Raw genomic sequence first — 57,671 nt, 5'->3', positions numbered from 1 at the left:
CCGGTTCGTTCTCGCGGGACAGATTGATGGTTTTGGCGTAGCAGCCACCTTCGATGTTAAACACGCCGTCATCGCTCCAGCAGTGCTCATCGTCACCGATTAGTTTTCGGCTGCTGTCGGCTGAGAGCGTAGTTTTACCGGTTCCGGAGAGGCCGAAGAACAGCGCGACATCTTCCTCCTCGTCTCCTTCATTAGCCGAACAGTGCATGGAGAGGACTTCTCTTTTGGGCATCAGGTAGTGCATCACAGAAAAGATTCCTTTCTTCATCTCACCGGCGTATTCCGTACCGAGAATGACCATGCTGTTTGTTTCGAAGTTAACGTCAACACTGGCATCTGATGTCATTCCTTCCGTAAACGTGTTGGCCGGAAATTTACCTGCGTTGAAGACTACAAAATCAGGATCGCCAAAATTTTCAAGCTCTTCTTTTGATGGACGGATCATCATGTTATGCATGAAGAGGCCGTGGTAGGGACGCTCTGCAATAATTCTGACTTTCAGCCGGTAGTTTGGATCCCATCCGGCAAACCCGTCAATTACATACAGCCGCTCGCATGTATTCAGGTAATCGGTGGCTCTTTTGTGATTGATTTTATAGGTGTGCTCGTCCAGGGCAATGTTGATATCTCCCCACCAGATTTCGTCGCTGATATTGGCAGTTTTAACAACCCGTTTATCGGCGGGGCTACGTCCGGTTCGTTTACCTGACCGTACAACCAGTGAGCCGTTGTCGGTAATAACAGATCCCGGATCGTACTTGATTGCATCTTCATAGAATCTCCCTGGCGCGGGATTTCTGATGATATTTTTTACAGTTATTTCATGTTTGGTGAGGTCGAATGTTTGCTTGCTCATATTACTCTCGTCTTTTTGGTGAGTGTTAAGTACTCATCTAATAAATAGCAAAATTGAGTGAACTTTTGATTAAGAATTCATCAAAATATAATGAAATTTCAAAATATTTAAGGAAGCGCTTTTTTAATATTTTAGTGTGCTAAAAAATATATGTAAGGTATGATGTTGGATTGTTGATGAATGGAGAGACAGAATCTTGAGATTAGCTATTTTCTGATCTGCGAATTCAGCCTATTGTCATGTTAGTTGTGAGCTATAGATAGTAAATCCTCGGATGAGGCATCTATGAATTATATATTGATTCAATGCGACTCAATTTTTTTAAAAAAACTCATCCGATGACTCCCCGAAGTTTTATCGATGCCACAAATCAATATAAAATAGAAAAGGAGCTCCCGATCAAAGGAACTCCTTTTTGATTTAGCAATCTATAGCATGGGCATAGCATACCCATCTATATTTATAAGAATGGTTGCAATTCTACAGAGACGTCATCAATCCATGATTTTTCGCAGAAATGCGGGCTGATCTGTATCGCGTTTGTCGATCTTCTCTTCACGGTTGTTCAGCAGGGTATTACCGCTTGCTTCTCGCCGTGCCCTGCGGATTTCAGATGCGTTCTCGCTTTCCTCCTCCATTTCATTGGAGTGGATATATTTCAGTTCCCGGCGATGAATGGCCGGTGAGTCGAGCTCTTTGAGGTTTCCTTCCCCTTTGTAAAACTGACCATCTTTATTATTGTATGTTCGTCCTACCTGTTTTGCCTTTGGCAGGCTGGAAGTTAACGACTCTTTTTTCTGATCTTTTTCGGAATTGGGAGCAATTTTTGCTCGTGTACGATCATCACTCAGATCAAAACCTGTGGCGATAACGGTTACACGCATCTCCTCATCAAACGACTCGTCGAGCACTGTACCGAGTATAATTTCTGCATCATCACCGGCTTCCTGCTGGATTATGCTTGTGGCCGTTGTTGTTTCCCGCATACCGAGATTTCGTCCGGCAGAAATGTTTACAAGTACATTTCGGGCACCACGGATGCTTACCCCGTCGAGCAGGGGAGAGTTGATCGCTTCACGGGCTGCGAGTTCTGCACGGTCGGGGCCATTAGCGGTAGCTGAACCCATAATGGCTGCGCCACCGTCGATCATGGTTGTGCGTACATCGGCAAAGTCGAGGTTAATCAGTCCGGGCATCAAAATCAGGTCTGAAATACCGCGGGTTGCGTTATAGAGGACTTCGTTAGCCATCTCGAACGCTTCGATAAGCGTGGTGTTTTCGTCGGAAATATCCAGGAGCCGCTCATTGGGAATTACAATAACCGTGTCGCAATTTTTCTTGAGCTCGGTGATTCCCTCCAGCGCGTATTTCATCCGCACTTTTCCTTCGCTTGTAAACGGTGTAGTGACAATTCCCACGGTGAGAATCCCCTTCCGTTTGGCAATTCCGGCGACTACGGGGGCACCGCCTGTACCTGTTCCGCCGCCCATACCGGCGGTTATAAAAATCATATCGGCTGAATCGACTGCCTCATCCAGATCGTGGCGGTTCTCTTCTACAGCTTCGCGTCCGATTTCGGGACGTGCACCTGCACCGAGTCCGCTGGTAAGGTTTGATCCTACCTGGATCGCCACATCGGCTTTATTGTTTTTCAGGGCCTGCGCATCGGTGTTCAGCGCAATGTACTCCACGCTGTCCAGCCCCTTGTTAATCATGTTGTTGACGGCATTTCCGCCGCCGCCTCCAACGCCTATTACTTTTATTTTTGCGTTATCCTGACCTTGTTCGTCAAAGCTAAAGCTTGGTGTTATGTTATTCATTTGTTTACTCCTTTTAGATTGCTATAAATGTTTCTGTAGATTGCTGGTTGTGTATCTATTAAACCGCATTGTGCGGCTGTTGCTATTTGTTCTGCCTCTTGTCTGGCATTTGCCGGGCAGAACTTTTTTCTGGATTGCTAAAGTTCTTTGAACCATGTTTTCATCCTGTCGGTAATTTTGGACATCACTTGTTCCACACTCTTGTCACGGCTTTTGCCGATAACCTGTTCATTAGATTCACCTGTTTTCAGGGCGTGCAGAACAAGGCCTACACTTGTGGCGTAAATCGGGCTGTCCACCTCTTCTGTAAGCCCGCCTGCAAGACCGAGGGGCCGGCCCACTTTTGCGTCCATTCCCAGTACTTCGTTCGCGAGAGGGCATACATTTTTGATGAGTGAACCTCCGCCCGTAATCACGATCCCTGCACTTAGAGAATCGGAATATCCGCTGCGTTTCACTTCAATGGCTATAATCTCCAGTATCTCTTCCATCCGTGCCTGGATAATTTTTGCAAGAATACTCTTGGTGATCTCTTTCGGAGGGCGGCCTGCAATTCCGGGGATGGTAATTGATTCATCCTGTTCAATCATATCCACGAAACTTTCACCATATTGATGTTTTAGTTTTTCGGCCTGGTCATCAAGTACACTCAGCCCCATTTTTATATCATCGGTAACTTTCTTTCCAGCGATGGCGATGACGGCGGTGTGCCGGATGGTATTTTCCTGAAATACGGCGAGGTCGGTGGTTCCGCCCCCGATATCCACAAGCACAACGCCTGCTTCCTTCTCTTCATCGTCGAGTACGGCGTAGGAGCTTGCGAGCGGTTCAAGGATAATATCAGCCACCTGATAGCCCGCTCGTTCTACACAGCGGTAAAGATTTTTTGCAGCCGACACGAGCCCGGTGATAATATGCACCTCCGCTTCCATTCTCATGCCGCTCATACCTACCGGATCGCTGATGCCGTCTTGCCCATCTACAACAAACTCCTGTGGAATCACATGAATGATCTGCTGATCGGGCGGCAGCATGATACGCTGGCAGTCCTCCAGGAGTCGCTCTACATCTTTCACCGTAATTTCTTTGTCTTTATTGTTGATGGTGATGACGCCCTTGCTGCGGATACTCCGGATATGGTCGCCGGCTATACCAACATTTACGGAATTCACCTCAATGCCGGAAGCGAGCTGTGCCTGTTCAACCGCGTTTTTAATGGCGTTCACCGTTTTATCGATGTTAACCACAACACCGCGGTTCAGGCCGTCACTCGGCGCTTTGCCAACGCCCAGAATGTGAATTTTATCCTGTTCATCAATAGAGGCAACAACCGCACAAACTTTCGTTGTTCCGATGTCAAGCCCTACTACAATACGTTCATTTTCCTGATCCATAATGCACCTGTTACTATACGTTAATTGCTAAATTTGCTAAACTGTTCTGATATTAAAGTTCATCTGTCACGATCTGATTTCTGAACCGGAGATCAACCGACCGGAATGATTGAATCCCTTTTTTGGATACAACCGACCGGTTAAAAGCTTTCCAGTGTTTTACTTTGCCGCTGAATTCATCTCTCCCAAACAACAACTTCACACCATTTTCACTGCTGAGGGCAACGACTCCCTCGGCATCATTCCACGCTACCTCACTAATGGTTGACCAAGTGAAATCGTCTTGTTTTGCGCTGTTCAGAAAGTGGAGTACCTGATCGAAGCCCGGAGCATCGAGTGTATCACCCGGTGCAGAGCTTCGGTAGCCATATACAAGCGGCACATCCACATACTTTCCGGGTCCGGCTTTCAGCACAACGCCTTTATCATCAAAATAGAATGAGGTTCCGCCATCACTTAACAAACCGATCGGTTCCCGTTCTGTGATCTCAAGTGTGAGTACTCCGCGCCTGGCCATTCTCACATTAATATCCCGAACCCACGGGAGGGCTTCAACGGAACGATAGATCGATGCAAAATCAACGCTGTCAGCCAGCATGCCAACCGGGGATTCAAAAGATCCGCTCAGTTCGGTATCCGTTGTAAACTCATTACCGGCATACTCCACCGCTGTGATACGGGTATTCTGATCAAAATAGAGCCCTGCAAGCGCAGCGAGACCGAGCATCAGCAGCGCAAAGGCTGCCCACCCGGTTTTGCCGATGTTTTTTGTTTTGCTATGTGATTTTTTTTCAGTCAATTTCTGTTATTTTTTCTTGATCATATCCACAAACTGCTCACCATACCGGTAGATATCACCGGCGCCCATGGTTATAACGATATCGCCATCTTTCACAATTTCTTTTAACTTGCCGGGCAGCGCGGTTTTATCCTTCATATAGTGCACATTCCGGTGTCCGTACTGTTTTGCCGTATCCGAAATCAGTTTTCCGGTAACGCCCTCAATCGGTTTTTCCCTGGAGGGATAGACATCTGTTACAACAAGAACCTCCGCATCAAAAAAAGAGAGTCCGAACTCGCCATACATCTGCTGCGTTCGCGAGTAGAGGTGCGGCTGAAAAACAGCAACAATACGCCGGTCTTTCCATCCGCGGCGGGCACCTTCAATCGATGCCTGAACCTCCGTGGGATGGTGGGCGTAATCATCAATTACAATCAGGTTATCCTGCTCCAGTTTGGGCTGAAAGCGTCTGAAAACACCTTCAAACCGTTCCAGTCCGGATTTGATCTGCTTAAATTTCATTCCGAGTTCAAGGCCGACTGCCACCGAGGCCAGCGCATTACTGATGTTATGTTCTCCCGGCGAGTTGATCGTGACTTCTCCCAGGATCTTATCTTCAAACATCACGTTGAAAGTACTTTTAAATCCGTTCTGCGTTACGTTAATCGCCCGAACCTGAGCCTGAGGTGTAAACCCATAGCTGATGGTCCGCCTGTCGATGTCGGGGAGGATGCTTCGAACATTGGTATCATCCAGGCACACAATCACCACGCCGTAAAACGGAACTTTATTGGCAAACTCAATAAAAGCACTTTTTACATCATCAAGATCTTCGTAAATGTCGAGATGCTCCGCCTCGATGTTTGTAATCACGGCCATGGAAGGGGAGAGGCGCAGGAATGTTCGGTCGTATTCATCCGCTTCAACCAGCAGAATATCTCCTTTTCCAACCACGGCGTTTGTTTTATCAAAACTGTGCACGCGGCCGCCCACGATAATTGTGGGATCAAATTTACCATCCTGAACCACGTGTCCTGTCATGGTTGTGGTGGTGGTTTTGCCGTGCGTTCCCGCAATCCCGATGCCGTATTTCATCCGCATCAGCTCGGCCAGCATTTCCGACCGTTTGATAACCGGAATCTGGCGCGCGATCGCTTCGCGGGTTTCTACGTTTTCTTTCGCCTTAACCGCACTGGTGTAGACAACCACGTCGGCCCCATCAATATTTGAGGCGGAATGTCCCGGAAAAATGGTTGCTCCGAGTTTTTTCAGCCGCTCCGTAGTTTCGGAAACACTGCTGTCGGACCCCGTGACGGTATATCCGCGGATCAGCAGAATTTCAGCGATTCCGCTCATTCCAATTCCGCCAATACCCACCATGTGAATATGTTTTGTTCTGCCGAATACCGGTTGTGTTTGAATTCCTTTACTCATCCGTTCCTTTGTTCTGCAATTTCAAAAAGTGTGTCGGCTATTTCGTGCGCTGCATTGGGCTTCGCCAGTTTTGCGGCGGCGTGCGACATCTTTTCCAGTTTCTGTTGATCTTTAATCAGTTCATGAATACGTACTGTGATCAACTCATCCAGTTCCGGTTCGGTAACTAAAACCGAAGCTCCGTTTTCTACCATGGAAGCAGCATTTTTGGTTTGATGGTCTCCCGCCACGTTGGGGGAGGGGACCAGGATCGAAGGCTTGCCGATCAGCATCAGTTCACTGCACGTTCCCGCACCGGCGCGAGTGAGTACCAGGTCGGCCGCTCCATACGCAGCAGGCATATTATTGATGTAACCCAGTAGCCGCAGGTTGGGGAAATCTGATGTATTGATGCGTGCAGAGAGTTCATCATAATATTTTTTACCGCACTGCCAGATCACCTGAATATTATGTTCGTGGTGAAGATCTACAATCGCCTCCTCCATCGCATTATTAATCGCCAGCGCGCCGCCGCTGCCGCCAAGTACGAGCAGGACCGGTTTGTCTGAACTAAAATCGAAATGATCCAAAGCCTCATCTCTGTTCTGCACGCTGATGCGGCTGCGAACCGGATTGCCGGTGAGCGTAATTTTCTCAGCCGGCAGGAACTGATCAGCGGCCTCAAAAGCGGTGAAAATCCGTTGGGCGTGTTTTGCAAGCATGCGGTTGGTAACTCCGGGAAAACTGTTTTGCTCCTGGATCACAACGGGAATCCCCATTTTTGCAGCAACCCAGCCTACTGGACCGGATGCAAAGCCACCACAAGAGACCAATACATCGGGTTTGAAATTTTTCAGAATAGACCGGCTTTGAATCAGACTTACAATTAGTTTCAACGGAAACAGCAGGTTTTGCGGTGTAAGTCTCCGGTGAAACCCGCTGATCCAGACGCTTTTAATATCATAACCAGCACCGGGCACGGCCTGCCACTCCATACGGTCGCGGGTGCCCACAAACAGGATTTCTGAGTCGGGATGGATCGCACGAACAGCATCTGCAATAGAGATCGCGGGGTAGACGTGTCCGCCCGTACCCCCGGCAGCGAGCAGTACCCGTATCGGGGCTCGATTTTTTGCCGCTTTTTTCGCAGATGGTTTTTGTTTCAGTGCGTTCATGATTACCCGATATAAAATTTCTTTTCGTTCGAGCTGCTGTGTTTCGAAATGTTCAGTAGCAGGCCGATCATCACGCCGGCAAACAGCATACTCGTTCCGCCATAGCTGATAAACGGCATGGGAAGGCCGGTGACCGGGAAAAGCCCCGTTGCAACGGCTGCGTTTACAAATCCGTAAAGCGTAATCATCAGCGTGGCGCCGAGGGCAATTAACGTTCCCAGCAGGTCGCGTGCATTCCGTGCGATATGCCCGATTCCACGGATTAATATGAGTCCGAAGATCAGGATGATAGCAAGTGAGCCAACCATACCGTACTCTTCAGCGATAATGGCAAAAATAAAATCATTATAGGGAGCGGGAAGAAAATCGCGCTGCGTGCTCTGCCCGATACCCACACCAAAAAGTTGTCCTTGTGCAATGGCAATATGCGCCTGCTGCGCCTGGTATCCGGCCGCAGATTCAAACCGATCGTTTTTGATTTCTGTAATCTGACCTACATACTGCATCACGCGGCTCTGACGTTCAGCGGAACTCAAAATGAGTGCCGATCCGCCGATTATACCAATCAGAATTATGGATGAGAGCTGCAGCATACTCATTCGTCCCACAAACATCATACAAAGGCAGATTCCCATCAGTAAAGCGGCACTGCTGAAATCCTCCATGGCGATGAGCAGACAGGTAATCGATACCCAGATCATAATCGGCAAAAACGAATTTTTAAAATCTTTGATATACTCCTGTTTTTTGCAAATCAGAACGGCCAGGTGAAGAATCAATGCCACGGCGGCGAAAGAGGAGGGCTGAAACGAAAATCCGCCAACGGAAAGGGAACGCCGCGCGCCGAATACCAGGTCACCGTAGATCATTACGGCTACAAGCAAAATCCAGCTGATAATCACTGCATACCGGCTGAGTTTTGCAAGATTTGAGTATTCAATTTTGGATACGATCAGCATCACAAAAAAAGCAATCCCGAGCTTGAAAATGTGTCCCGTTACCAGGCTGCCTGCACTTGTGCCGTGGCTTTGGGCAAAGTAAGCGATGGATGAATAGACAGCCAGTGAACCGAACATCATCAGCAGAATTACAGACACAAGAAGCACACGATCGCTTTTGCGGCCTTTTGTCTCCACCTCTTCGGGCGTGGTGCCCATGATTGAGCTTAAGTTGCTATTTGGTGATGTATATAAAATCGGTTTATCCGGTTTTGTGTTTAATTTATAGGTCTAAAACAGCCTGTTTAAAGATGCGTCCGCGATCTTCATAATTTTCAAACATATCAAAGGAAGAACATGCCGGGCTCAGCAGCACTACTTCTCCGCGTTTTGCACTTTTACTTGCAAGTTTTACAGCCTCCTTCATCGAATTTGCTTCTACCAGGTTTGGCACCAATGAGCTGAGTTGCGACTGAATCGCCTCTCTGGCTTCACCCATTGCTATGACGGTGTGAACTTTCTCACGGAGCTGGGATTCCAGTTCCCGGTAGTTATTTCCTTTATCCCGTCCGCCCAGGATCAGTACAACAGGCATGTCATAGCTGTCCAGCGCATACCAGACCGCGTTCACGTTGGTCGCTTTGCTGTCGTTGATATACCGAACGCCATCCAGCTCGCGCACCGGTTCCAGGCGGTGCTCCACACCTTCGAAAGATCGAATACTCTCCCGGATCAGGTTGTTTTTGATTTCGCAGGCACGGGCTGCAAGTGCTGCCGCCATTCCATTTTTCAGATTGTGTTTGCCGGGTAGCCCGACGTTATTCATATCCATAAACGTTTCTTTTTTTTGATTAAACGTTAGAATGAGTTGCCCGCCATCCAGGTAAATACCCTGTTCAACTTCCCTTTCAACTGAGAATGCCAGCATCCGGGGCGCGGTTTCTTTTTGTGATAACTGATGAGAAAACTTTGCCAAAACCGGGTCATCTGCATCGTAGATGAACCAGTCGTCGGCTGTCTGATTTTCTGTGATTCTGAATTTAGATTGTGCGTATAAATCAAAATTGTTGTGATACCGGTCCAGGTGATCCGGTGTGATATTTAAAATCATGCTGATATTTGGCCGGAACGATTCAATATGATCCAGCTGAAAACTGCTGATTTCGAGCAGTGTGTCTTTTACAGGGTTCGGTTCACCGCTCACTTCACTGTATGCGGTACCGATGTTACCGGCCGTGTAATGCGGCTTGCCTGCTGTTTTCCAAATGTGTGACAGCCAGTTCACAACCGTCGTTTTTCCGTTGCTGCCGGTCACCGCCACCGTTCGCCCGTTGTTGAACCAGCTCGCAAGTTCTACCTCCGAATAGATTTTTTTTCCGGCATTCAGGTAGCTTTGGGCAATCGGTGCTGTGGTGGGAATTCCCGGGCTGATGATCAGAAATTCGCCCTCTTCGGCGCGGCTTGTATGCCCGTCCTGCTCAAACGGAATCTCTTCCGCACGAAGACGCTCAGCCATCGGTTCAGCGATAACTCCGGCATCCGACAGAAACACATCAGCTCCCTGCCTTTTGAGTAAAAGTGCGGCAGCAACACCACTTCGGGCGCCTCCTGCAACAACGATATGTCTGTTCTTCAGATCTTTCATCGCAGTTTCAGGGTTAAAAGGCTGATAATTCCAAGCAGTACTGCAATAATCCAGAAACGGACCACAATTTTTGATTCCGGCCATCCTTTTTTCTCAAAGTGGTGGTGGATGGGTGTCATCAGAAAAACACGTCTGCCTTTGCCATACCGCCATTTTGTGTATTTGAAATAAGAGGTTTGGATGATGACAGAAAGCGTTTCTACAAAAAAGATTCCGCAAATTATTGGCAGCAGGAGTTCTTTATGAATCATCAGGGCAAGCGCACCAAGAGCACCGCCGATTGCAAGAGAACCGGTGTCGCCCATAAAAACCTGCGCAGGGTGGGTGTTATACCATAAAAATCCAAGGCAGGCTCCAACAAGTGAAGCTGCAAAAATGGTAAGTTCACCAGAACCAGGCAGGTACATGATATCCAGGAAGTTCGAAAAGTCTACCCGTCCCGATACGTAGGCGAAAATTCCGAGAATCACACCGGCTATAGCGGTCGTGCCGGTTGCAAGTCCATCGAGGCCGTCGGTTAGATTCACGGCGTTGCTTACAGCAGTAATCACAAAAATTACAACCGGGATGTAGATCAGCCAGCCAAGCGTTTCTCCCAGAAAGGCATAGTCGATATTTACATTTTTCAGAAAGGGTACGGTAGATAAAGTATTAAACTCCTGGAATGCCGGCCACCAATAGAGCAGGGCGCCGATGATAAGCCCGACTGTAATCTGACCCGCAATTTTAAACCATCCGTGAAGGCCCGATTTGTCTTTTTTAACTACTTTAATGTAGTCATCAATAAATCCGACTCCACCAAGAACCAGCATCACAAAAACGATCATCCAGGTATAGATACTATCCATCCGCATCCAGAGCAGGGCGGGGATTACGGTTGCCAGAATGATAATTACGCCGCCCATGGTGGGAGTTTTACCTTTTTTAAGATGGGCATCCAGCCCGATATCATCGCGGATGACTTCTCTGAGCTGCATCCGTTCCAGCCACTCGATAATTTTTTTCCCAATCAGAAGACTGATGATCAGTGCGGTCGCTGCTGCAAACGCAGTCCGGGTGGTGATGAAATCAAAAGCTCCGAATCCGGGTGGGTTATAGAGCTGGTTGAGCCAGTTTATCAGTTCGTATAACATCAGTTCCCTCCGGTATTTTCAGACGGACCTGATGCACGTTCAGCAAGGGCTTTCCTGGCAATTTCTCGGTCGTCAAAATGGTTCCGAACCCCATTGATCTCCTGGTAGGTTTCGTGGCCTTTTCCGGCGATCAGAATAATGTCATTGATTGATGCTTCAGAAATGACTTTTCGGATGGTCTCTTTGCGATCCAGATTGCTGTACACTTCAGTATCTGAATTAAATCCCTTTAAAATATCTTTAATGATCGCCTCAGGCTTTTCAGTACGCGGGTTATCTGAGGTTACCACGATTCGGTCACCGTATGTTTCTGCAATCTTCGCCATCTCCGGGCGCTTGGCTTTGTCTCTGTCCCCGCCGCAGCCGAATACGATAACCAGGTTTTGATTGGTTTTTTTCAGTTCAGACAGCGTACGGCTCACATTTTTCAGTGCGTCGGGCGTGTGGGCGTAATCCACAATCACAACGGGTTCTTGTTCCAGTTTTTTCGTGCGGTTTACGCGTTCCATACGTCCGGCAGCACCGGGGCAATGAGACAGTACGTCCGCGATGTGATTTCCATCAAATCCGAGTGCAGTGCAGGCCAGCAGTGCCTGAACAGCATTGTATGCGTTAAAAATGCCGATCAGCGGGGTTCTGAGCTGGAGATCTTCAATATCAATTTGCGTTCCTTTGGTATCAGCCCGGACAATATTGGCATGAACAGTAGAATGTTTTTCGAAGGATATGCCAAGCACACGGGCTGCGGTATCACTTGTAATCCATTCGCCCCGGGGATCATCAACATTTGCAATCGCCCAGCCATCGGGGTTCATCTGGTCAAATAGTTTTTTCTTCGCAGCGGCGTACTTTTCCATGGAGCCGTGGTAATCAAGATGGTCATGGCTCAGATTGGTAAAGATGGAGACGTAAAATGGAATTCCGCTTGTTCGCTGCTGTTCCAGTGCATGTGAGGAGACTTCCATCACAAGAAATTTACTGCCGATATCTACCATCCGTTTCATATCGCGGGCGATTTCGATCGGATCGGCAGTTGTAAGTGCGCTTTCACCTTTTCTCTTATTAAATCTTTTTTCTACAGTGCCAAGCAAAGAGGCAGGCTGACCCAGCTCTGTGAGCGCCTGCCAGATCAGGGTGGCAACGGTGGTTTTGCCGTTTGTGCCGGTAACACCGGTGATCGTCAGTTTTTCGGCCGGGTTACCCATCAGTTTCTGAGCAAGAGGGCTAACCAGGGCACGGGTGTCATCCACCACAATAACGGCAGTGTTCCCAATATTTTTTAAGGGTTTTTCACTGATTACAACCGAGGCCCCGTTTTCTACTGCGGCGTCAATAAACTTGTGTCCGTCGGACGTCAATCCTTTAATGGCGATAAATATATCGCCGGGCGAGACTTTCCTTGAATCCTGGCAGAGCATTCCAATTTCATCCGGGGCGCTGCCCAGCACGGTAGATGGATCACAAAAGATGATAAGCTCTTTAAAAGTCATTACTGGGCTGCTGTTAGGGTTACATTTTGCATAGACCGTGCTCTCCCGCGAACGGTGACGGTTCGTCCTTCGCGCATCAGCTCGCCTGCCAAAGGAAATTGGTTATAGATGGTTCCGGAGCCGATCATCTCAATTTCGAGTCCAAGCCCTCGTATGACGGAGGCGGCTTTTCTCATATTCATTTCCCGTAAATCGGGAATTTTCACAAAGCCATCCGGTGATTCACCATCCTGGATATCACCAAGAGTCAATTTTACAACCACATTGTCAGCTATTGCTTCAGCGGCTGATGGCTGCTGATCCACTACGAAAGGACCGCTGCCGGATGTTCTGTATCGGATTCCCGTACCTTTTAAAATGGATTCTGCCCCCGCTTCGGTATGACCGACAAGCTGCGGAATAAAAATACGGTTCTCCTCTGCAAGCTGGTCGCCGGGTGATATACTTCGGTTGATGGAGTCATCCAGGCCAGCGATTCGCTTTGTGATTTCACGGAATACCGATCCGGCTGTAAAACCGCCATAAAAACTGGTGCGCGGTTCATCCAGCAGTACAAGAATTACATAGGATGGATCTTCCACCGGGAAAAAACCTGCAAAGGATGCGCGGTAACTTGTTGTATACCGGCCGCCAATATACTTCTGTGCCGTACCTGTTTTACCGGCAATGCGAAGCCCTTCAACGGACGCCCAGTTTGCGGTTCCTGAATCGGTAACAACCTCTTCAAATACCGGCATTAATTTTTGAATGGTCTCTTCTTTAGCGATGCGCCGCACGAGGGAAGGGCGGGTTCGCTCTTTTACATTTCCAAATTCATCCGTAAGGTGGCTGACCACAAACGGCTTCATCATCTTTCCTCCATTCGCAAATGCGGCATAAGCCTGGACAATTTGCAGCGGTGTGGCCTGCACTTCATACCCAATTGACATCCAGGGGAGCGTAACACCGCTCCATTCAAACGGTTTTTGAAGTCGTCCTCCAACTTCGTTGTGGAGATCTATATTTGTTGGGGTGCCAAAACCAAGATTCCGTGCATACTGGTAATAACGCTCGGGCTGAATACGCATCGCCAGCTCGGAAGTGGCAATGTTTGATGATTTTGCGATCGCCTGTTTGAACGTTAAATCACCAAGAGGATCGTGATCCCGCATCCATTGACCGTGAATCTGAATCCGTCCGTTTTCCGGTGTTTCAAAAATTTCATCAAAATCTACCACACCCTGTTCAACTGCCGCAATTGCTGTAACCAGTTTAAAGGTTGAACCTGGCTCAAACATATCAGAAACAGCATAATTCCGACGATTTTCGGTATCACTGGCTGCGGGTGTATTGGGATCGAAGGTCGGGTAATTTGCCATCGCTTTCACAGCGCCCGTTTTAGGATCCATTACAATTGCTGTGCCTTGCTTTGCGCGAGTGGTTTGAATTCCGTTTTCGAGCTCTTCTTCCACAATTGCCTGAATGTAGGAATCTATTGTGGTATGCAGCGAAGATCCCTGACGGGGCTGTTGTCTCGGGGCACCAACGTAGGCGAAAATCCGGTTGGACCGATCTCGGCGCACCTGCTGAAGTCCGTCTTCACCTTTCAAAGTTTGATTGTATTTTGCCTCTAAACCGGCCATTCCATCCAGGTTATGGTTTACATATCCGAGGGTATGGGCAGAAAGGGTCTCAAAATTGTAATTTCGGCGATACTCTTCTTCAAGAATCACGCCGCGATATCCCAGTTCGCGGATATCTTCATACGCCTGAACGGAAATACTTCTCTCCAGTACTATGTAGCGGGAGTTGGAGGGCGCATTACGGATTTTATTTCGGTAATAAGAAGCTTGTCTGCCAGTGTGACGGCTCAGAACTGATCCAACCATATCGAGATTATCACGAGTAACGCCGGGAGCGAAGGGATCAACCGCAATTTTATAGACGGCAGAATTGGTCGCCAGGAGGGAGCCGTTTGCATCGTAAATATTTCCTCTCTGGGCCGGAATGGCAATGTAGTCGATCGCCTGTGAATTCCAAAGTTCTCTCAGGCCATCCCCCTCCATAACATTCACGCGAAAAATTTGCACAAGAATGGCGAACGGGAGCAGAAAAATCAGCCCCATCAGAATAAACATTCGGCTCATTATGGATGTGCGGTGGTTCATATACAGATTATGGTTCAGGTATAATAATTTGGTCTGCCGGTCCGGCATTAATAAATCCTTGTGTCCGGGCCTGCTGGTAAATTTGTTTTGGCCCCACCATGCGGTCATAAATCAAACGCTGCTCTTCATATGCGCGCTGGGCACGGTTAAATTCATTTTCAAGCTGCTGAACTTCCATCAATGTCTGCTGTGTGCTAAATACATGGTTGATGTAGATCAACCCGGAAGCCGCGATCAATACGGAAGCAACAATCACTTTCCACGGAGTAATGGAGGGAATGGCCCTCTTTTTATCTGCGGTGTCTTTTTTCCGTTTTCCGTAGCTGGCGGATCCGTTCCCGTTTGATCCCGCAGTGTCAAAAATTGACGAACGTTTTCTTTTTGCCGGTTCACCACCTGATAAAACACGGCGGTTTGATTTTGATTTTTTCTGCTTCAGGGGGGATTTCATGTAATTCATTGATCACCTCCGATTTTTTCTGCGACCCGTAGCTTTGCACTTCGGGAGGCGGGATTCGCTTTAATTTCCTGATCGCTGGGTGTGATGATATTTCGCGTCAGCGGTTTGAGCGGATTAAGGGGATTTCCATAAAAATCTTTCTCAACTTTCCCCGATTCATTACCGCTCTTAAAAAAGTTTTTCACAATCCGGTCTTCCAGTGAGTGGTAGGAGATGGCAACAATTCGTCCATCTTCAGCCAATAGTTCAATTGCCTGATTAAGCGTATCCTTTAATACATCCAGCTCGCGGTTAACCTCAATCCGGATGCCCTGAAAAACGCGTGCAATTGATTTCACCTTATGTTTTCCAAAAACCACGCTTGAAACGGCATCTTTAAGTTCAGCGGTAGTTTCGAGCGGACGCCGGCTGATAATTTCTTTTGCAATTTCCCGGCTGAACCGCTCTTCACCATAATGAAAAATAATATCCCGCAGCTTTTCGTAGCTATATTCGTTTACTACCTGGTGGGCTGAAGTACCGGTAAGTTCACTCATACGCATATCGAGGGGCCCCTCATTCTGAAAGCTGAATCCGCGCTCTGCTTCTTTGATCTGATGTGTGGAGACGCCCAGATCATACAGGATTCCCGTAATTTTTCCGTGATGTTCAGGTGGAATCAGCGTTTTCAGGTACCCGAAATTTCCGGATACGGGAGTGAACCGTTCATCACTGCCGATTCTATCAGCCGCAGCTTTATGAGCTTCCGCATCCTGATCAAGACCGAAAAGCCGGCCTTTACCTGATAATCGCGAGAGGATTTCTGCCGTGTGACCGCCGCCTCCCAGCGTTGCATCGATATAGATGCCGTCCGGATCTGTGACCAGGTAATCCACGGATTCTTTAAGAAGTACAGGGGTGTGTGGTATGTAAGCGGACATTAATCCTCCCCGAAATCTTCATCGCCCATTACCTGCTCGAACATATCTTCATAATCGTCCATGCTCAGGTTAGAGTCGATCTCTTCAAGTTTTTCGGGTGACCATATTTCGATCATCTCACCATTTCCAAGAAAAATAGCTGTACCGTCAATTCCTGCAAATTCTTTGAGGTGGGAGGGGATCGGAATTCGGTTTTGCTTATCGAGAGTGAGGTCTTCGGCGTAGCGTAGGAAGTTTCTCTTGACGGTACGCCCGCGTTTGCTGAAGCTGCTGATTCTGGAGAGTTTCTCTTCAACTTTTTCCCACTCATCTCCGGGGTAGAGATAGAGGCAGGGTTCCATTCCGCGCAGGATTGTGAACTGTTCGTTCGCGGATGGGCTGACAGCTTTGCGTAGTTTGGCAGGGAAGGCTACTCGGCCTTTATTGTCTACACTATGTTCAAATTCCCCTTTAAAACTAGGCACAGGCAGGTTACCGTGTTTTTTAGATTGCTATTTTTCTACGGCGGATTGCAGTTTTTGGAACTTGCTAATTAATTCCCCACAATCTCCCACTTCTCACCACAATGTACCTCATATAGCTCTAAATTGTCAAGCACTAAGTATTAAATATTCACTAAATCCATATTATTTTTCAGAGAAATTCCAAAAAGTGGTGATTACGTTGAATAGAGAGTGTTTTTAATGAATTGTGGAGTTTAGTGGTAGAGAGTGGAGTGAATTATCGAAAAAGAGATAAAAACGGACGACCTGAACCGGAGATTTGATAGTCGAAGTGGTTGCCGAGTCAATTTTGATTTGCCGGGTTAAGGAAATAGCCTCATCCGCTGACTTCCCGTCATCGGATGAGTGGATAGGGCTATATGTTACTCTGTTAGCTTATGCGATGGAGAATGTAAAGGCCGGACAATTCACCGGATGAAGCGAATTCATCCGGTGAAGATTTGCACCAAACTCATTTTCGCCACAATACCTGTAGCATACATTTGGGCTGTTATCTTATACCTTATTGTGAGCATAGCAGATTATCCCCCATAGCCTTTCAAGAGGCTGTGAGAAAACTATCTTCCCAAGAAATTGCACCTAAATAAGTTAAGATTTATGTCTTTGCCATCGTCACCAGTCCTTCTGACTCACCCCCGTCCCCTCTCTATCGCGCCCTGGCGGGACTTGCCAGAGAGGGGAGCTTCGGAATGAGCTTTTTCAACTTTAAAATGTCAGGAGTGCTAAACAGGTTACGGGAATATTTGCTCCCCCTCTCAAAGGGAGACACTGCAGAATAAACTCTATATTGACCAAAAAGATGTTTACAAAGCAGTCATTTTATACATCATATGATGAATTCTGTTTTTCATGAGCTCTGATATTTTTATGAGCTCCATCCAGGTGTCATCGCTGCATCCACTTATTTGTGATGCATACGCTGTCCAATCTGATGATGTAACTCTGGGTACTTCATTAGCAGGCCTGCATTCTGAATCGGTGTGTTCGTATCCGATGTTGTGCCATTGTGTGAGCAGATCATAGAGCATATGGTTAAATATCGCCATCGCCTGAAAGGCTGCGTGTTTATGTTCCTCATCTGTGCTTAAATCCCACACAAACTCTCTGAACTCATTTTGGGAAATATGGCTATAGGTAAGGTTGGCTGGATCGGGAATTGCAACAGATGGATCCATCGGTTCAGTTCTCAGGTAGTCAGAAGGATCTGCAGTGCGGTTATTGATCCCGTGATCATAAAGCAGAGATTTTGCCATTACGTGATGTACGCGATCGTGCATGATTTCCGTAATCTGGATCAGTTCACGCCATTCAGATCGGTCCCCTTCAGCCTCAAGGCCTTTCCGGATTTCTGTCCACTCACCGCCTGAGATACGCAGATCAAAATCCGGAATATCTTCTTCTCCGCGCTCAATCGAACCGTGCCGGGCGATGTGGGTCATCATTTCGTGCATGTGGTTATGAAAATTACCGAGTGTTTGCATCGACACGGCCCACGAATCATTTTCGGGAATGTTATTCTGAATATACGTTCTGAAATCGCCACCCGAAATGGATTCCATTTCAAAATCATCCCGGTGATCCAGGTGCCGGTCGCGGTTCTGTTGTCCGGTCACAGCGTCTGAGATAAGAAATAGAAATAAGACGGAGATTACTGCGGTTTTCATCGGTGAACGATTGTTGATTTAGGATCGATAGCGTAATGGATTTGGGTGATCAGGATGATTGATCACTTCTGAACTTTAACGCAACCGTATGCCATACAATTCCGATTACGATCAGTGCGAGTCCGCTTAGCCAGATGCGGGGTTCAATCCAGAACGCCAGGAACAGGCAGCCGAAGAGTCCGGCAGCAGGAATAAATCTCGGATAGAGACGAAGTTCGGCCGGCATCACAAAAGCGGAAAGATTTGTGATGGAATAATAAATGAGAACTGTAAACGCACTGAATGACCATGTGAAGACCACATCACCGCTCAGAACCAGCAGTGCGATGATACCGCCTGTAGCCCAAACAGCGGCGGATGGACTTTGCGTTTTACGGTTGATGGTGGCGAGTCCGTGGGGAAGATCATTGCGGCGCGCCATGCCCAGCATCACACGGGAGAGTCCAAGCAGCAGGTTGAGCAGAACTCCCAGCATGGCCGTGATCGCGGCGCAGGTAATGATCGGCCCGATAAAAGGAAGGCTCAGAGCCTGGGCGACCATCATAAGTGGTGCCGCTTCACCCTCAACGGTCTGGCCAAACGATTCGGCGCCCATCACCTGCAGAGCGGTAAGTGAAACTGCGAGATAAATCAGCACGATTAATATCATCGCAGATATAATCGCTTTCGGTATGGTTTTTTCAGGTTCGGCGACCTCTTCTCCAAGTGTGGCAATACGTCCATATCCGGTGTAGGCTACAAACATCAGGGCCGCACCGTAGAGAATAGCGGAACCGGAAGTATCTGTGAAGGCAAGTTGTATCGGCTCGACAGGGAAGCCGTTGGCAAAAAAACCGGCTGTTACCAGAACAGCAAGTCCAAGCAGCGTGATCGTCACAATCACTTTATTTGCAAAATTACTGCGGCTGATCCCGCCGGAAACCAATGCGGTCATGGCGAGGAGTATCAACAATCCGCATCCCACAAGAAACAGGTGGCTTCCACCGAATCCAAATGCATAAAAAAGATACCCGGCGCAACCCAGTACAGCTGTTGCAGCAGATGCAGATTTGGCGATCAAAAACATCCAGCCGGCAGTAAATCCAAAATAGGAACCTAAAAACCGGTTGCCATATTCATAGGTTCCGCCGCTGACGGGGTGGGCTGCCGCAAGCTGTGCGCTGCTCAATCCGTTGAGTGTTGCAAGAAGGGCAGCGATGACAATTGAAATCATAATGCCGTTGCCTGCAACCTGTGTGGCAATGGCAATGCTGACAAATATTCCTGTTCCAATAATGGATCCGAGCCCCATCAGAATGGCTCCGGGTGTTTTTACGGATCGTTGTAGTTCTTCCTTCAAATGTGGGGTATTACGATTAAGATTTAGCGATTATCGAGAAAAGAGATGGATGTCAACGGACCAACGGCCGCCGCCTTTTATCCATAGAAAGATGCTACCGATGAGCATAGCCAGGTCGTTTCTGGATTCGTGCATCATGCTGAGAAAACCGTAATGTTCCAGATCGCGCAGAGCAAATCCCCAGAACCCGGTTCCGAGAAGAATTGGCAGTTTTGTGGTAAAAAGTGCGGTGATCATAATTGCAATTAGCGGAATAACGGCAAACCGGGTAATAAAACCTGCCAGCACAAGAAGGCCGCATACGACTTCAAGACCGCCAACAAGGTAGCCTGAGAATTCCGGGAAAGGGATACCGATCGATTCAAACCGGCCTGCTCCCCGCAATTCCGGGTAGATAAACTTTTGCAGGCCTTCAGCAAAAAACACTATGCCAACAAGAAAGCGGATGAGAATTACCGATTTATCAGGTTTTGTTACAAACAGTGGTTTAAGCTTCATAATGCGCTAACATCGTGATTATTGATCTTTTGAGCAATGATAAACAAATTTATATGCCAATAATAACATTCACTTAACCCGGATTATTCAAAAATTCAATTGTTTTATAACTTAAAGCACTGATACTATTGGTTTTATTTAAAAGAGGTGGGGCCCAATTTTGAGCTATCGTACAGTGCTTCGAAATTTCTCCGTGAGCTGCGTGCGAAAAATGAGCTTGGTCAATATTCCGGGTTGACACAATATATTTGTCAGTTAAATGACACAACTCTCGATATTTTTTCGCTATTAATTCATTCATTCAATCTTAACCAAACATCAGACAGATGAAAAAATGGGTTCTTTCGGTAACAGCTATATTTTTAATATTCACATCAGAGATAACGATTGCTCAGAACGGTGCTAACCCGGATGATATGCGATTCGGTATTCGCGGAGGATTATCACTCTATTCAATAGAAACAGAAGCAAGTTTCGGAGGATTTGGCAATGTTTCAGAAACCTCCGGATCCAAAGTAGGATTTGCTGCGGGAGTTTTTGCTGAGATTCCGCTTACAGATATTTTCTCATTTCAGCCGGAACTGCTTTTTGTGCAGAAAGGGGGTTCCGACAGTGGTGATTTTTTCGAAGATGATGATTTCTTTGATGACGGCGGGAATGGTGATTCAGAGAGTCTCACCTTCAACTACCTCGATCTGCCATTACTTGCACGGGCTAACATCCCACTGGAGCGTGATTTTTCACCCTATGTGGTTGCCGGGCCGTCGATCGGATACCTGCTCAGTGCCAGTGCATCTTCTGGAGATGACGAGGATATTGATGAGTTTTTCAAATCGTTTAACTTTGGTTTCGTGATCGGGGCCGGAGCGGAATTTGGAAATTTATCCGTAGATCTCCGCTACGATATCGGACTCACAAATATTTTTGATGATTCCCTGTTTGAAGAGGAATTTGACGATGAATTCGACGGTGAGTTTGATGATTTCTTCGGTGACTTTTTAGATGGATTTGACTTCAGCCAGAAGACCAGCGGATTTATCATTTCAGTGGGATATCAATTTTGATAAGGGAGCGATCCTCTACTATTTTGAGCCACTGTAGAGTTCGTACTCCAGCAGCCGGCACTCCAGTGTGGTATTAAAAAAAGTGGTTCGGCTCTTGGTTCGGAGCCCCACTTTTTTGGCCAGCGCACTGTTGGCGGTAAAAATATACCCTGTCTTGCCGGGACCTTCCTGCTTCAGAAAATCTCCCATCTTTTTATAAAGCGGCCTGAGATCTTCGCCTGGTTCCAGTCGGATTCCGTACGGCGGGTTCATCACGATCACGCCGGGGCCTTCAGGTACGGGTGTTTCGGCCACGTCGCAGGTTTCAAAACGGATGAGATGCTCAACACCGGCTGTCTGTGCATTTTTACGGGTGGCATCCATTGCCTGAGGATCGATATCTGAAGCGATGATCTCACCGGAAATCTCTTTTTTCACGTTCTGTTTAGCCTCGTCGCGGACCGTGTGATACTTTTCCGGATCAAACCCTTTGATGTGCATGAATCCAAAGTTGTTTCGGAGGGACGCCGGCGCGCGATTGGTGGCTATCAGAGCGGCTTCAATCGCAAGTGTGCCTCCGCCCGCCATTGGGTTGATGAAATGATCACCCGGTTTCCAGTCTGTCGCTTTAATGATTGCAGCAGCAAGCGTCTCCCGCATCGGCGCCGATGCACTTTCCGTTCGGTAATTCCGGCGGGAGAGAGATTCGCCCGATGTATCCATAAAAATACGAGCTTCATCATCAGTCCAGTAGAGAAAAAGCACCGTTTTGTTCAGATCGGAACCGCTGTCGGGCCTGAAGCCGTTTTGATCCCGCATCCGGTCGACCACAGCATCTTTACAGGTTAAATTTGCGAACTGGGAATTTTCAATTTTGGAATGGTTTACGCGCGACGTTACCGAAACGTATCCATCAGCGGGGATCCACTCTTCCCACGGGATCTCTTTCAGCCATTCAGTGAGTTTATCCGGGGTATCGGCCACGGTTTGATCGACCAGCACATACACCCGGTGAGCGGTTCGAAGGTGGAAGTTTAGCGAAATGGTCTCTTCTAAGGATGCCTTGAGTTCAATGCCGGTTTCATCCGTTTTGCCGGGCATAAACCCGAGATCTCTGAGCTCATTTTCAAGAACTAATGAGAGGCCGAGTGGACACGTTACGCGAACCGTACGCTTTGTTGAAAAATCAGTCATATTTTTGGATCGAAAAGAGTGTATGGCAGAAATAAAAAAATCCCGGCTGAGTCAGATTATATCTGAAATCAAGACCGGGATTTAAATTGTGAAATAAAAGAAGCGTTACGCTTTAATCTCTACAAGCTCAATCTCAAAAGAGAGATCTTTACCAGCGAGGGGATGGTTTGCATCCAGCGTAAGTTCATCATCAGAGATTTCAGCAACGCGAACCGGTACGGGCTGTCCGTCCGGCTGGTTAACCTGAAGCTGCATTCCAATTTCCGGTTCAACTTCATCCGGTAACTGATCTTTAGGTACGTTGATGACTAACTCTTCACGCGCCTCGCCATACGCTTCTTTGACGGGGATATCTACTTTTGTTTTGTCGCCTTCTTCCATGCCGATAACGGCTTTCTCAAAGCCGGGAATAAGCTGACCTTCACCGATTTTAAACTCGAGCGGCTCACGTTCAACTGATGAATCAAAAACAGATCCATCTTTCAATGTTCCAGTGTAATGTACTTTGACGGTATTTCCGTCTTTTACTTTAGACAAAATGATCCTTGTTTTTCTTTGTAATTTAATTATACTACCAAGATATCGCTTTTTAAGCTAAATATCGAACTTCAATAGACTTCTGCATTATCAACACTCTTAAAAATGTATTTTCCGATCTGAAGACGGTTGTTGTCATCGGATGTTCATCAAACCCATACCGCACAAGTTTCCATATCGCACAGTACATTCAGGAAGCGGGCTTAACGATGGTACCGGTTAATCCCAATGAGGATGAAGTGCTCGGTGAAGTGTGCTACGATACGATTTTTGATCTTCCTGAATCGGTTCATGTGGATGTGATCGATATTTTCAGAAATAAACGATACACCGAAAAAATGGTTCGTGAGATTGTGGAGTGGAGTGAATCGAGCGGACAGAAACCGGTTATCTGGACCCAGCTGGACGTAAGCACACAAGCGGCAAAGCAGCTAGCTGAAGAGAACGGGTTCGATTATGTGGAAAACCGATGCTTGATGGTTGAGCACAGAAAAACCGGCGCTTAATCGTCACCCATCAGCTCTTCACTTCGTTCTTCGGCATACTCTTCCATCTTAGATTTGAGAACGAGCTCAACTTCTTTATGTTCATCGGGTGGGATGGAGGTAACAAACTGCTTGATACGGTTCTCACTTTCTCCATCCTGCACGATATACTCCACCAGTAGAACATCCTCAGAGTGCCAGCGCCAGGAAAGTATTCTTTTCCAGGGTATGAACTGATCCAGGAAAAGCACGCCTTTCGAACGGAATTCGGGCACAACTTTGAGTGTCCATCCAAAAATTCCGAAGCAAATGAGCGATAATCCGGAGGAAAACCGGATACCGGTCACCGGCAGTGATCCCAGAACGGAGGTTCGGTACACGCCGTAAATGATCAGGCCGACCGCAAAAAGAGATGGCGCATGATCCACCCAAAATGAGCGGTGCTGATAAAGAATAGAGCCTCCGTCGGTTCGTATTCGGAACATCCGAAACGCGTATCCGGCAAAAAAACCGGCGATCAGAATGTACAGCCCGGCCATCATCACAGCGGCGGCCGACTGCGGAAAGAATCCTGTGATGAAAGCGGTCATCATTATCGTAAATACTACGAGAACGACCAGTGCAAAGTTAAGTACACGTGCAGGCGTGAGCGTTCGAAGGCTGAACCAGGGGCGTTCTCCGGCAATCACACCGCAAACAAATAGAATGGTCAAAAAGATGATGTATATCCACATAAACAGATCGTATATTTAAGTACGCAATGTTACAATGCCAGCAAATGAACCGCAACCACTATTCAGGTATCAATAAAATGGAAAAAAGCGTGCAGCCCAAATCGATTGATGTCAGTAATTCGGACCAGGAATTATCGATTACCTGGGCAGATGGCCATGTGAGTCAGTTTTCACTTTTTGGCCTCAGAAAAAACTGTCCCTGCGTGGAGTGCCGGGGCGGCCATGAGATGATGGGCCGTTTTGAGCCGGAGCTTTTCCGGGTTGAGCCCACGCGAACATATTCCGTTCAAGGTGCAGAAACGGTGGGGAATCATGCGCTGAAAATCAGCTGGGACGACGGACACAACTCCGGCATGTATCGATGGAAGCTTCTGAGACAGATGGATGAAGCCGTTCAAAAGCTGGATCAAAATTAATTTGTGAGTTATTCTCACAGCTCAATCACCTTCTTTCTCAGCAATCCAACAAAGCCCGATACCGCTGTTGCAATACCAACGATCAGCATCCCCCGAATTTCGTTGTCGGGGGTGATGGTAAACAGCGGGTTGTAAGAGCTGCTGAGGATTTTATACTCCTGCACACCCGCAAAAATCAGAGAGAACCCAAACAGAAGAAAAAAGAGTGAAACTATTTTTTTTTGACTCATCCGTGGTGTCTGTAAAAGAAGATATATATTATCCTGAACCTGCTATCAAAAACACACTTTAATAAACTGATCGTTCGCGATAGCTGCAACGTTGTTTTTACGCATTATATATAAAAATTCAAATCACTAAAGAGGACAGGTATGAACAGAGTATTGAGTTTGGCACTGGGTGCCGCATGGATGTTTACAGCCGGAGCGGCACTCGCTATAGCACAGCCAACCCCCGGGCAGCTGGCAGACAGGATGTATGATGCAAACCAGCAGTGGCTTGCCAACATTGAGACGTTGGAGATTACGTTAAAAATGGAAGCGGGCGGATTTGAACACGAAACGGTTACCCGGTATGTGAAAAGAGTCGAAAATGGATCGGCGATGCTGGTGCTTGAAGAAGGATCCGATGCCGATTCCGAGATGTTTGAGGGAATTTATGATGGATCGATTGAGGATGTTATCCGCATTGCAGATTCCGTGACGAATGATAGAATGGATGGCCGGAATACATACAGAGTGGTGATTACAGATCAGGAGTTTTTGAATTCACTCGGAGAAGATGAATTTGATGATGAAGGGATGGAGCTCGAAATAGAAAAAGGGACACTCTGGATTGATCGCGATGAACTCTACGTGCTAAAAATGCTGTACGAACAGAAAGAAGATGGCAGCGGCATGAAAGTTGAAATGGCTATGGAGGATTATAATATCTACTCCGGGCTGCCGGTTGCCCATCGGATGACGATGAAAATTGAAGGAATGGATCAGATGATGAGTGACGAAGATTTAGCTGAAGCGAGGCAGGCGATGCGCGAGTTTGAGGAGCAAATGGAGTCGATGCCGGAGGCTCAGCGGAACATGATCCGGGAGCAGATGTCAGGGCAGATGGAGCAGTTTGAACAGATGCTGGAATCGGGTATGGCGAGCTCAACCATCATGGAAGTGGTTGATGTGAAGGTGAACCGGTAGTTGACCGGAGCGGTTCGTGTCTAAATAAAAAAAGGCTGGAATGAATGAACATTCCAGCCTTTTCTTTTCAATCAATACCCGGTTTTACATCGGGTTCAGATTCTCAGGTTTCTTCACTATTGTCCCTGAAACCAAACGGGTGTGTTGATATTGACATCCGGAATATTATCCCGGTTATTATCGATTTCATTCTGTGGATAAGGGAATCTATTCGGTATTTGTCCAGCAGGATTAGTGAGTTCCGGGTATCCGGTTCTTCGGAAATCAGTATACGCCTCAAGTGCCTGAAACGGGAAGAGTGAGATCCACTTCTGGGTCATGATGTGATCCAGCTCGAGATCCCCCGGGTTTGCCGGTAGTACATCTTCCTGGGCGAGAAAGGCGTCAACTTCAGCTTCTTCAATACCGTGTGAGGCCATAGATGTTCGGATCGCCTCTTCATAGGCAGTATGTGCATCAGCCTCATTACCAAGCCGGAGGTGTGCTTCCGCTTCCACAAAGAGCAGTTCACTGTAGGTCATGAGCTGCTGCGGAGCTGTTGCCGAGACAATCTCGTCTGAGAGCCCGGAGTAAATAGAGCTGGCAAATTGATCCTGCTCAGCTGTCGCATTGGGTGCCGGCACGATTTCGCCATCTCTTTCAACAGCAAACACGCTTAACCTTGGATCATCCACAGGGTCCATGGCATCAAACATAGACTCACTGAATGCGTGGTGGCCACGGTCTGCGGCTTCCTGGAACCATGGGTGTTGCTCCGTAGATCCTGTTCCGAATCTGGTAAATGTCAGATCTTCGTCGGACGATTGAAATCCGTTTTCAGCTGCTGTAAGCACTCGCTCTGCAGAACCTGCGGGATCAACATTACTCCACCGATTATGAATCTTGGCTTCCAAAGAGTAGGCTGCCGTAATCCATGAAGCCGCATCTCCGCCATAGATCAGGTCGTTGGAACCGGCCGTTCCAACCGTTTCTGCCATCAAGGCATCCCGCCCCTCCTGGAGGAGCTGAAGCGCTTGTTCGTACACTTCCTGCTGGCTATCGTACGTTGGTGTCAGGTTTTCTTCTCCCTGGTTACTTTCGCTGAAAGGAATATCTCCCCACATATCAGTAGCGTATGTTGCGGCGTACGCCTTCACTATTTTAGCAATTCCAACGTAATTATTGTTTCCTTCCTCTTCACCCTGCTCAATAATGATATTGAGATTTTGAAAGATAGTAGGATAGAGGTTGTTCCAGTTATTGTTTACCAGTGCGGCATCCAGATCATTCAGGCGGTCATAATCTCGGAGTTGTGCATGAACGCCTGCTGTATGCTGAACCCAGACAGAGGAAATCCAGGATGGATCTGTTCCTGATAGGTTCACAACCGTGCTCATCATAGCCGTTGGTAATAAGGTGCTATTGGGAGCTTGCGTTGGATTATTCGGGTCTTCGTTATAATCCAGCATCGTGTCGTCGCAGCCTGCAAATAGCAAGCTGACCACAGCTATTATGGATATATATTTAATGAATTTCATAATCAATATGATTTAAATAAATGGTTTAAATTGAGACTCTTACGCCGAAGATCAGGCTTCTGCTTCCAGGCAGGTTCACATACTCAAGGCCCTGGAAGTTAGAGTCGCCGCCAAGATTGGTTTCAGGATCAAAACTTGGATAGTCGGTAAACAGCAAGAGATTTCTTCCTGTGAAGTAGAATTCTGCTGAATTGACCGGCATCCAGTCTGCCTGGTCGCTTGTCAGATTGTACGATACCGTGATCTGTCGGAGGCGGATGAATGACGTATCATATACATTAGACTCTGTAATGAGATCTTCATGCAGCCAATACTCCTGGCCTTTCAAAATCTCAATATCGTTGGGGCCTTCCACCACAAGATCGCCATCGTCGTTTATGAAACCTTTAGATCCGCTTGGAACGGTTGGTGTTTCACGATCTTCTGTTACTGCATCCATGCCATATAGCTTCTGCAACCGTGTATTTCCGGCATACATTTTTCCGCCCTGGCGGATGTCGAGCATGACTGAGAGCCCGATATTTCGGTAATTAAACCTGTTTGTGAGGCTTCCTGTCCAGTCAGGGCTTACATCACCAACCGATCCTAAATCGGAATCGATAAGTGCAAATCCGTAATTGGCGCTCTCTTCATCACTGTTATAAACAATGTTGCCATCATCATCACGGACATAGGATGAGCCGAATATAATCGGATAGGACTGACCTTCGATAGCACGGATATTCGGATCAACAAATCCACCCAGTGTAATATTTGTAACCCCGGGAGCGAGCTCGAGAACTTCAGATTTATTACGGGCAAAGTTAGCTGTAACGTCCCAGTTAAACGCCTGAGTCTGGATTGGATTTACATTCAGCATCACTTCATGACCGCGATTCTGCATGTTACCTGCATTTCTCAACTCGGTTGTGTACCCGGAACTTGCTGCGGTTGGAACAGCGAATATCTGATCTGTGGCATCTTCATTATACCACGTGTACTCAAGATTTACGCGCTCATCAAAGAACGAGAGCTCCGTTCCCAGTTCAATGGACGTACTGTTTTGAGGCTGAAGATTTGCGCCGGGAATCTGGTTACTAAGCCCCAGACCGGTCACTCCCTGGAATGGAAAGGTGATCCCGTCGGAAAGAAATCCGCTGCCCGCATTAAATGTGCCGTAGGATGCGGAGGTACCGTAAATCGGTGCTGCCTGTCCAACCTGTGCCCAGGAAGCTTTCAGGCTACCGTATGATAAAATAGTATCATCAAGGTCAAGAACTTCTGTAAAGACAAGTGTACCACCTACAGATGGGTAGAAAAATGAATTGTTATCCACCGGCAGGGTTGAGGCCCAGTCATTACGGGCAGATAAATTTAAGAACGCCCAGTTCTGATAATTTAGCTCAACATCTCCGTAGAGACCAACTATCAAGCTTCTTAAGCTTGTCTCAGAAGCATTTACTGAGGCAGCATTGGATAGATTTCTAAAACCACCGATGCTTAAACCACTTCCGGTAATTTGAGTGGTTTTTTGCTCGAAGTGATTAATCTCGTTACCAATAAGTGCGCGAATACGCAGATCCGGGTTGAGCTGCCTTGTGGCTTCCACATTAAGGTATGATGTGACTTCAGACCGGTATCGGTCGAATTCAAAAATCTGGCCTGCACCACCGGTTGCACCAGAACCGAGATCAAGAACCTGTTTTCTTCGATTATCAAAATAATCGGCACCCAGACGGTAGTTGATATTCAGCCAGTCAACCGGGTCGTAATTAAAAAATACATTACCGAATATCCGGTCGGTGTCATCCGTATTTTCGTTGTTTTCCAGAGACCATCGCGGGTTATCCATAGCGCCTCTGTAATTGATTTGCGAGTAGGGATCATCCTCTTCGGCAAAAGGTGTGTTCCACAGATCAAAGGATCGCGGAGCCCAGTACAATGTAAACAGCGGATTTGAAAGGTCACTTCCTTGTCGGATCTGATCCACAGAGGTATTAGAGTAGTTCATCCGGCCGCCAATTCTGAACTGATCAGACATCACATATTCACCACCCAAACGGAAGGTAGCTCTCTGCATCCCGGTTGTTGGTATCATTCCTTCCTGATCCACAAAGCTTAAACCAATATTATAGTTGCCATTTGGGTTTGCACCGCGCAGACTAATGCTGTTATCGGTTGTAATCCCGGTTTGAAAGAAAGGGGATACGTTATCGATGGCTTCGGATGGAGCCTGTACCATTTCACCTCTCGGATCTTCAATCATATCCGGGAGATCAGAAATTCTGGGTCCCCAGGAGAATGAACCAAAACTTTGATAGTTACCGCCGGAACCCTGTGCGTAAGTGCTTTGGAGATCCGGAGTTCTGGAGACCATATCAAATCCAACGCTGGATGAAAAGTCTACGGAAACCTGGCTTTCTTCCGCAGTTCCGCCGCCCCTGGTAGTGATAATTATAGCTCCGTTTGAAGCTCTCGTACCGTAGAGTACAGCTGCAGAGGAGCCTTTCAATACATTAATAGACTCAATGTCGTTAGGATTTATATCCATAATTCTGTTGGGGGCATCCACACCGGATACGTTACCTCCATCCACTGCTCCTGATGAAACAGGAATTCCGTCAATAACAAAAAGCGGGGCATTATTCCCGTCAAATGAATTTGCTCCACGGATACGAATCGCAGAAGACGCTCCGGGTACTCCGCTGCCGGGGGTAACTTCAAGTCCGGCAACTCTTCCCTGCAGGCTGGATATTACATCCCGGCCTCCGCTTTCCCTGATATCTTCCGCTCCAACACTCTGGATGGTATACGAAAGAGATCTTCGGTCTCTTTCTCGTCCAAGTGCTGTCACAACAACATCATCGAGAAGCTGCAGATCCTCACTTAACTGAACATTAATTTCACTTCTACCGTCGACGTCTTCAGTTACGGTTTGAAAACCCACAAATGAAAATTCGAGTGTATTTCGATCTTCAGGAACATTGATCTGGTACTGTCCATCGATATTTGTGGTCGCTCCGATAGTGGTTCCCACTACCATGACTGTTACTCCTATTAAAGGCTCCTCAGTTTCAGCATCGGTCACAACACCCGTAACGGTCTGTTGTGCAGCAGCTGAAAATGCAAAAGCCATACTGATGAGAATAAGTATCGCCCTTTTAAGCATAGTTGAATGATTTAATTGTTGAATGATTTTTATAAAAGAAAAAACGGATAAATCCATATCCGTAAACATATCTAAAATCTACTGATTACCGCATGTATTCGAAAGGATAGTTGAACGATACGGTATACTATTACCTGACTGGTATTCAGAACTGTAAATTGAAATTAAAAGTGGGTATGCACTCCCCTCTGATAAGCCGATATTGTACAATAATATTGCAATTTAATTTATTTTACATTCGGCTCGCTGAATACTTTAAGAGAATATATTTGGACTAAATATACTTTCATTTAACGGATTCATTGCTTTATTCAATTGTGAATGTTTTCGAATACTTTTATTAAATGAAATTGACTTTTTTTTTAAGCTTCGAATGATCAACTATTGATTTACTAATTTTTAATTTATTTATGGTGAATACCTGTCCCGATATTGTTTTGCCCAAGATGAACCGATTGAGTTTTTTTAAAATATAAACCACTAAAACACACATATTTAAACTTTTAGTATCAGGGTGCTGTTTCAGCATACAATTCATCGTTGTAAAAGACTGAAACTATGGCTGAAAAGTACTGCAGAAAGTCGTGATTAGGTATATATTTAAAATTGATTGTCTAATATAATTAAAAATTCATTTTTTGATTTTTTCTTACAGCTCTGTCAGCAAGTCAAAACATTAGCAAACAAAAGTAAAAAAAGGTAAATGAAGATTGAAGACTTGTTCCGGGAGAGTTTCTTATTGCTTATTTAGCTGCAAATGCAATCGAATTTAAATTGCACCCGTGTTTTTTGTGCGGACTCAAGATTGAAGCATTGACTCTCAAAAATGGAAGGGGTATCCGGTTTAAATTTGTAAAAATTTTTCCGAAATCACTGATTTTTGCGCTTAAAATTTCTCAAAAAAGCATTCGATTAGGCACTTTGCGTGGATGCTTTACAGGGAGCAGCTCATGTTTAATATCCGACTGAAATGTAATATCTGTTGTCACTGAATAACAGACAGGAAATGACATTCAGAGCTGAGCATCGCAGCATTGAGGATGATTTTTTTATCGTCCTGTTTGAGCAGCTGAAGATTAACTCACTAATTTCTTTTTACTTTTGAATGTGAAAACACTTCTGCATATTTGCATTCACATATTCGAACTTAACATTTGAGTTAATATGATTTAAAAATGAAGCTCATAAATTGCACGATTTCAATGCGATTGGTGTTACAATTCTGAACATTCTGTTTTGCTCAATTAAATTTTAACCAAACCCAAGCTTATGAATATTACATTTAACCGATTATCTATCGCGTTAATAACGCTGTTGGTATTCTTTTTCGCTGCATGCAGCCCTGATAGCGAAATGCAATCTGATGCCTACAATTCCAATGGTGAAAATGATGAATTTGAAACACGCACACTTGGCTCTCAATACGTGGAGATGGAGCTTGACCGTATTGCAGGCCCCTTTGAACATCCATGGTCTGTTGCATTTCTGTCTGATGACCGAATGCTCGTCACTGAACGTCCCGGCCGGTTGGTGATCGTGGAAAACGGAGAGTTAACGACCGTTGAGGGAACTCCGGAAGTCCACGCCTCAGGGCAGGGTGGAATGATGGACGTTTTACCCCATCCGGATTATGAAGAAAATGGCTGGATCTATCTGACCTATTCCAAATCGAATGGAAGCGATGAAACAGCTACCACTCTTGTCCGCGGTCGTTTGGATGAAAACAATTCATTCGTAGACATGGAAGAGATATTTGTTCAAAACCGGTACTCTTCTCCGGGCAGACACTACGGTTCAAGACTGGTCTGGCACAACGACGGTACGTTGCTGATGAGTGTCGGTGACCGGGGTGCAGATCCGCCAAGAGCACAAGCCACTGACGATCATGCGGGAACCCTGCTGCGGCTGAATGACGACGGATCGGTTCCGGATGACAATCCTTTCGTTAATGATCCCGATGTAGCTAATGAAATCTACACTTACGGCCACAGAAATATTCAGGGGCTGATCGTCAATCAAGAAACAGATGAAATCTGGTCTACAGAACATGGCCCGCGCGGGGGCGATGAGCTCAACTACCATCAAGCCGGTGAAAATTACGGATGGCCCGTCGTAACGCTCGGCCGCGATTATGGATCAGAAGGCCCGTTCCCGGACGCTGAAGCACGTACCATGGAGGGAATGGTAGATCCCGTGTATGAGTTTCTGCCAACTCACGCACCATCTGGTCTTGCGCTGGTTACATCCGATCAATTTCCGGCATGGGAAGGTAATCTTTTAGCCGGTGGTCTCAGAAGTGAGCGAATTCGTCGTCTTGTTTTGTACGAGAATGAAGTGATTCACGATGAAGAACTGCTGCTTGGTGAAGTAGGTCGAATACGGGATGTCCGCCAGGGACCTGATGGCAACATCTACGTTGTTACAGACAGTGATGAAGGATATCTCTACAGAGTTTCTGCTGCTGAATAAACAATTGAAGCATATACTCAGTACTAAGGCTCTTCGACACCGGAGAGCCTTTTTATTTTTAATATCATTGATAGGTCAGGGACCATTTATTTAGATATTATCCTTTCTTTTGACAGGTATTGATATATTCAATTTTAAATAAATACTCTGATGAATACATATATTTTTTTATAAATACATATCGTTAACTTGAGTAGTTTACGATTGTACAGGTGCGGCTTGGCAGATGAATAATAAAATAATAGCCGAACTCCTGAAACGCCATCAAAAAAAGTGGAGAATAAATAGTGAGAGAAGAGAAAAAAAATACATTCAGCAAATCACAGAAACGGTGGGGGATTGCGATTATCTCACTATTGGTCGTTCTGGTAGCAGCCACCACCTGGGTTGCATTTTATGCAGAACCGATGCTGAAAGAGCGAGTGGAAGAAGAAGCGGATCAATTTCTTGGATCAGATATCGATATTTTAATCGGGGATTTATCTATCGGGTACTTCCCGCTGTCGGTTACGCTCAGCGATATCGAAATTATTCCACTGCAGAGAACAGGGGAAGATGCCGAAAATCTGCGCTCTAACATCGAGAGGGTGCGTGTCACCGGAATTCCGGTTGGTGCACTCCTGGGCAGTGACGATATTTCACTACGCTCACTGGTGATTTCCGGTGCTGACCTCCATATTGTGCCGGATAAAATGGCGGGTCTTTTTGGCGATACGAATGATGATGCAGATGAGGACCTGAAAATCAGATCGATTACAATCGAAAATACCAACATTAATATTTACCGCGGAGGAGAAAGTGAAGCGCACACAACCGTTGACAGTTTGAACCTGCAGCTCTCCTCACTCGATCTCTCGGCTGAAACTCACCAACTGAACCAGTTAATTGGAAGTGCAGAGATCAGCGCCCGTAAAATCGTGCACCGGCTTTCGGATGGCCATTACCGTGTGGAGGCAGAAAACCCGCATTTTGATCTGAATCCGGGCAATTTCACAGTAAACAGCTTCGCAGTAATTCCCGAATATTCTCCACATGAACTCCCGGAACGGCTGGGACACGAAACCGATCATTTTGACATTCGTGCCGACAACATTCAGCTTCGCGGTTTCCGGGCAGCTGAATGGCTGGACAGTAACGAGCTGATCGCAGACGTTTTAGATGTTGAAAACCTTATCCTGGATATTTCCCGCGATAAAAATTTCCCCGATAAACCGCGTACTGTAGATCCGCTGCTGAACGTACAGTTTGCAGATTTTCCGTTTGCCGTGTCTCTGGACTCAATTAACTGGAAAGGGGGGATGATTCTTTACCGGGAGATGGAGGAAGGTCAGGATTCGTTTGGCGAAATACGATTTGAAGACGTGGATATTGAGTTTGCCGGGATTCAGAACAGAAACCCGGAACAAACCATACAGGCATCTGCCAGATCCGAATTCCTGGGTATATCAACATTAACGGTAGATTTTGAGTTTTTTCTTGCAAACAACGGCAGACAGAATATCAGGGGAAAACTTGAGCAGATTGATCTGAAAGAGTTAAACCCGGTACTGGAACCCCTGGCATTTGTCCGGATCGACGACGGGCAGCTCAGTTCGCTTGAGTTTGAATTTACGGCAGATGACGAGAAATCCACAGGGGAGATCGAGGCGATATATCAGGACTTATCCATTAAGATACTCGATGAAGAGACACTTGAAGAGTCGACCAGTGACAATATTATGAGTTTTGTGGCCAACCTTGTCGCAATCCGCTCATCAAACGATGGAGATGAACCCCGAATCGGGGAAATAGACTTTGACCGGGAAGAAGATCGCTCGATGTTCAATTATTGGTGGAAATCTTTAAGAGATGGCATAAAATCAACAGTTCAAAGATTTTGAGAAGGTACTCTTAACACGTTAGATTATATCATACCGGTAGCGGTCTTCACAACCTCCGGCGTGATGAAATTTTGATCACGGATCAATAGTAGTACTTTCGGGTTAATACTACCCATCGTAACCTGTAAAATATGCTGACGTTATTAAATGAATTGAATTGAATCTATATGACCGAACGTGCCAACCGGAATCTATTCAATAGATTATGATCTACATCTTACTTATTTCACTCGGCGGAATTGCATTTACACTTTACAAAACACGGACCCGCATTAAAGATGAAGGTCCATTTGATGAAGAAACTGAGGCTCATCACCCTGTAGCGCATATCAAGAGTGAATTATTTCTGGAAGTACCGATTGAGAGAATTGTTATGGCCGGTTTTGTAATTCACTTTTTAAGCTATGCTGGTTTGATGGTCACAGGTGCAACATTGCCCGGCCTGGAGCTTGCTTTGCTGATCCTCTCAGCAACAGTGATGCTTCTGCTGCTATTTAAGCAGATTCTTGTAGCAGGCATTTCCAATAACTTCCGGTGGCGGGTTCTTGCTCTGCTCATAATCTCCGCTATCCTAACCATATTGATATGGAATCGACCCGGTATAACAGATCCTGGTCTTCTCGAAAATGCGCAAATCTATACATTAACGGTTCATCTGCTTGGCCTGGTTCTGGGCCTTGGCGGCGCCATAATTCTGGACCTGATGATTTTTCATTTTTTAAACAATCTGAAAATATCATCCCGTGAAGCCGTAATTATGCACCTGATATCACAGATGATCATCCTCGGGCTGATCTTACTCATCGTGAGCGGAGTGGCTCTGATTCTCACAGATCCGGAAACCTATCTCGAAAATCCGCGATTCCTTATGAAAATGACTGCGGTATTCATCGTGACATTAAATGGCGTGCTGCTCAACCTATTTGTGGTGCCAAAAATGGAACAGATTTCATTTCGGGAAGAAAAGCATCAGCAGAATACCGGCCTCATACGGGCTGCATTTATAGCCGGAGCAGTATCCATGACCTCCTGGTTTACTGTGTTTATTCTCGCGATGATTACACCGCTGGAAAATTTCAGCTATGCCATACTGCTGACAGGGTACATCGTGCTTATTCTTTTCACCATTGCGGGCGGGTTGATCACCAAAAAAATCTACGAAAGAAAAGATGTGAGCGAAGCGTAATACGGTAAGTTTTAATCGATATGTATTGTACCCGAATGGGGGGTTCATCATTAGTTAAACAAAAATGAAATCCCTGTTCCTACGTAGTGGGGGATTTCATTGCTGAACCCAATTCCGCCATAAAAATCGATCTGTATATTTGGAACAGGGTAGTAGAGCAATCCCAGTTCTGTAGCGTGATAAAGCTCATTTTCAGTTCCTGAGTAGATCGTGTAGTATTCAACAAAGCTGTTAAATCGGCCGGATAATTCAAACTCAAGGCCCGCAGCGAAAGCTGGAAGCCATTCTCTCTCTGTGCCATCCGTCTCCGATTCGATCTGAATACCGCCGAAATGTTCAATCCCGTCACTCAATTCTGTTTCCCACATCAGGCCAAGGAGGGGATCAACAACGAATGATTCACCGTTTTTGCTACCTGAAATGCCCCCTATAAGTGTGAACTCATAAAAGTCTGACTGTTTTAACCTGAATTTCGCACCAAATAAAGGAAGTTCGGAATCAGACTCATTCGCAGAATGGTTCAATTCCACACCATCCCACTCCAGAAAAAGTTCAGATTTAGCCGAAAGACCCGTACGCACCGTTAGTGCCGGAATGTTACTTGTTCTGAGATCAGGTGAATTTCTGAATGAGAATTGATACCCCGATTCGACATAAAATTGCCCCACAGGAACCGTAAAAGTGCCTGTAGAATATCCCGGTCTGTCGGGCACAATCCCTTCCGATTGAGCAGATGCCATTTGCACATGAATGGTGCAGATAAATACCAATAATGTCGTTAGAGAAAGCAGTTTTTTCATTATTTCTAAATATTAACGAGGACAGAATAAACCATTGTGAACTCTCTTGGTAAGTAAATTTTGGTATGTTGGTATTGACTGCTTAAATCACGGCTGAGAGCTAAATATTACTAAACCATCTTATCGTCAGTACAACGAAATTTCTAAAGATTTTTTCGTTTGAATATTGAATGTTTTATAATCTCGGTCCTTTGATCTGCGCAAAGTAATCGATGAAGAGACCTATTTGCAGCAGGTATTTTTTTGGGTAAAATTAGAATAGAAAGGCGATAAAAAGTGAAGATTCAGGAGATACTTCAGGTAAGGCTAAAGAGAAACATTTTGTAAATATTGTATTAAAGGGTAGGATTTGTCTTAGGACAGTTCCTTCCATTTACAAAATTGCAAGAGACATCAAACGATGATTTATACTATAAACTTATTGCAGATTGAGATACCTGCGAATAAGTCATTCAGCAATAAAATCTGTTAGACTTAAAAAAAATTAGAATTGTTTTTGGCAGAATCTCGAATATTTTCAGGCAAGATTTCCCTCCCTTTGAAGCTGAAAATAGTAGTTGAGCAGCCTCAAATCTTATATCTCTCATCTCACATCTACACTGTACCCGGCATCTGAAGCGAATTTGATTGAATACACCATCCCGGATAAACCCAAAAGCAAACATCAAAAATACCGGCTAACAGAAAAGGGAAAAGATTTTAAAAAAGAGCCTGAAACTCACGTTGATTATGATTGAGTCTTACGCACGTTTATAGTTACGTTGATAACAGGGGAGCTGTTTTCAGGCAGGCGAGAGGTGTTACCATCCAGCTGGAGCGGTATTTGTTGTATGGCCTGTTCCTGAATTTCATTAAGATCCACAGGTTCGGTTAAAACCGAGTCGATTGAAGCGGCAGCGGTATCAACCAAGACGGTTACGAATGTGGGAAAGGGATCGATTGATTCAACTTCAAACCCATCGGCAATCGTGCCTGTTGTAGGTACTTTCACCGGGAGTTCAGTAGCAACAAAGTGTCGTTTTCTTAGATTTAGTGTTGCTGGATCCACTGCATATAAGTTCAGGTCCGACGGCAGATTAAGATTGTCGTTGTCAATATCGAGTGTAAGATCATCAGTGTCCTCAGATGTCAAATCAAATGAAATAAGTACTTCTGAGGGATCGAAGTTGCGAAAGGCCTGTTCAGATCCGGTGAGGGTTACCCGGGCCTGAAGAGGTACCGTATCCTGGAGCGCATAATCGGAGGATTCAAGATTGCTGTACTCAATGGGTATGTCATACGTCCGATACACCGTTTCCGAAGGATAGGCGAACGAAAGCCACAATAAAAAAGCAAGGCTGCCGGCAGCCAGTGCGGTTTTCATACTGCGGCTTTCGCCCAACTGCTTAATTGAGGCTGAGCCGGTTTTATAGTGTTTGGCCCAAAAATCATCGAGATGTTTTTTAAGATCACTATGAGATTCCAGTTCCTTGAGTTGCCCATTTAGAGCAATACTGATCGCTCCCCGTTCTTCAGAAACCACAACCACCAGGGCGTCACATTTTTCCGAAAGTCCCAGCGCAGCAGTGTGGCGTGTACCACCGCGCGAAAGTTTATTTAAGTTGGTAGAAAGGGGAAGGTGGACACCAAATTTTAAAATTCGCTGCCCATCGCTCAGTACCGCTCCATCATGACCGGGGGCTTTGGTATTGAAGATGCTGTGCAACAGCGGAATCGTAATCTTGCCATCGAGCTCAATACCGCCGTGAACATGTCGATCCCAGTCTTCTCTGCCTTTTAAAACGATGAGAGCCCCCATCCGCTGATCCGCCATTTTGGCTACAGCTTCAGTAATAACGCTGGTTTCCATATCTGACGAGTCTGGCACGGATTTGGTGAAAAATCTCCAATTGCCGACACTATCGATTATTCGACGGATATCAGATTGAAATACAACAATAAATCCGATCAGGATAATGATAAAAAGTCCTTCAATTAGCAGTTCCGTGAGGTACATTCCGGTAAGGCGAGCCAGGGCATATACTACCAGTATCAAAAATAAACTAAACAGACTGCGGCGCGAGGCACTTTTACGCAGCAAATTCAGTACGATATAGAGGAAAGAAGAAATGATAAAGATATCCAAAACATCGACAAACCGAATATTTTGGAAGAAGGTATATAGAGTATCTACAATAGTTTGCAATATAAAAGCATTCTTGATCACTATCTTACCAGGGTTTAAAAGTTGGGATGGCGTATCAGCAATATAAGAATTGGTTCTCTAGAAGGCATTAAGTTTAGTGGGAAATATCTTTAAGAACGAGTCGGAATTGATACATTCACACTCTGGAAAATCGAAAAGGGTGATCCCGGTGTAGCGATGGGAAGCTATTTCCAGGTACTTACCAGGAAGATTCACCACATAGTTATTGACAAGCAAGCAGCACCACTTCGTATTCCTTCGAGTCTGAGTGCCTTCGTGATTAAAAAAACAAAGGCTTATATATGGTACTCGTCCGTTTTACCACGAGGACACGAGGGCACGCCTGCGGGCATTAGCACTTCGGTGTGCAGGCACGAGGGTGCGAAGTTTCACGAAGTTTTTAGATTGAGATAGAGACATTTCTATTCCTCAATTTCAAATAACGTTGCTGCATTTTCCCAAAGAATCGCTCGTTTATCATCATGGGAAAGGTATTCGGCTTCCTGAATCGTTGTAACAGACCGGCCGATCACCTCAGGCCAGGCCATTTGCAGTGTTCCAAAAAGAATCTTGTCACTTCCTGCCGTTGCCACGGCTTCACTTAGCAGTCGGTTAAAAAGCTGATCTCCCAATAACCATATCGCCACAGAGGTTTCCATATACAGATTTGGATAAGATCCTAATATATAGAGAGCCTCATCGAAATACGGCCATCCCATGTGCATCATCACAATCTTCAGATCCGGAAAATCAATGATCACATCCTCAAGCAGCAAAGGGTTAGCAGTACTGATTCTAAAAGCAGGACTTAATATTTGTTGCGGATTTGGCCCCGAGAAACCGGTATGAATGAAAACCGGGATATAATGTTTTTGAGCGATCTCATAGTAAGGATACAGATCGGGCGTATTGAGAGGTATTCCTTCATAGATCAGCCCCAATTCACCCAATGCAGCATATCTGCCATTTATGATATTCTTTTCAAACACAAGAGCTGCTTCTGTGTGATCTTCAAGCGATAAATCCGGTTCATAGGAAAGCAAGAACATCTCCGGGCGTTCTTCCATAAATGCCTCCTTGTAAGTACCGTGACTGAGCAATCCATATCGGATATTATTCATTTCCATCTGCTCGAAACTTTGGTGGAATAGATCGGCACTGTCAGCCACCAGCTCACCATATTTTTCAACCCGATGTATCCCAAAGTCGACACCCTCCATAGCGCGCTCAAACCAGGCTGGATTTACCCCCTGCATGGCTACATCAAAAACAGGTATTTGGTTATTTGGGTTAGGTTGTTCGTTTGAAGTACACCCGAGTATGAAAAAGCAGACAACCGATAAGTGAAAAAAGGTTTGAGATTTAAAGTTAGATTCGATCATGTTAATTATTGTTTTTAAATAAATTATTTCTTCGTGTATCTTCGAGTCTTAGTGCCCTCGTGGTAAAAAATCGAGGCTTTAATTGTCCACGTCCGGTTGGCCACGAAGTTTCGCGAAGGTTTTTTGCTTAAAACCTCATTCATACATTTTACTTTCATGTCGACAATTCCACATGGGTTGTAGCACTTACTGATTTGTTTTTCCGTTTTTCCAAACTTGTTCAACCTTTTTCAGGTTTTCTAAATCATCTATCGGGTTTCCATTCAGCAGTACCATATTCGCTTTGCTCCCGATCTCCAATAATCCGACTTCAATATCAAAGGCCTTTGCTGCATTGCCCGTAGTAGTACGCAACACTTCAAGATTATTCATTCCCGCCTGTTGATACATTTCAAGCTCTGAAAAGAGATCGTCACTATAATTTATTCCATTGTTTGGTGGATCTGTTCCGGCCACGATCATGACACCTATTTCATGCAGCTTTCTCAATGCTTCAATGGTTTCATCCGCTGACAGGAAGTTCTGTTCTGCCCATTCTCTCATTCTTCCGTCAGGATCTCTCGTTTCTTCTTCAGAGCTATTTTGTGACCCTTTGGACAGTAGAGCCGTTGGAATAATAAAACATTCACATTCCCGGATCGCATCCCACTGTTGATCTGTCAATTCAGATTCTCTCTTAAATGACCATATATGGACAAAACCATCCGGTTTGTACCCGGCAATTTCAGCTATTTCAACAGCTTTACCGATATGTACAACAGCCTTATGACCTTTGCCACGGCTATAACTGATCAGCTCACCTATCTGCTCATAGCTGAGGGTAGGGAGAGACGGATTGTAAAACCATGGATGGTTATCTCTCACAATTTTAATGTAGTCAACTCCTGCTGCAATCCTGTTATCCACCCACTCTCTGATGGATACTGAATCACTGATGGTTTCCATATCCGGGCTAAACTGATTTGGATGGCCCCCGGGAACGGTTGCGGCATGACCTGCTCCATAAAACAACGGGTATCCGGTAGAATCCCTGGAGATCTCTTTCCACCGAAGTTCCCTGTCTTCCAGGCCGGTATGCATATTCAGGTTGGCCAATATTCCATAAGGATATCCTTCTTTTACCTGATCCAGGGTTGTTACATGTACATGTGCATTCACCATTCCGGGAATCACATATTTTCCGGAACCATCGATGGTTGAGTCTGAAAGAAGTGCTTCGGTACTGATTGCCGCAATCGTGTCGGAATTAATGGCAATATTGACGATTCCGACATCTTCTTCGCCATTGAATAAACCCACATTGTTAATGACAAGCTCATAATCTGAAGGCTGGCTGCATGATATAATCACAATCGAAAAAAGGTAAATAATGTATTTTTTCATATTCATATCCATGATATTTAATAAAGTTCCCCGAACACCCGTGCAAAAAGAGCCATGATTCTCGATACAAGATCGCCAACAGGGGTGCCGGCAGTGACGAGGCCAAACCCGTGTAAGCCCAACAGGATCGGTAGTCCAATCAGATAAGCACGGTGAATGTACCCCTTTACAACTTTGTCATGTACCATCCCGACTATGACGAAAAGCCCGGGCAGAAAGAACGCGGCCGGCATGACCCATCCGGGCGTTGCGAGCCAGTAGAAGTCACCGAGACCAACTATGATCCGGAAGATTGCAGCCGGCAGCACACTGGCGGTGGCCAGAATCATTAACCGTTTGTGCCGACTTGGTTTCCTGCGCCATCTGATTGCAGCCCCATAGAACAGGACGAATAACACCATGTTATACATGATGAGCTGTCCGAACGCCATCCAGAACGTGGTAAATTCGTTAGGGTTTGCGGCTGTGATTCCATGCAGGATGCGAACCGAAGCAACCAGAACGCCGGTGAATACCATAACAGCGGCCAGTGCCAGGCTCGCGCCACCAAGCATGATATGTGTGCGTCGCCGGCCCTTCGCTATTAACAAGGCCTGGAGAGGCACGAGCAGAAACCAGAGAAAGAAGCTCCAGCCATGGATGTGTAGTGTCGGTGAGACATCCGGGTATACGCCTCCAAACAACGGTATGAAATAGGTGTAGGCAAACCCCCAAAACGCGGTTATGCACATACTGAGCGTAAGGCCAAGATAGATCCATGAAGTAGTTCCCGATCTAGTGATGATCTTTGAGTGCGCTGTAATTGTTTTGGCTTGTGGCATACTGTAAATCCCTGATTTTTTTGTTGAAATCAATGCACATCAACGACCCTGATAAGAATCGTCTGAGACGGATCAAGCGAACCGTCTTCTACATCCACAACCGTTACATCATGAATAGCAAGCTGCGACGATCCCTGCACATCGGCTGTCTGTGTGTTATGCATCTCGATTTTAGTTTCTCGATCCGGTGCGAAAACGGTCACCGGGAGCAGAAGGGCAAGGATCAGGGCTGCGGACCCAGTAAAAGCGCCATAGCGTGCAATTCCATGTGTTTTCATTAAGATTAAAGAATCAATGTGATTAGATTTCATGCTCCATCTCCAATTTTGCTCTCAGGTTCTTTACTGTCCGTCTTTGCCTGAATGCAATGAATGTGGGGATCAGTGCAATGAGCAACCCAAACGCAAATCCCCGCAATATGAGCGGCAGCCTTGACATTCGGGAATCAATATCGTGCCGGTGATTCCAGAATTCCACGATCTTTCCGTCTTCAATTCTCATGACATTGATAATCGGCATATCACCTTTTCCGGCCATGAGTCTGCCCAGTAGCGTATTTGGTTCCCAGGCCACGTTATATCGGGTTGCGACCAGGTCGCCGTCAGCGATTTGGAAATCGACGCTGATTCTCCTGTTCGTAGTGTGTTTCCAGAAGAAATCGGCAATGTTCTTCTGTTCTACGGCCGGTTCAATCGAATTTTTCCGATCACCAATGTCGTGGACCACGTACTCTTCCGCCACATATTCGGCATAGTTATCGGTATTGTTTGTAAACCACAGGTCCTGGTAAAACCCATTGACAATCTCCTTGTTGATCTCGGTTTGAGTTGTCGCTGATGTTGTGTCGGCATGTGCCCGAAGATCCACATTCAGGGAAACGAATAGAATCAATACGAATAAGGTTTTCATAGCGCTATCCTTTTAGTTGTTGATATATAACATTTAGTCTCCATGATGCCGGGCAATCTCCTCGTCACTGAGCCGCAGAAACCGTGCTGCGTTGTTGTATAGGATGTCACGCTTCTGCTGATCGGTCAGAAAGGGAACGTTCTCCACCGTTTCTATGGCCAGCCCTATCGCTCCGGGCCAAAGCATCTGATCGGTTCCAAACAGCAGCCTCTCACTGAATCCGGCATTTATCAGGGTTTGTAGTGCATCATAAAATGCTTCTCTCGGCAGCGCCCAGGCCAGCACACCAATATCGGCATAGAGGTCCGGGTAGATATACATCATCGCGATAGTTTCGTTGATATAGGGCCAGCCGGAATGCATGAGATATGCTTTCAGGTTCGGGTGACGAACCAGAACCGGCTCAAAAAGTGATGGGCGGCCGAGGGTTGTGCGAAATTCAGGTGCAAACGAGTGCGGCCCGCCGGGTGGCCCCAGGCCGGTGTGCAGAGCTACCGGGATCCCCAAACTTTCGGCAGTTGAGTAATAGTCATCAAGCCGGGGGTCATTTGGAGCGATTCCGTGGTACTGAAGACCGAGTTCTCCCAGTACACCCATCACGCCTTCATCTACAAGATTTTTTAGCTCATCCGGACTGTGTTCGGGTAAGCCGTCATTGCCCAGAAAAGCCCCGCCTATAAAGCGTTCCGGAGCTTTTTCATGCCAGTCTCTAACAGCCTCTTCCGGTCCGCTCACAATACCAAGTACAATGTTATATTTGTCCATCTCGGTGATTGTGGACCGAAAATGCTCATCCGCATCCGCTGCTCCGACAAGTGCACGGGCTTCGGGTTCGCCGGTCCAGCCGGCACTCTCACCGGGTGGCAGTCCGATATAGGCGTGAAGGTGAACATCGATGACAGGCTGGCGATCCTGTGCATTTAAATTTTGCACAGTCATTAAAAGTAAAAGTGAGGCTGTGATTATCTTCATGGTTTCGATTTATTGTTGGTGGTATACGTTTGTTAAATATTCACTTTTTCACATCCCATGATGCCGCGCAATTTCCTCCTCACTCAGCCGCAGAAACCGCGCTGCGTTGTTGTAGAAGATATCGCGCTTCTGCTCTTCACTGAGAAAGGGTGCCTCCATGATTACTTCAACAGCCCGTTCGATCACCCCAGGCCATACCATCTGATCCGATCCGAACATGACCCGGCTTCCAAAACCGGCTTCCACAATTCCGCGAAGATAGCGGTAGAAGGCTGCCCGCGGTTGTGAATAGACGATAATGCCAATGTCCACATGTACCTGTGGATGTGCGTAAAGCACGGCAAGCAGATCATCAAGCATCGGGTAGCCTGCATGCGCAAGATAGACGCGGAGGTTGGGATGCCGTACCAGAACCTCTTCCATCATGAGCGGGCTGTGGTACCGGGCGCGGTAACCTTCGGCTCCCAGATAGATGACTCCCGGCGGGCCCGTACCAACGTGAATACCAACGGGTATGTCCAGCTCTTCGGCAAGCGCCCAGTAGGGTTCCATCCGCTCATCGTCCGGGGTGATCCCTGCATATTGGTTTATAACTTCCCCAAGCACGGAAAGCCGGCCTTCCGAATGAAGGCTGCGCAGGGAATCTGCAGGGAAAACGGCGCCCGTTTCGTTAAACTCTAAAACGAAACCGGGAATGAAGCGGTCAGGTGCTTCCGCCATCCAGGTTGCAATACGATCCGGCTCGGTCCCGCTCAGCACACCTACAATATTCAGTCGCTCCATCACTTCAAGGGTCTGATTCATAATCTCTTCGTCCGTTTCAGGTGACCAGACCGGGTCGGGGCATTGAGGCGATTTTTGCATGGAAATGAACGCCTCTCCATAGGGCTGGTTCTGATCCCAGGCCGGAAACTCCATCGGAGTGCACATCGCCAGCGGCGGCGGTCCCTGGGCATCGGCTGCCATGGCGTGCAGGTGCATATCGATAATGGGCAGTCGCTCCTGTGCATGTAGTGATTGCACAGTCATACATAGTAAAAGACAGGCTGCGATTATTTTCATGAGATTTCTGTTTTTAATTGATGGTTTAACTTTGTCGGAGTTCTACTGACCAAATTGAATTTTTCAGTGCGTCTTCAGATATCACTTGAACTCCGTGCAGGCGGTTCGGGCTGAGGGTTAAACATCAGTTCACCGCCAGCTATCATTAATCCATCAGTTGATTCAGAAATCATCGCACGAAGGTGTGCATTGGTTCCGCGTGGCATCATCCACTCATCTTCTGCGGATTTCCCGTTCATAATCATTCTGCTGTTTGCCACATTGAGATGCCCATTCATCATTATTTGAATTGGCTGGATCGGATCAGGCGGGTGAACTGGATCGGGTGGGTGCAAAGTCCAGGTTTGTACTTGATGAAGGGTCTTTCCTCTTATCACAGAAGAATGGGTTTCAATGGTTATCCGCCCATTATGTTCATCATTCATATAGGTGCCCTCCCAGCTTCCCTCTCTTAATTCAAGTATTTCTATCGAAAAAATATGAGCAGACGGTTCCGGCTGTGAATTGAAATGATTAGCTGTTACTCCCGGTTCAAGTCTTTCAACATTATCAGGTTCAACAGTATTTGAATGAATACTGGTGGAATTTTCGCATGCAGTTCCGGTTAACATCAAAACAAAAATGCATAGTACGATGAAAAATGGCTTATTTATTATTGATTCCATAGCTTAATGGTTTTGATTGTGCTTTTGTTGAATGATAGGTGCCTTCTACTCTTGAAATCGTAAACGAGGCAGTAAACCGGCCAGATTTTATTTTTTTTGACACTGAATTTTCATCATGGACAGATCTGTCGAGATCACAAAATATCTTTCAGACGCCCGAAAAGGTGATTCCGAAGCATTCAATCTTGTCTACAGCCAGTTGTATGATGAATTGCGATCCATAGCCCACCGCCAATTATTCCATCAACCACGGGGAGAAACCCTGAATACAACTGCTCTTGTTCATGAAGCTTATGAACGACTTGTAGGGAACTCACAAATCGACTGGCAGGACCGGAACCATTTTTATGCCTTAACATCCCGGGCCATGCGCTATATTCTTGTGGATTATGCACGAAGATGTTCTGCCAAAAAAAGGGGAGGGGATAAACAGAAGGTGTCTTTAGATGCAGTCCAACTGGCTATTGAGGAGCGATCTGCTGAACTGGAAGCCCTGGACGAAGCCTTGAGTCAGCTCTCTTCCCATAACAAACAACTGGAACAACTTGTGGAGCTTAAATTTTTTGGAGGTTTAACCTATAAGGAAATTGCCGGGATCATGGATCGTTCGGAGCGGTCTTTACGGCGCGACTGGCAACGGGCCCGAACGTGGATCTATTCGGCGATGCAGCAAGAGAAGTGAACCGTGGCAGTGCCTGAAAAAAAAGGCCGGTTTGCTGCCTCGATTACGATACAATTAACAGAGGGTTTCAACAAACCACTCTGTACGGTAAACAAAAATTGGTTCTACAGGAATTCTTGTGGGTAACGAAAATCTTAGCATTTCAATCTTTATGAAAAAATCTGTAGGATAATGACAGAATTAAGGGCAACAAATCACCAAGTGTTCCGGCCACGAAGGCACGAAAACACGAAGGTTAATACCCTGATAATTATACACTTCGTGGTACTTCGAGTCTTAGTGTCCTCGTGGTAAAAACGATTCCAAATAGTTTAAGATTCTCAATTTCTTTCCAACATTGTTGAAGCATTTTTTTTAAAGCTGAATACATTTCACCCACAAGAATTCATGTAGAACCACAAAATTTTAATTCATCCAGGCTCTAGCTCGAACTGGCATGAAAAATCTCACCCATTATCGCTGGCAGCAAATTGACACGCTGTTCGGACAGGCTCTTGAACAGCCTCCGGAATATCGAACCTCATTTGTTCTGGAGGCTTGCGGGGCCGATACTGAGCTCTGCAACCATGTGAAACAGCTGCTCCAACTGCATGAAGAAGCCGGGGGAATCATCGGCGAGTCTGCCGGTACCTTTGCCGCCCCGCTTTTAATGGAGTTAAAGGAACAAATTGAAGACGAACCACCCTCTTCCGGCCGGATAGGCAGTGAGTGAAGATACATTTGAAGCTGATATCTTTCCCCCTTCCAGTTCCCGTTTTTCAAGTAAATATATTATAATCATTGTATGATAAACCTAACCCGAATATTTCACACTGATTTTGTTGAAAGTTAAGTAACCAATTGTAAGATAAAAGTTTAGATTTATATTTAAGGGTTGGGAAAAATAACAGGGTTTTTTCCGGTGAAATATCCGGGCTAACCGGTATCACAATGAATGACTTGTCTCAACAACGCTGGCAGCAAATCGATACTCTTTTCAAAGATGTCCTGGAAGTGCCTTCTGAAGAAAGAGATTCATTTTTGAAGCAACAGTGCGGTAGTGATACCGATCTGATAAGTCATGTAGAAAAACTTCTTCAGGTGCATGATCAAGCAGAACAGATCCTGGGCGATACTGCTGAGACATTTGCTGCCCCGCTTGTGCCGGGCCTGATTGATGAGGTGGCCCAATCTGCAGAAAAAGTTTTTGAGAAACCCGGTACGATTATCGGATCCTACAAATTACTCAAGCAGATAGGCCGGGGAGGTATGGGCAGTGTATGGCTGGCGGAAAAAACCGATGCCCCTTACGAAAAACAGGTTGCTTTAAAACTTGTTCGAAGCGGTATGGCGTCTCCAGATGTGTTAAGTAGATTCCGGCATGAAGGACAAATCCTCGCTTCGCTGGAACACCCCAATATTGCCCGGCTTTATGATGGCGGTGTTCACTCTGACGGACGGCCTTATTTTGTGATGGAGCACATAAAAGGGGAACCCATTGATGTGTACTGCGACAAGCATAAACTGGCTATTGAAGAACGGCTCCGCCTTTTTAAAACCGTGTGCGTAGCTGTGCATCATGCCCATCAAAAGCTGATTGTTCATCGAGACCTGAAACCGGCCAATGTACTTGTAACTGAGGAGGGTAAAATAAAACTGGTTGATTTCGGTATTGCAAAACTATTGGAACCGGATCAAGCCAGAGCAATGGATTATCAAACACGAACAGGTGTAAAAATAGTGACCCCGGAGTTTGCCGCACCCGAACAAATACGCGGAGAACCGGTAACCACGGCTTCGGACATCTATTCGCTGGGTGTGCTGCTCTACCTGCTGCTTACAGGCCGCCGGCCCTATCGGTTAGAAACATCCTCCATGCTGGAAATTGAACGCATTGTTTGTGAAACGGTACCTCTTCGGCTTGGCGATGCCGTGTCAGGAAAGTCTTTGCCTGCTCCTGATCATGTAAAAGAAAAAACATTCGATCCTCAGACAAATGCTGAAAAACGAGACAGTAATACAGATAGTCTCAAACGCAAACTTACTGGGGATCTGGATCAAATTGTATTAATGGCCTTGAGGAAAGAGCCCGAACATCGATACCGGTCGGCACTGGCTCTTACCGAAGATCTTGAAAATCATCGGAAAGGCAAACCGGTTGCAGCGCGAGCTCCTACACTTCGATACCGTACAAGCAAGTTTGTTCGCCGAAACCGCTTGGGGGTGGCGGCAGCGGCAACCATTGTGTTTTTGCTGATCGGGGGGATGACAGTAACAATGTGGCAGGCGCATCAAACCCGGCTTGCGGCTGAACGTGCTACGAACATCAAAGATCAACTGATTGAGCTCTTCGTTAACCCGGAAGATCCCCGGGAGGCAGTTGCAACCACACGCGAGTTTCTCGACCATGGTGTCGCGCGGCTTCGTGAACTTCCACCGGGAGACCCGCTTCGAGAAGACCTTGCAGGCGTTCTGGTTGGTCTGTACAACCAGTTGATGATGAGCGAGCACGCGGAGCGGTTAGGAGATGCCGAACTTGGCGGTCCTCCGGTTGATCCCGCGCAAGCAGCCAACGCTGATCTTCGCCTGGTTACGGAATGGGCGACAGCGAAGTGGGACCGTGGCTGGGACCTCGACAAAGTGTGGCAAACACTGGTGATAGCCACCGAACGTGCACCAGGCGAGTCGATGTTACTGGCAGACGCACTGATTGCAAGGGCGCGTAATGCTATAGTTTTAGGCCACTTTCGAGATGCCGAAAACGCAACACGACAAGCCATTACAATTCTGGAAGAACGTGTACCGGCCACTCATCGCAGGATCGTCACCGCGCGTCTTGAGCTGGCGGCAGCTCTTGTCGGCCAGCGTAAAAACGTACTGGGATATGCCGAAACAGAACAACTGATCGCCGAATATCCACAGGTGAACACACGCATGAGGCAAAGGATACTGGTCATGGCTGCACTGCGCCGCGCACTTTTCGGTGAATTTTCGGCTGCTGAAATCCTGTTTGCCGAGAACAACTCGATCAAAATGGAGCGTGACAGTACAGAAATCTGGTCATTCGATGAAGTTTCACGGGCGGTCAATGCCTTCGATCTGGGACAGCTCGAAGAGAGTGAAGCAGCACTTGCAGTAATGACTCCGGTACAGTTATTAGACGAGAGGCTTGCCAAAACTCATTGGTTGCACGGCGAGTTGGCTCTGCACCGGGGTGAGTACGAAAAAGCCGCCACACAGTTCGGAGAGGCCCGGCGCCTGGAATCACGGACACACTTAAAGGTCTATTACGCAGCGTTGCATGCGGTTACCCTCTATCGTGCAGGAGATGAGGAAGAGGCGCGAGAAGTGTTTGCAGCGGGGAGGCAAATGGCCGCTGATTTCGATGCGCCGAACGTTGCGATGGCGCTTCTGGAAGCTGCTGATGCCACCGTATCTGCCAAAAATACCGACGATATGGATCGCATGGATGGCTTTGAGCACGCCCTCTCCATCCTGGACTCGGCAAAGGAGCATCCTGCTGTACTTGAAGACCAACTCAAAGAAAACCGCGACGCAGTGCGTATCCGGCTGTGGAAAGCACGCACAGAACTCGACTCTGGCTTAATCAATAGCGCTCAGGAAACCATTGCTGGAGGACTCAATCTTGGATACTCAACACTGGGCGCACAACATCCCTTTGTACATGAGCTGGAATCCATTCAAATTCATCAGTAAAGACTTGTATTAATTCGACCATACAATACTCAATATTCAACCGCATAAATCAGCAACACAATATTCCATTTCAATCCATACTGTAAAAAAGGTGCAATTATTACAGAATCAAAATTCTGGTCAGCAGAATCGTACATTTAGGCATCCAGAAGGTTAATGCCTTTGAAAAATTACATCATCCAACTTATTCGCAGCTAAACCCTGTACTTTCAGGGCAGCGTGGTTTAGTGGAGAAGAAATTGATATGTAAAAAATAAAACTTGTAATCAGCATATTCTTACTCACGAATAACATCTGTTTACTGACCAAGTGATTCAAACTGATGAACAGTTTTTAAAAGAAGATGGTGAGACTGGTTTTACTTTCATGACTTGAACCGGTGGAACTTAATAATCTTACTCCCTTTGAAGCTGAAAATAGTATTTAAACAGCCTCCAATCTTATATCTCTCATCTCAAATCTATTAAGTACCCGGGAGGGGGTTCGAATATATGTTCATCTGAAGTTAGTTGACACCTAAATATCCCTCAATACAACCATTAGAGCTGTTTTAATCTGGGTGGGTTTCTCTCTATATTACTTTCGACAGTAAAAACCTTTACCTATACCTTTACCCATTTTTAGTTAGGTAAAGGCAGATAACTATAAAAAAGAAAGAATGGCTCAAATCTCTGCAACACTTGCCAAACATAAAAAAAATAAAAATGGACACTGCCCAATTTATTTGAGAATCTCAGATTCCCGATCAACAAAATATATCTCTATAAAGGAATCTATTTCGGAATCACATTGGAACGATAATAAGTCAAACGTAAGAAAAAGTCATCCCAGAGAAGATGACCTGAACAATCTTATTCAACAGAAACTCTCTATCCTTCAAAGTATTATAACACGGTTAAAAACGAAAGGGCAGCCATGTACAAGTTTGATCATAAAAAAGTCATACAATGAATATCACCAACCAACTAATCAAGAGAATGAGGTTTCCGGCAATTTTTTTGCTTTTTCTGATAAGACAATAGAGAATTTAGAGAAGAGACAGAAATTTTTTACTCACCGGCGATATAAATCTGTTTTTAAAAAGTTAAAGGCGTATTGCAATAACAAACTCCCATATGATCAATTAACAGTAGGTTTTCTTCGGGAATATGAAACTCATCTTATTCAGGAGTATAAAAACTCTCCAAATACAGTTAAATCAAATTTTAATGTAATTAGGGCAATACTTTATAAGGCAATTGACGAGGATGAATTTCCTCAAGAAAAGAATCCTTTTTTTAAGTTTTCACCCGCAAAAGGATACTCAGATTCGAATAAGAAACTAAGTCTTGAAGAAATTCAGAAGATCGAAAATCTCGAACTTGAGAAGGGTTCGTTGTTATGCAATACTCGAAATTATTTTCTTTTTTCGTTCTATTCAGCAGGAATTAGGTTTAGTGATATTGCAAAAATGAAAATTGACAACATAAAAGACGGTCGTCTTGTTTATAAAATGAGTAAGACCGGTACTACTAAGAATATTAAGTTGATGCCCCAGGCCTTGAAGATTTTGGATCAATACCCAAAAGACAATCCTTATGGTTTCTTATTTCCTGTCTTAGATATCAAAAAAGACCTCTCTGATACTATGGTTCTTCACGGTAATATTTCCTCTAAAAATGCACTCATCAATAAGTATTTAAAGAAGATAGCTTCTCTTGCCGAGATACAAACAAAAATATCGTTTCATATGGCCCGACATTCTTTTGCTGATCTTGCAAGGACCCAAGGCTGGAGTATTTACGATATATCAAAAGCCTTAGGGCACAAAAATATTAAAGTAACTGAGCGGTATTTGAAAAAGTTTGATACAGAAGGTCTTGATTCTAAAATGGATAGTTTGTTTAGCTAGAGTAAGTTGCTCAAATCAAGAGAACCTGCCTTAAAATCGATTTATAAGAAGTTATCTCACCTAACTCTGAATTAATCAAAAAATACTTTAAAAAATTGGCGAACGTGTCGATACCGGGACTAAAATCTCCTTCCAAATGGCCAGACATTCGTTTGCCGATCTCACAAGATCAAAGGGATGGAGAATAAACCACATATCCAAGGCTTTAGGTCATATTAACATCAGAGTTACCAAACGGTAATTTAAGAAATTTGACCGTGCAAGCCTGGATTCTAAAATAGAAAAGTCTCTTTAGGTAACTCAAAAATGAAAAATTCCAAAAAAAAAGAAAAAGATACTATTCATTCTGATATCAGAGATAGCATAATCAGCTTTGAAGACCTAATACAGAATATTAAATTGCAAGAGGACTTCAGATATGAATTTGACCAATATTTTAATTCTGAACAAGGCAAAGCCGATATATCTGATATAATTAATAAGTGTTTCTCAGAAAATCGTTTTACAAAATTAGATGATTTATTATTTGAAAAATACTATCCAAACGACGAGGAATATCTAAAGACAATTATTAAAAATACATTTAATAGTTTTAAGAATATTTTGGAATCATCACCTGAACGTATATATCATATCATGGTAGATCAAACAGATATTGTCAGAATTTTGAGTGATAAAATTCTAAGGCACCATGAAAATTTTAATCATGTGCTTTGTGGCAGAAAAAAAGGTGCACAAATAACAAATAGTATTACACAAGAAAAATATTTTAAATTATTAAATAATGAACATTTTGTTGGTCCAGTGATATCAGAAAATACAATGAACGACGATGAGTTTAATAAGCTATCAGATATTTTCAGGGAGTGTATTAAGTTGCACCGGGATATAAAAGTAAGATATACAACGTTGCAAGTATTACCCGTCTTAAGTAATAAATATGAAGATCACTTATTTAATCACAAAATGAATGATTTGACTGATGCCTGCTTAGGTGTTTTTATAGATGAAAGTAATAGTAAAAAAGAAAATAAAATAAATATTCTGACAAAAGAAGGCAGATATAATGCGTATAAGAAATTGAGGGAAAATTACTCAAGAAAAAAATCTCTTGAAATCTTAGATCTTGAATTAACGATTCGTCATGAGCGTGGAATCAATGAACTTGATACCAGCCATGATACTTTTTTAAATGCATACGATCAACATATTCATAGAGAAAATGAGAGGAAAAGAAGAATGGCAGAGCGTAAAAATAAAGAACAGAAAAAGAAGTAATAGGGAAAAGTAAAATAGTAGTGATGCTATCAGCTACTTCTTTCCAGTTAAAAGAAAAAAGAAAACTCATTGATTCTGTGTCATTTTTGAAATCACTTATTATTCCGAGTATTAGTGATTTCAATTTTGTCACAACTATTAAGTTAGATGTAAGTACCGGATAGGAGGTTCTGCTTACACTTTTAGATGTGTCTCTAATGAAAAAAGACAATGTTGATTTAGCCTGTTTAAAAAAAAGAGATGAGGGTTTTAAAAACTCTTCGGCAGTTCCAGAGAAACCAAATAGTTAGCTTGTCTCTAAAAACCTATAGTGTATAAACGCACTTTTCTTTCCGGTTTAATTGATTACAAAGAATCTAATACCCTGCCCAGCATATGGTACTTATACTGTCTGGACACATACATTCCATCTACCGGCAACCATACACTAAATAATGTGTAGCTATCTGATATCAGAATAACACCTGATCTCACACTACTCCTAAGACTTGTTTAAAAAAACACTCACCCAAAGAGAGCTCCAGGAGACGTGTAAGCGTAGCCCTATTTCAAACATAGCATCTGAAAGATTTGCAAAACCAATCAAGAGAAACATTTCATATTCCTTTCCACATAGATCCAAGTTATAGATAACCTTCCCACTCTTGTAAGAGTAAGAATAAGAGCCTTGGTGATATAAGTTTATTTTACGTAGAAATTAAATTCATTTAAACGTTCCCCCCAACACACAAAGTCAAGTTTGGATACAGAAATTTGATACAATTGCTCTCCAGATGTATCACTTGTTCGAAGTTCAACAGAGGTAATTCAGCACTCAGGCTTAGCCAATTGAACCTTCTTTAAACCATCCTCAAACTTTTCTGAACTTTTTTTGTAGTCAATGGCTATTGAAGAGTGCGTAAGTCATTGTTTTTGCTCATTACCTGACAATGTCAGAAAATGAATTCTGACATTGTAGACTGGAATCCCTGAGCCCACTTGACCTACCTTTAGACGTATTCAATCACAACGCAAACCCAGGTAGAACAATGGACTTACTTACACAGCTCCGCTCGGAATTAGAAGAGCTATATGACTTCGCAAAAGAGATTAACCAAACGCTGGACCAGTCAAGCAACAAGCTTTCGAACAAAGAATCCTACGATAAACGGTGGCTCACAAATATTGAGGCGATGACATATTTGGGGGTTTCAAAATCCACGCTTCAAAGATACCGCAGTGACGGACTGCTACCTTATAGTAAAATTGGCCTGAAACTCTACTACAAGGTGTCCGACATCGAAACTCTGCTCAAACAAAATCAGACGTAAGAGCCATGATGGATCGCCAATGTGATGCTACAAAATCTGACTACTTATGGGTGCCGGTTGAAATGTGTGAATTCACATTGAAGAATAATTTTACCCGGCAGTTGAGGCTGTACCTCTACCTGAACTGGGTTTCAAGCGGACTGCTCAAAATGGACACCAAGTTAAGAACCAGCAGTTCGAGCGCTCTTGACATATCCGTCAGGACGATGTACAGGAATTTAGAAGGTCTTATGAAACGAAACTGGGTTGGGCAAAACCCAGCCACTAAAACCTATTTCATCAGGGGATTTGAGAACGTCAGAGCCATTGAAGGGTTCAGTTCCAGAAGCGCAGCTAAGCTACAGATAAACAATTTACAGGATACCAAAACACTTCAAGGATTTTGTACCGCTGCAATCATTGGCAACAGAGCGTATAGAAGAAAATGGGAGGAGGGACGTCTGAACGAAAAATCCGACGTTCATTCCAGGACACCTTCCTCCCTCTATTTTATGGAATGTTCAGCGAGCTATCTGAATATGATCCTGTCCCTTTCTATACCTACCTGTCACAGGTTGAAACAGAGAGCGTTGGTCAATGGCTTCATACATCTGAAAAAGAATGAAGCCCCTATTGAATATCGGTCTTCAAACATCTGGGAAATCAATAAGTACCGGAAAGCTATGGGGCATTACTTCATTAAAGTAAACCGCAGCGGCGTACATACAGAGGTCAGGCCGGATCTGGTTTCCTCGAATTTGAAATATAAAACAAGAAAGAACATCAGACCTCAGTCGGACTGATTCAACCATCAATGCAGGACATGAATAAACGAATACAAATAAGGTACAAACGCAAAAAAAGAACACCGTGGTACTCTGCACGGACTCGGGGATGCTCCCCAGCCCAACTTAATCCAGAGGCTCGTCCTCTTACCGGGCCAGTCGATGTTTGCCGTGGCATTCTCGCCGGTAGCCCTTCACCGATTCAAGGGCTTTGTGGCCCGATGTGTCCGGATAGAGGGGGTGATGAGGCTCTGCTGTTTGCTGCGTGGCCTCTATGGGGTGACGGGCTATACGATGGCTATTTACCAAGCCGGAAAGCAATCACTCACCCATCCGGCCTATGACATCCAGCTACTTCAAGACTTACAGACAAATGAAACTTTTCACCAAATCAATCATGATGAAAACTATTTCGATTACCAATCAGAAAGGGGGCGTCGGAAAAACGACGACTGCCGTGAACTTGTCGGCCGGATTGGCCCGCAGAGGCTTCCGGGTGCTGCTGGTCGACTCCGACCCTCAGTGTAACGCCTCCACGCACCTGGGAGTGACCCATGAGGAGGACAAGCGAACGCTGGACGATCTCTACTACCAGCCGGAGCTTCAAGCTGTCGATATCATTCAGCCAGCCAGAGGGTTTGACCTGCTACCGGCCGGGCAGGCGCTGGCCTACGCCGAACAGAAGCTGGCCGGGGTGCCAGGCCGGGAGATGATCCTCTCGGAGAAGCTGGCGGGGCTATCGGCCCGTTACGACTTTTGCATTATCGACTGTCCGCCCAACCTGGGCTTTCTGACCATCAACGCCTACACCGCCTCCGAAGGGCTGATCATCACCGTCAAGCCGGAGTATTTTGCCCTGGAGGGCCTCAAGCAGATCCACTCGATCCTTGGCTTTATCCGTAAGCGGCTGAATCCTGATTTGGACGTTCTTGGCTATGTCATCACGGACTTTGACGCTCGTAAAAACCAACACAAGGAGATCCGTCAGGCCATGATCCGCACCTTCAACGGCAAGGTGTTCGATACGACCATTCGTACCAACGCCAGGCTCAGCGACTGCTCGTCGGCCGGGAGCAGCATCTTCGAGTTTGCCCCAAAAACGTACGGGGCGATCGACTATATGAACCTGGCCAAAGAGCTGGAGGTGCGTCATGGGTAAGCCTGATTACGAAGAGTTTTTAAGTGGCATTCCAAGTCAACCGGATGGCCCGAAAAAACTTGACGACACCCCATTGTCGGAACCGGCTGATCAGCGTGACTCTAATGAACCGCCAGGCAAGACTGAACCGTCGAACCTGTCAGATCCGCTTGACCCGTCAGAAAATTCAGAACAACCTGATCCGTCCGGTCATGCAAAACAGTCTGGTAAAGCGACTCAGTCAAAACAGGCAAGTACGTCAAAACAGCCTGATGGTTTAAATCAAGCAAGTCAGTCAAGACAGTCAACACCGCCACGACGTGCAAATCAGTCAGATCAGTCAAGTCAGCCTGAACCGTCCAATCAATCGGATCCGTCGGAACAGTCGGGTCAATCGGAACAGCCGGAGGAGCTGATCACCTTTTCGGTGCGCATGCCAACCGGCTATATAGAATGTATTAAAGCGATCACCTGGTGGGAGCGCTGCACGCACCGAACCTTCCTGGAAGATGCAGTCGAGCGATACCGACTGGCACATGGCCAGAAGCACCTGGATAAGATTATAGCCGATTACAACAACCATAATTCATAAACCCCTACGCAATGGACGTTTCAAAATCAGACAAATCGCTGTTACATCAGCTCAACGCAAATCAGTTATCCATAATGGATACAGTCGTCCGGTGGGAAATCATAGTTATCAACCGAAAGCAGCTCGGGCGAATGAAATACCTGTTTCCTCTCTCCCCTTTAAAAAA

General features: G+C 45.6%; 50 protein-coding genes (1 of these 50 running past the window's edge). 17 read left to right on the top strand and 33 right to left on the bottom strand.

Going from position 1 to position 57,671, the window contains the following annotated elements:
• The 17 genes from pckA to DYD21_RS18795 form a co-directional block, all read right to left on the bottom strand.
• On the bottom strand, positions 1-856 hold the 5' portion of the coding sequence (pckA, locus tag DYD21_RS18875) for a phosphoenolpyruvate carboxykinase (ATP) (RefSeq protein WP_116038573.1). Its footprint begins 749 nt before the window's first position; the window shows 856 of its 1,605 coding nt (coding positions 1-856); it begins with the start codon at positions 854-856; its stop codon lies beyond the left edge, outside the window.
• A gap of 494 nt (positions 857-1,350) precedes the next feature.
• Positions 1,351-2,676: a cell division protein FtsZ gene (gene ftsZ, locus DYD21_RS18870; RefSeq protein WP_116038572.1), complete on the bottom strand. Its 1,326-nt coding sequence runs from the start codon at positions 2,674-2,676 to the stop codon at positions 1,351-1,353.
• A 137-nt stretch (positions 2,677-2,813) separates the two neighbouring features.
• Entirely contained in the window at positions 2,814-4,070 is a 1,257-nt protein-coding gene (gene ftsA, locus DYD21_RS18865; RefSeq protein WP_116038571.1) for a cell division protein FtsA, read from the bottom strand.
• 52 nt (positions 4,071-4,122) lie between these two features.
• Positions 4,123-4,869, bottom strand: coding sequence for a cell division protein FtsQ/DivIB (locus DYD21_RS18860; protein WP_116038570.1), 747 nt, complete (start codon positions 4,867-4,869; stop codon positions 4,123-4,125).
• 6 nt (positions 4,870-4,875) lie between these two features.
• On the bottom strand, positions 4,876-6,285 hold the full coding sequence (gene murC, locus DYD21_RS18855; protein WP_116038569.1) for a UDP-N-acetylmuramate--L-alanine ligase: 1,410 nt from the start codon (positions 6,283-6,285) through the stop codon (positions 4,876-4,878).
• The gene (gene murG, locus DYD21_RS18850; RefSeq protein WP_116038568.1) at positions 6,282-7,439 is read right to left on the bottom strand and encodes an undecaprenyldiphospho-muramoylpentapeptide beta-N-acetylglucosaminyltransferase; all 1,158 of its coding nucleotides are present in this window, start codon (positions 7,437-7,439) and stop codon (positions 6,282-6,284) included. The genes murC and murG overlap by 4 nt, the downstream gene beginning before the upstream one ends.
• Before the next feature lie 2 nt (positions 7,440-7,441).
• The gene (locus DYD21_RS18845) at positions 7,442-8,596 is read right to left on the bottom strand and encodes an FtsW/RodA/SpoVE family cell cycle protein (protein ID WP_233505587.1); all 1,155 of its coding nucleotides are present in this window, start codon (positions 8,594-8,596) and stop codon (positions 7,442-7,444) included.
• A gap of 64 nt (positions 8,597-8,660) precedes the next feature.
• Positions 8,661-10,022 (bottom strand): UDP-N-acetylmuramoyl-L-alanine--D-glutamate ligase, encoded by a 1,362-nt coding sequence (gene murD, locus DYD21_RS18840; RefSeq protein WP_116038566.1) that lies wholly within the window; start codon positions 10,020-10,022, stop codon positions 8,661-8,663.
• Entirely contained in the window at positions 10,019-11,155 is a 1,137-nt protein-coding gene (gene mraY / locus DYD21_RS18835) for a phospho-N-acetylmuramoyl-pentapeptide-transferase (protein WP_116038565.1), read from the bottom strand. Before mraY ends, murD begins: the two co-directional genes overlap by 4 nt.
• Entirely contained in the window at positions 11,155-12,645 is a 1,491-nt protein-coding gene (locus tag DYD21_RS18830; RefSeq protein ID WP_116038564.1) for a UDP-N-acetylmuramoyl-L-alanyl-D-glutamate--2,6-diaminopimelate ligase, read from the bottom strand. The genes mraY and DYD21_RS18830 overlap by 1 nt, the downstream gene beginning before the upstream one ends.
• Positions 12,645-14,771: a penicillin-binding transpeptidase domain-containing protein gene (locus DYD21_RS18825; RefSeq protein WP_233505586.1), complete on the bottom strand. Its 2,127-nt coding sequence runs from the start codon at positions 14,769-14,771 to the stop codon at positions 12,645-12,647. Before DYD21_RS18825 ends, DYD21_RS18830 begins: the two co-directional genes overlap by 1 nt.
• Positions 14,772-14,799: 28 nt before the next feature.
• Complete coding sequence (locus DYD21_RS18820) at positions 14,800-15,252, bottom strand: hypothetical protein (protein WP_116038562.1); 453 nt, start codon at positions 15,250-15,252, stop codon at positions 14,800-14,802.
• Positions 15,249-16,172, bottom strand: coding sequence for a 16S rRNA (cytosine(1402)-N(4))-methyltransferase RsmH (gene rsmH, locus DYD21_RS18815; protein WP_199535609.1), 924 nt, complete (start codon positions 16,170-16,172; stop codon positions 15,249-15,251). The genes DYD21_RS18820 and rsmH overlap by 4 nt, the downstream gene beginning before the upstream one ends.
• A complete protein-coding gene (gene mraZ, locus DYD21_RS18810; protein ID WP_116038561.1) occupies positions 16,172-16,636 on the bottom strand; it encodes a division/cell wall cluster transcriptional repressor MraZ in 465 nt (154 codons plus the stop codon). The genes rsmH and mraZ overlap by 1 nt, the downstream gene beginning before the upstream one ends.
• Before the next feature lie 842 nt (positions 16,637-17,478).
• The gene (locus DYD21_RS18805) at positions 17,479-18,339 is read right to left on the bottom strand and encodes a hypothetical protein (protein WP_116038560.1); all 861 of its coding nucleotides are present in this window, start codon (positions 18,337-18,339) and stop codon (positions 17,479-17,481) included.
• 49 nt (positions 18,340-18,388) lie between these two features.
• Positions 18,389-19,678, bottom strand: a complete 1,290-nt coding sequence (locus DYD21_RS18800) for an APC family permease (protein ID WP_199535608.1) — start codon at positions 19,676-19,678, stop codon at positions 18,389-18,391.
• A 30-nt stretch (positions 19,679-19,708) separates the two neighbouring features.
• Complete coding sequence (locus tag DYD21_RS18795) at positions 19,709-20,176, bottom strand: DoxX family protein (protein ID WP_116038559.1); 468 nt, start codon at positions 20,174-20,176, stop codon at positions 19,709-19,711.
• A gap of 326 nt (positions 20,177-20,502) precedes the next feature.
• Here DYD21_RS18795 and DYD21_RS18790 point away from each other — a divergent pair, with 326 nt between their 5' ends.
• Complete coding sequence (locus DYD21_RS18790; protein WP_116038558.1) at positions 20,503-21,240, top strand: porin family protein; 738 nt, start codon at positions 20,503-20,505, stop codon at positions 21,238-21,240.
• An 18-nt stretch (positions 21,241-21,258) separates the two neighbouring features.
• Here DYD21_RS18790 and DYD21_RS18785 read toward each other — a convergent pair whose 3' ends face one another.
• Together DYD21_RS18785 and DYD21_RS18780 are read right to left on the bottom strand one after the other, a co-directional pair.
• Positions 21,259-22,413 carry a class I SAM-dependent RNA methyltransferase gene (locus DYD21_RS18785; protein ID WP_116038557.1) on the bottom strand — a complete coding sequence of 385 codons (1,155 nt, stop codon included), beginning with the start codon at positions 22,411-22,413 and terminating at the stop codon, positions 21,259-21,261.
• 105 nt (positions 22,414-22,518) lie between these two features.
• Positions 22,519-22,950 carry a peptidylprolyl isomerase gene (locus DYD21_RS18780; RefSeq protein WP_116038556.1) on the bottom strand — a complete coding sequence of 144 codons (432 nt, stop codon included), beginning with the start codon at positions 22,948-22,950 and terminating at the stop codon, positions 22,519-22,521.
• Between the two features lie 74 nt (positions 22,951-23,024).
• Here DYD21_RS18780 and DYD21_RS18775 point away from each other — a divergent pair, with 74 nt between their 5' ends.
• Entirely contained in the window at positions 23,025-23,456 is a 432-nt protein-coding gene (locus tag DYD21_RS18775) for a CoA-binding protein (RefSeq protein WP_116038555.1), read from the top strand.
• On the opposite strand, the gene DYD21_RS18770 is transcribed toward DYD21_RS18775, so the two are convergent.
• Positions 23,453-24,169, bottom strand: coding sequence for a hypothetical protein (locus tag DYD21_RS18770; RefSeq protein ID WP_116038554.1), 717 nt, complete (start codon positions 24,167-24,169; stop codon positions 23,453-23,455). The two genes, DYD21_RS18775 and DYD21_RS18770, sit on opposite strands and share 4 nt — an antisense overlap.
• Before the next feature lie 44 nt (positions 24,170-24,213).
• On the opposite strand from DYD21_RS18770, the gene DYD21_RS18765 reads away from it, so the two are divergent.
• Positions 24,214-24,585, top strand: a complete 372-nt coding sequence (locus tag DYD21_RS18765) for a DUF971 domain-containing protein (protein ID WP_233505585.1) — start codon at positions 24,214-24,216, stop codon at positions 24,583-24,585.
• 14 nt (positions 24,586-24,599) lie between these two features.
• Here DYD21_RS18765 and DYD21_RS18760 read toward each other — a convergent pair whose 3' ends face one another.
• Positions 24,600-24,815: a DUF3185 family protein gene (locus DYD21_RS18760; RefSeq protein WP_116038552.1), complete on the bottom strand. Its 216-nt coding sequence runs from the start codon at positions 24,813-24,815 to the stop codon at positions 24,600-24,602.
• A gap of 141 nt (positions 24,816-24,956) precedes the next feature.
• Here DYD21_RS18760 and DYD21_RS18755 point away from each other — a divergent pair, with 141 nt between their 5' ends.
• On the top strand, positions 24,957-25,775 hold the full coding sequence (locus DYD21_RS18755; protein ID WP_116038551.1) for a hypothetical protein: 819 nt from the start codon (positions 24,957-24,959) through the stop codon (positions 25,773-25,775).
• A gap of 116 nt (positions 25,776-25,891) precedes the next feature.
• Here the strand turns inward: DYD21_RS18755 and DYD21_RS18750 are convergent, their stop codons facing one another.
• Positions 25,892-27,292, bottom strand: a complete 1,401-nt coding sequence (locus DYD21_RS18750) for a SusD/RagB family nutrient-binding outer membrane lipoprotein (protein ID WP_116038550.1) — start codon at positions 27,290-27,292, stop codon at positions 25,892-25,894.
• Positions 27,293-27,317: 25 nt separating this feature from the next.
• Complete coding sequence (locus tag DYD21_RS18745) at positions 27,318-30,440, bottom strand: SusC/RagA family TonB-linked outer membrane protein (protein WP_158607373.1); 3,123 nt, start codon at positions 30,438-30,440, stop codon at positions 27,318-27,320.
• Positions 30,441-31,709: 1,269 nt separating this feature from the next.
• Here DYD21_RS18745 and DYD21_RS18735 point away from each other — a divergent pair.
• The 3 genes from DYD21_RS18735 (at position 31,710) to DYD21_RS18725 (ending at position 35,975) form a co-directional block, all read left to right on the top strand.
• Entirely contained in the window at positions 31,710-32,909 is a 1,200-nt protein-coding gene (locus tag DYD21_RS18735; protein WP_199535607.1) for a PQQ-dependent sugar dehydrogenase, read from the top strand.
• Between the two features lie 287 nt (positions 32,910-33,196).
• Positions 33,197-34,789 carry a DUF748 domain-containing protein gene (locus DYD21_RS18730; RefSeq protein ID WP_116038547.1) on the top strand — a complete coding sequence of 531 codons (1,593 nt, stop codon included), beginning with the start codon at positions 33,197-33,199 and terminating at the stop codon, positions 34,787-34,789.
• A gap of 205 nt (positions 34,790-34,994) precedes the next feature.
• Positions 34,995-35,975 (top strand): hypothetical protein, encoded by a 981-nt coding sequence (locus DYD21_RS18725; protein WP_116038546.1) that lies wholly within the window; start codon positions 34,995-34,997, stop codon positions 35,973-35,975.
• A 50-nt stretch (positions 35,976-36,025) separates the two neighbouring features.
• Here DYD21_RS18725 and DYD21_RS18720 read toward each other — a convergent pair whose 3' ends face one another.
• Complete coding sequence (locus DYD21_RS18720; protein ID WP_116038545.1) at positions 36,026-36,775, bottom strand: hypothetical protein; 750 nt, start codon at positions 36,773-36,775, stop codon at positions 36,026-36,028.
• 557 nt (positions 36,776-37,332) lie between these two features.
• Between DYD21_RS18720 and DYD21_RS21555 the strand changes: the two genes are divergently transcribed.
• Positions 37,333-37,512: a Fic family protein gene (locus DYD21_RS21555; RefSeq protein ID WP_116038544.1), complete on the top strand. Its 180-nt coding sequence runs from the start codon at positions 37,333-37,335 to the stop codon at positions 37,510-37,512.
• Here DYD21_RS21555 and DYD21_RS18710 read toward each other — a convergent pair.
• The 9 genes from DYD21_RS18710 to DYD21_RS18670 form a co-directional block, all read right to left on the bottom strand.
• Positions 37,503-38,960 carry a diadenylate cyclase gene (locus tag DYD21_RS18710; RefSeq protein ID WP_116038543.1) on the bottom strand — a complete coding sequence of 486 codons (1,458 nt, stop codon included), beginning with the start codon at positions 38,958-38,960 and terminating at the stop codon, positions 37,503-37,505. The two genes, DYD21_RS21555 and DYD21_RS18710, sit on opposite strands and share 10 nt — an antisense overlap.
• Before the next feature lie 422 nt (positions 38,961-39,382).
• Complete coding sequence (locus DYD21_RS18705) at positions 39,383-40,342, bottom strand: amidohydrolase family protein (protein ID WP_116038542.1); 960 nt, start codon at positions 40,340-40,342, stop codon at positions 39,383-39,385.
• 186 nt (positions 40,343-40,528) lie between these two features.
• Positions 40,529-41,725, bottom strand: coding sequence for an amidohydrolase family protein (locus DYD21_RS18700; protein ID WP_158607372.1), 1,197 nt, complete (start codon positions 41,723-41,725; stop codon positions 40,529-40,531).
• Between the two features lie 17 nt (positions 41,726-41,742).
• Positions 41,743-42,546 carry a hypothetical protein gene (locus tag DYD21_RS18695; protein WP_116038540.1) on the bottom strand — a complete coding sequence of 268 codons (804 nt, stop codon included), beginning with the start codon at positions 42,544-42,546 and terminating at the stop codon, positions 41,743-41,745.
• Positions 42,547-42,575: 29 nt separating this feature from the next.
• Positions 42,576-42,824, bottom strand: a complete 249-nt coding sequence (locus DYD21_RS18690) for a hypothetical protein (RefSeq protein ID WP_147303648.1) — start codon at positions 42,822-42,824, stop codon at positions 42,576-42,578.
• Positions 42,825-42,846: 22 nt separating this feature from the next.
• The gene (locus DYD21_RS18685) at positions 42,847-43,455 is read right to left on the bottom strand and encodes a nuclear transport factor 2 family protein (RefSeq protein ID WP_116038538.1); all 609 of its coding nucleotides are present in this window, start codon (positions 43,453-43,455) and stop codon (positions 42,847-42,849) included.
• 33 nt (positions 43,456-43,488) lie between these two features.
• Positions 43,489-44,427, bottom strand: coding sequence for an amidohydrolase family protein (locus DYD21_RS18680; RefSeq protein WP_116038537.1), 939 nt, complete (start codon positions 44,425-44,427; stop codon positions 43,489-43,491).
• A gap of 48 nt (positions 44,428-44,475) precedes the next feature.
• A complete protein-coding gene (locus DYD21_RS18675; protein WP_116038536.1) occupies positions 44,476-45,489 on the bottom strand; it encodes an amidohydrolase family protein in 1,014 nt (337 codons plus the stop codon).
• A gap of 74 nt (positions 45,490-45,563) precedes the next feature.
• Positions 45,564-46,154, bottom strand: a complete 591-nt coding sequence (locus tag DYD21_RS18670) for a hypothetical protein (RefSeq protein ID WP_116038535.1) — start codon at positions 46,152-46,154, stop codon at positions 45,564-45,566.
• 115 nt (positions 46,155-46,269) lie between these two features.
• Here DYD21_RS18670 and DYD21_RS18665 point away from each other — a divergent pair, with 115 nt between their 5' ends.
• From DYD21_RS18665 to DYD21_RS18620, 9 genes are all read left to right on the top strand, one after another.
• A complete protein-coding gene (locus tag DYD21_RS18665) occupies positions 46,270-46,836 on the top strand; it encodes an ECF-type sigma factor (RefSeq protein ID WP_116038534.1) in 567 nt (188 codons plus the stop codon).
• Positions 46,837-47,272: 436 nt separating this feature from the next.
• Positions 47,273-47,548 carry a hypothetical protein gene (locus tag DYD21_RS18660; RefSeq protein WP_116038533.1) on the top strand — a complete coding sequence of 92 codons (276 nt, stop codon included), beginning with the start codon at positions 47,273-47,275 and terminating at the stop codon, positions 47,546-47,548.
• Between the two features lie 218 nt (positions 47,549-47,766).
• The gene (locus DYD21_RS18655; protein ID WP_116038532.1) at positions 47,767-50,532 is read left to right on the top strand and encodes a serine/threonine-protein kinase; all 2,766 of its coding nucleotides are present in this window, start codon (positions 47,767-47,769) and stop codon (positions 50,530-50,532) included.
• A 658-nt stretch (positions 50,533-51,190) separates the two neighbouring features.
• On the top strand, positions 51,191-52,423 hold the full coding sequence (locus tag DYD21_RS18650; protein ID WP_116038531.1) for a site-specific integrase: 1,233 nt from the start codon (positions 51,191-51,193) through the stop codon (positions 52,421-52,423).
• A 306-nt stretch (positions 52,424-52,729) separates the two neighbouring features.
• The gene (locus tag DYD21_RS18645) at positions 52,730-53,701 is read left to right on the top strand and encodes a hypothetical protein (RefSeq protein ID WP_116038530.1); all 972 of its coding nucleotides are present in this window, start codon (positions 52,730-52,732) and stop codon (positions 53,699-53,701) included.
• 1,028 nt (positions 53,702-54,729) lie between these two features.
• Positions 54,730-55,011, top strand: a complete 282-nt coding sequence (locus DYD21_RS18640; protein ID WP_116038529.1) for a helix-turn-helix domain-containing protein — start codon at positions 54,730-54,732, stop codon at positions 55,009-55,011.
• A gap of 5 nt (positions 55,012-55,016) precedes the next feature.
• The gene (locus DYD21_RS18635; RefSeq protein ID WP_116038528.1) at positions 55,017-55,793 is read left to right on the top strand and encodes a hypothetical protein; all 777 of its coding nucleotides are present in this window, start codon (positions 55,017-55,019) and stop codon (positions 55,791-55,793) included.
• A gap of 355 nt (positions 55,794-56,148) precedes the next feature.
• Positions 56,149-56,934 carry a ParA family protein gene (locus tag DYD21_RS18625; RefSeq protein WP_158607371.1) on the top strand — a complete coding sequence of 262 codons (786 nt, stop codon included), beginning with the start codon at positions 56,149-56,151 and terminating at the stop codon, positions 56,932-56,934.
• Positions 56,927-57,505 (top strand): hypothetical protein, encoded by a 579-nt coding sequence (locus tag DYD21_RS18620; RefSeq protein WP_116038525.1) that lies wholly within the window; start codon positions 56,927-56,929, stop codon positions 57,503-57,505. The genes DYD21_RS18625 and DYD21_RS18620 overlap by 8 nt, the downstream gene beginning before the upstream one ends.
• The last annotated feature ends 166 nt before the right edge of the window (positions 57,506-57,671 follow it).

Source organism: Rhodohalobacter sp. SW132 (assembly GCF_003390325.1).
GTDB lineage: Bacteria > Bacteroidota > Rhodothermia > Balneolales > Balneolaceae > SW132.
Note: the sequence above shows the minus strand (reverse complement) of the source record. Positions and strands in the feature narration are given on the sequence as shown.

Coding starts and splice junctions, on each gene's coding strand:
- DYD21_RS18625 (WP_158607371.1), top strand. CDS start 56,149: ATGAAACTTTTCACCAAATCAATCATGATGAAAACTATTTCGATTACC.
- DYD21_RS18735 (WP_199535607.1), top strand. CDS start 31,710: ATGAATATTACATTTAACCGATTATCTATCGCGTTAATAACGCTGTTG.
- DYD21_RS18650 (WP_116038531.1), top strand. CDS start 51,191: ATGGCTCAAATCTCTGCAACACTTGCCAAACATAAAAAAAATAAAAAT.
- ftsZ (WP_116038572.1), bottom strand. CDS start 2,676: ATGAATAACATAACACCAAGCTTTAGCTTTGACGAACAAGGTCAGGAT.
- DYD21_RS18720 (WP_116038545.1), bottom strand. CDS start 36,775: ATGAAAAAACTGCTTTCTCTAACGACATTATTGGTATTTATCTGCACC.
- DYD21_RS18670 (WP_116038535.1), bottom strand. CDS start 46,154: ATGGAATCAATAATAAATAAGCCATTTTTCATCGTACTATGCATTTTT.
- ftsA (WP_116038571.1), bottom strand. CDS start 4,070: ATGGATCAGGAAAATGAACGTATTGTAGTAGGGCTTGACATCGGAACA.
- murG (WP_116038568.1), bottom strand. CDS start 7,439: ATGAACGCACTGAAACAAAAACCATCTGCGAAAAAAGCGGCAAAAAAT.
- DYD21_RS18705 (WP_116038542.1), bottom strand. CDS start 40,342: ATGATCGAATCTAACTTTAAATCTCAAACCTTTTTTCACTTATCGGTT.
- DYD21_RS18685 (WP_116038538.1), bottom strand. CDS start 43,455: ATGAAAACCTTATTCGTATTGATTCTATTCGTTTCCCTGAATGTGGAT.
- DYD21_RS18770 (WP_116038554.1), bottom strand. CDS start 24,169: ATGTGGATATACATCATCTTTTTGACCATTCTATTTGTTTGCGGTGTG.
- murD (WP_116038566.1), bottom strand. CDS start 10,022: ATGAAAGATCTGAAGAACAGACATATCGTTGTTGCAGGAGGCGCCCGA.
- DYD21_RS18700 (WP_158607372.1), bottom strand. CDS start 41,725: ATGAAAAAATACATTATTTACCTTTTTTCGATTGTGATTATATCATGC.
- DYD21_RS18765 (WP_233505585.1), top strand. CDS start 24,214: ATGAACCGCAACCACTATTCAGGTATCAATAAAATGGAAAAAAGCGTG.
- DYD21_RS18755 (WP_116038551.1), top strand. CDS start 24,957: ATGAACAGAGTATTGAGTTTGGCACTGGGTGCCGCATGGATGTTTACA.
- DYD21_RS18785 (WP_116038557.1), bottom strand. CDS start 22,413: ATGACTGATTTTTCAACAAAGCGTACGGTTCGCGTAACGTGTCCACTC.
- DYD21_RS18795 (WP_116038559.1), bottom strand. CDS start 20,176: ATGAAGCTTAAACCACTGTTTGTAACAAAACCTGATAAATCGGTAATT.
- DYD21_RS18655 (WP_116038532.1), top strand. CDS start 47,767: ATGAATGACTTGTCTCAACAACGCTGGCAGCAAATCGATACTCTTTTC.
- murC (WP_116038569.1), bottom strand. CDS start 6,285: ATGAGTAAAGGAATTCAAACACAACCGGTATTCGGCAGAACAAAACAT.
- DYD21_RS18790 (WP_116038558.1), top strand. CDS start 20,503: ATGAAAAAATGGGTTCTTTCGGTAACAGCTATATTTTTAATATTCACA.
- DYD21_RS18695 (WP_116038540.1), bottom strand. CDS start 42,546: ATGCCACAAGCCAAAACAATTACAGCGCACTCAAAGATCATCACTAGA.
- DYD21_RS18675 (WP_116038536.1), bottom strand. CDS start 45,489: ATGAAAATAATCGCAGCCTGTCTTTTACTATGTATGACTGTGCAATCA.
- DYD21_RS18745 (WP_158607373.1), bottom strand. CDS start 30,440: ATGCTTAAAAGGGCGATACTTATTCTCATCAGTATGGCTTTTGCATTT.
- DYD21_RS18680 (WP_116038537.1), bottom strand. CDS start 44,427: ATGAAGATAATCACAGCCTCACTTTTACTTTTAATGACTGTGCAAAAT.
- DYD21_RS18845 (WP_233505587.1), bottom strand. CDS start 8,596: ATGGGCACCACGCCCGAAGAGGTGGAGACAAAAGGCCGCAAAAGCGAT.
- DYD21_RS18645 (WP_116038530.1), top strand. CDS start 52,730: ATGAAAAATTCCAAAAAAAAAGAAAAAGATACTATTCATTCTGATATC.
- DYD21_RS18690 (WP_147303648.1), bottom strand. CDS start 42,824: ATGAAAACACATGGAATTGCACGCTATGGCGCTTTTACTGGGTCCGCA.
- DYD21_RS18640 (WP_116038529.1), top strand. CDS start 54,730: ATGGACTTACTTACACAGCTCCGCTCGGAATTAGAAGAGCTATATGAC.
- DYD21_RS18620 (WP_116038525.1), top strand. CDS start 56,927: ATGGGTAAGCCTGATTACGAAGAGTTTTTAAGTGGCATTCCAAGTCAA.
- rsmH (WP_199535609.1), bottom strand. CDS start 16,172: ATGTCCGCTTACATACCACACACCCCTGTACTTCTTAAAGAATCCGTG.
- DYD21_RS18660 (WP_116038533.1), top strand. CDS start 47,273: ATGAAAAATCTCACCCATTATCGCTGGCAGCAAATTGACACGCTGTTC.
- DYD21_RS18830 (WP_116038564.1), bottom strand. CDS start 12,645: ATGACTTTTAAAGAGCTTATCATCTTTTGTGATCCATCTACCGTGCTG.
- DYD21_RS18750 (WP_116038550.1), bottom strand. CDS start 27,292: ATGAAATTCATTAAATATATATCCATAATAGCTGTGGTCAGCTTGCTA.
- DYD21_RS18820 (WP_116038562.1), bottom strand. CDS start 15,252: ATGAATTACATGAAATCCCCCCTGAAGCAGAAAAAATCAAAATCAAAC.
- DYD21_RS18665 (WP_116038534.1), top strand. CDS start 46,270: ATGGACAGATCTGTCGAGATCACAAAATATCTTTCAGACGCCCGAAAA.
- DYD21_RS18725 (WP_116038546.1), top strand. CDS start 34,995: ATGATCTACATCTTACTTATTTCACTCGGCGGAATTGCATTTACACTT.
- DYD21_RS18635 (WP_116038528.1), top strand. CDS start 55,017: ATGATGGATCGCCAATGTGATGCTACAAAATCTGACTACTTATGGGTG.
- DYD21_RS18805 (WP_116038560.1), bottom strand. CDS start 18,339: ATGAAAACCGCAGTAATCTCCGTCTTATTTCTATTTCTTATCTCAGAC.
- DYD21_RS18825 (WP_233505586.1), bottom strand. CDS start 14,771: ATGAGCCGAATGTTTATTCTGATGGGGCTGATTTTTCTGCTCCCGTTC.
- DYD21_RS18760 (WP_116038552.1), bottom strand. CDS start 24,815: ATGAGTCAAAAAAAAATAGTTTCACTCTTTTTTCTTCTGTTTGGGTTC.
- mraY (WP_116038565.1), bottom strand. CDS start 11,155: ATGTTATACGAACTGATAAACTGGCTCAACCAGCTCTATAACCCACCC.